The sequence below is a fragment of the Rummeliibacillus pycnus genome, assembly GCF_050459865.1.
Classification (GTDB): domain Bacteria; phylum Bacillota; class Bacilli; order Bacillales_A; family Planococcaceae; genus Rummeliibacillus; species Rummeliibacillus pycnus_B.
Genome location: NZ_JBCMNM010000017.1, coordinates 115,343 through 170,733, shown reverse-complemented (window position 1 = coordinate 170,733; position 55,391 = coordinate 115,343). Strand labels below are relative to the sequence as shown.

56 protein-coding genes, 2 riboswitches and 1 other annotated feature (1 of these 59 cut by a window edge) are annotated in these 55,391 nt (G+C 34.2%); of the genes, 10 read left to right on the top strand and 46 right to left on the bottom strand.

The annotated features are described in order from the left end of the window. Window positions 1–228 precede the first annotated feature (228 nt). Window positions 229–1,266: a PTS transporter subunit IIC gene (locus ABE048_RS04945; RefSeq protein WP_430309568.1), complete on the top strand. Its 1,038-nt coding sequence runs from the start codon at window positions 229–231 to the stop codon at window positions 1,264–1,266. A 37-nt stretch (window positions 1,267–1,303) separates the two neighbouring features. Here ABE048_RS04945 and ABE048_RS04940 read toward each other — a convergent pair whose 3' ends face one another. Then, window positions 1,304–1,699 (bottom strand): hypothetical protein, encoded by a 396-nt coding sequence (locus tag ABE048_RS04940; protein ID WP_430309566.1) that lies wholly within the window; start codon window positions 1,697–1,699, stop codon window positions 1,304–1,306. Window positions 1,700–1,771: 72 nt separating this feature from the next. Next, window positions 1,772–2,722: a tyrosine recombinase XerC gene (locus tag ABE048_RS04935; RefSeq protein WP_430309564.1), complete on the bottom strand. Its 951-nt coding sequence runs from the start codon at window positions 2,720–2,722 to the stop codon at window positions 1,772–1,774. A 268-nt stretch (window positions 2,723–2,990) separates the two neighbouring features. On the opposite strand from ABE048_RS04935, the gene ABE048_RS04930 reads away from it, so the two are divergent. After that, window positions 2,991–3,431, top strand: coding sequence for a hypothetical protein (locus ABE048_RS04930; protein WP_430309562.1), 441 nt, complete (start codon window positions 2,991–2,993; stop codon window positions 3,429–3,431). A gap of 276 nt (window positions 3,432–3,707) precedes the next feature. On the opposite strand, the gene ABE048_RS04925 is transcribed toward ABE048_RS04930, so the two are convergent. Further along, a complete protein-coding gene (locus ABE048_RS04925) occupies window positions 3,708–4,535 on the bottom strand; it encodes a MerR family transcriptional regulator (RefSeq protein ID WP_430309560.1) in 828 nt (275 codons plus the stop codon). Window positions 4,536–4,668: 133 nt separating this feature from the next. Here ABE048_RS04925 and ABE048_RS04920 point away from each other — a divergent pair, with 133 nt between their 5' ends. The 3 genes from ABE048_RS04920 (at window position 4,669) to ABE048_RS04910 (ending at window position 8,253) form a co-directional block, all read left to right on the top strand. Then, complete coding sequence (locus ABE048_RS04920; RefSeq protein ID WP_430309558.1) at window positions 4,669–6,033, top strand: MATE family efflux transporter; 1,365 nt, start codon at window positions 4,669–4,671, stop codon at window positions 6,031–6,033. A gap of 286 nt (window positions 6,034–6,319) precedes the next feature. Further along, window positions 6,320–6,721 carry a DUF485 domain-containing protein gene (locus tag ABE048_RS04915; protein ID WP_430309556.1) on the top strand — a complete coding sequence of 134 codons (402 nt, stop codon included), beginning with the start codon at window positions 6,320–6,322 and terminating at the stop codon, window positions 6,719–6,721. Continuing rightward, on the top strand, window positions 6,721–8,253 hold the full coding sequence (locus ABE048_RS04910; RefSeq protein ID WP_430309554.1) for a solute symporter family protein: 1,533 nt from the start codon (window positions 6,721–6,723) through the stop codon (window positions 8,251–8,253). Before ABE048_RS04915 ends, ABE048_RS04910 begins: the two co-directional genes overlap by 1 nt. 484 nt (window positions 8,254–8,737) lie before the next feature. On the opposite strand, the gene ABE048_RS04905 is transcribed toward ABE048_RS04910, so the two are convergent. The 30 genes from ABE048_RS04905 to ABE048_RS04760 form a co-directional block, all read right to left on the bottom strand. Beyond that, entirely contained in the window at window positions 8,738–10,093 is a 1,356-nt protein-coding gene (locus tag ABE048_RS04905; RefSeq protein WP_430309552.1) for a D-serine ammonia-lyase, read from the bottom strand. Window positions 10,094–10,137: 44 nt separating this feature from the next. After that, the gene (locus ABE048_RS04900; protein ID WP_430309550.1) at window positions 10,138–10,458 is read right to left on the bottom strand and encodes a DMT family transporter; all 321 of its coding nucleotides are present in this window, start codon (window positions 10,456–10,458) and stop codon (window positions 10,138–10,140) included. A 4-nt stretch (window positions 10,459–10,462) separates the two neighbouring features. Beyond that, window positions 10,463–10,819 carry a DMT family transporter gene (locus ABE048_RS04895; RefSeq protein ID WP_430309548.1) on the bottom strand — a complete coding sequence of 119 codons (357 nt, stop codon included), beginning with the start codon at window positions 10,817–10,819 and terminating at the stop codon, window positions 10,463–10,465. 199 nt (window positions 10,820–11,018) lie between these two features. Then, window positions 11,019–11,891: a Cof-type HAD-IIB family hydrolase gene (locus ABE048_RS04890; protein WP_430309547.1), complete on the bottom strand. Its 873-nt coding sequence runs from the start codon at window positions 11,889–11,891 to the stop codon at window positions 11,019–11,021. A 15-nt stretch (window positions 11,892–11,906) separates the two neighbouring features. After that, window positions 11,907–12,689: a DeoR/GlpR family DNA-binding transcription regulator gene (locus ABE048_RS04885; RefSeq protein WP_430309546.1), complete on the bottom strand. Its 783-nt coding sequence runs from the start codon at window positions 12,687–12,689 to the stop codon at window positions 11,907–11,909. 30 nt (window positions 12,690–12,719) lie between these two features. After that, on the bottom strand, window positions 12,720–13,733 hold the full coding sequence (locus tag ABE048_RS04880) for an ABC transporter ATP-binding protein (RefSeq protein ID WP_430309545.1): 1,014 nt from the start codon (window positions 13,731–13,733) through the stop codon (window positions 12,720–12,722). Between the two features lie 59 nt (window positions 13,734–13,792). Then, on the bottom strand, window positions 13,793–14,596 hold the full coding sequence (locus tag ABE048_RS04875; RefSeq protein ID WP_430309544.1) for an ABC transporter permease: 804 nt from the start codon (window positions 14,594–14,596) through the stop codon (window positions 13,793–13,795). Beyond that, window positions 14,593–15,447: an ABC transporter permease gene (locus ABE048_RS04870; protein WP_430309543.1), complete on the bottom strand. Its 855-nt coding sequence runs from the start codon at window positions 15,445–15,447 to the stop codon at window positions 14,593–14,595. The genes ABE048_RS04875 and ABE048_RS04870 overlap by 4 nt, the downstream gene beginning before the upstream one ends. Window positions 15,448–15,605: 158 nt before the next feature. Then, complete coding sequence (locus ABE048_RS04865) at window positions 15,606–16,439, bottom strand: alkaline phosphatase family protein (protein WP_430309541.1); 834 nt, start codon at window positions 16,437–16,439, stop codon at window positions 15,606–15,608. Then, window positions 16,429–17,544, bottom strand: coding sequence for an ABC transporter substrate-binding protein (locus tag ABE048_RS04860; RefSeq protein WP_430309539.1), 1,116 nt, complete (start codon window positions 17,542–17,544; stop codon window positions 16,429–16,431). Before ABE048_RS04860 ends, ABE048_RS04865 begins: the two co-directional genes overlap by 11 nt. 477 nt (window positions 17,545–18,021) lie before the next feature. After that, window positions 18,022–18,459 carry a cell wall hydrolase gene (locus tag ABE048_RS04855; protein WP_430309538.1) on the bottom strand — a complete coding sequence of 146 codons (438 nt, stop codon included), beginning with the start codon at window positions 18,457–18,459 and terminating at the stop codon, window positions 18,022–18,024. A 672-nt stretch (window positions 18,460–19,131) separates the two neighbouring features. Beyond that, window positions 19,132–19,509, bottom strand: coding sequence for a transposase (locus tag ABE048_RS04850; protein ID WP_430309537.1), 378 nt, complete (start codon window positions 19,507–19,509; stop codon window positions 19,132–19,134). Between the two features lie 1,107 nt (window positions 19,510–20,616). Then, complete coding sequence (locus ABE048_RS04845) at window positions 20,617–22,035, bottom strand: DUF4179 domain-containing protein (RefSeq protein WP_430309536.1); 1,419 nt, start codon at window positions 22,033–22,035, stop codon at window positions 20,617–20,619. Further along, window positions 22,028–22,573, bottom strand: a complete 546-nt coding sequence (locus ABE048_RS04840; protein WP_430309534.1) for a sigma-70 family RNA polymerase sigma factor — start codon at window positions 22,571–22,573, stop codon at window positions 22,028–22,030. The genes ABE048_RS04845 and ABE048_RS04840 overlap by 8 nt, the downstream gene beginning before the upstream one ends. Window positions 22,574–23,183: 610 nt before the next feature. Further along, entirely contained in the window at window positions 23,184–24,704 is a 1,521-nt protein-coding gene (locus ABE048_RS04835) for a cobyric acid synthase (protein ID WP_430309533.1), read from the bottom strand. A 22-nt stretch (window positions 24,705–24,726) separates the two neighbouring features. Further along, window positions 24,727–25,263 (bottom strand): cob(I)yrinic acid a,c-diamide adenosyltransferase, encoded by a 537-nt coding sequence (locus ABE048_RS04830; protein ID WP_430309531.1) that lies wholly within the window; start codon window positions 25,261–25,263, stop codon window positions 24,727–24,729. 17 nt (window positions 25,264–25,280) lie between these two features. Continuing rightward, complete coding sequence (locus ABE048_RS04825) at window positions 25,281–25,844, bottom strand: nitroreductase family protein (protein WP_430309530.1); 564 nt, start codon at window positions 25,842–25,844, stop codon at window positions 25,281–25,283. A 12-nt stretch (window positions 25,845–25,856) separates the two neighbouring features. Continuing rightward, window positions 25,857–26,621, bottom strand: coding sequence for a uroporphyrinogen-III C-methyltransferase (gene cobA, locus ABE048_RS04820; RefSeq protein WP_430309529.1), 765 nt, complete (start codon window positions 26,619–26,621; stop codon window positions 25,857–25,859). Further along, complete coding sequence (locus tag ABE048_RS04815; protein WP_430309528.1) at window positions 26,618–27,259, bottom strand: NAD(P)-binding protein; 642 nt, start codon at window positions 27,257–27,259, stop codon at window positions 26,618–26,620. The genes cobA and ABE048_RS04815 overlap by 4 nt, the downstream gene beginning before the upstream one ends. After that, on the bottom strand, window positions 27,252–28,640 hold the full coding sequence (locus tag ABE048_RS04810; RefSeq protein WP_430309526.1) for a cobyrinate a,c-diamide synthase: 1,389 nt from the start codon (window positions 28,638–28,640) through the stop codon (window positions 27,252–27,254). The genes ABE048_RS04815 and ABE048_RS04810 overlap by 8 nt, the downstream gene beginning before the upstream one ends. A gap of 21 nt (window positions 28,641–28,661) precedes the next feature. Beyond that, complete coding sequence (locus ABE048_RS04805; protein ID WP_430309524.1) at window positions 28,662–29,777, bottom strand: cobalt-precorrin 5A hydrolase; 1,116 nt, start codon at window positions 29,775–29,777, stop codon at window positions 28,662–28,664. Then, complete coding sequence (gene cobM, locus ABE048_RS04800) at window positions 29,774–30,556, bottom strand: precorrin-4 C(11)-methyltransferase (protein ID WP_430309522.1); 783 nt, start codon at window positions 30,554–30,556, stop codon at window positions 29,774–29,776. The genes ABE048_RS04805 and cobM overlap by 4 nt, the downstream gene beginning before the upstream one ends. Continuing rightward, the gene (cobI, locus tag ABE048_RS04795) at window positions 30,557–31,264 is read right to left on the bottom strand and encodes a precorrin-2 C(20)-methyltransferase (protein WP_430309521.1); all 708 of its coding nucleotides are present in this window, start codon (window positions 31,262–31,264) and stop codon (window positions 30,557–30,559) included. Next, window positions 31,257–32,477 carry a precorrin-6y C5,15-methyltransferase (decarboxylating) subunit CbiE gene (gene cbiE, locus ABE048_RS04790; protein WP_430309519.1) on the bottom strand — a complete coding sequence of 407 codons (1,221 nt, stop codon included), beginning with the start codon at window positions 32,475–32,477 and terminating at the stop codon, window positions 31,257–31,259. The genes cobI and cbiE overlap by 8 nt, the downstream gene beginning before the upstream one ends. Continuing rightward, window positions 32,455–33,567, bottom strand: a complete 1,113-nt coding sequence (locus ABE048_RS04785) for a cobalt-precorrin-5B (C(1))-methyltransferase (RefSeq protein WP_430309518.1) — start codon at window positions 33,565–33,567, stop codon at window positions 32,455–32,457. The genes cbiE and ABE048_RS04785 overlap by 23 nt, the downstream gene beginning before the upstream one ends. Then, window positions 33,567–34,217 (bottom strand): precorrin-8X methylmutase, encoded by a 651-nt coding sequence (locus ABE048_RS04780; protein ID WP_397538575.1) that lies wholly within the window; start codon window positions 34,215–34,217, stop codon window positions 33,567–33,569. The genes ABE048_RS04785 and ABE048_RS04780 overlap by 1 nt, the downstream gene beginning before the upstream one ends. An 11-nt stretch (window positions 34,218–34,228) precedes the next feature. Beyond that, window positions 34,229–34,996, bottom strand: a complete 768-nt coding sequence (gene cobK / locus ABE048_RS04775; protein ID WP_430309516.1) for a precorrin-6A reductase — start codon at window positions 34,994–34,996, stop codon at window positions 34,229–34,231. Continuing rightward, the gene (locus ABE048_RS04770) at window positions 34,993–35,907 is read right to left on the bottom strand and encodes a sirohydrochlorin chelatase (RefSeq protein WP_430309515.1); all 915 of its coding nucleotides are present in this window, start codon (window positions 35,905–35,907) and stop codon (window positions 34,993–34,995) included. Before ABE048_RS04770 ends, cobK begins: the two co-directional genes overlap by 4 nt. 16 nt (window positions 35,908–35,923) lie before the next feature. Then, a complete protein-coding gene (gene cobJ / locus ABE048_RS04765) occupies window positions 35,924–37,594 on the bottom strand; it encodes a precorrin-3B C(17)-methyltransferase (protein WP_430309514.1) in 1,671 nt (556 codons plus the stop codon). A gap of 13 nt (window positions 37,595–37,607) precedes the next feature. Further along, a complete protein-coding gene (locus ABE048_RS04760) occupies window positions 37,608–37,973 on the bottom strand; it encodes a (2Fe-2S) ferredoxin domain-containing protein (RefSeq protein ID WP_430309513.1) in 366 nt (121 codons plus the stop codon). Between the two features lie 163 nt (window positions 37,974–38,136). Continuing rightward, window positions 38,137–38,326: riboswitch (cobalamin riboswitch) on the bottom strand. 238 nt (window positions 38,327–38,564) lie between these two features. After that, window positions 38,565–38,749: riboswitch (cobalamin riboswitch) on the top strand. Between the two features lie 231 nt (window positions 38,750–38,980). On the opposite strand from ABE048_RS04760, the gene ABE048_RS04755 reads away from it, so the two are divergent. The 4 genes from ABE048_RS04755 to ABE048_RS04740 are packed head-to-tail and all read left to right on the top strand — an operon-like array spanning window position 38,981 to window position 41,595. Then, window positions 38,981–39,685, top strand: coding sequence for an energy-coupling factor ABC transporter permease (locus tag ABE048_RS04755; protein WP_430309580.1), 705 nt, complete (start codon window positions 38,981–38,983; stop codon window positions 39,683–39,685). Beyond that, entirely contained in the window at window positions 39,682–39,990 is a 309-nt protein-coding gene (locus tag ABE048_RS04750; protein WP_430309512.1) for an energy-coupling factor ABC transporter substrate-binding protein, read from the top strand. The genes ABE048_RS04755 and ABE048_RS04750 overlap by 4 nt, the downstream gene beginning before the upstream one ends. Next, window positions 39,977–40,768 carry a cobalt ECF transporter T component CbiQ gene (gene cbiQ, locus ABE048_RS04745; RefSeq protein WP_430309510.1) on the top strand — a complete coding sequence of 264 codons (792 nt, stop codon included), beginning with the start codon at window positions 39,977–39,979 and terminating at the stop codon, window positions 40,766–40,768. Before ABE048_RS04750 ends, cbiQ begins: the two co-directional genes overlap by 14 nt. After that, window positions 40,765–41,595: an energy-coupling factor ABC transporter ATP-binding protein gene (locus ABE048_RS04740; protein ID WP_430309508.1), complete on the top strand. Its 831-nt coding sequence runs from the start codon at window positions 40,765–40,767 to the stop codon at window positions 41,593–41,595. The genes cbiQ and ABE048_RS04740 overlap by 4 nt, the downstream gene beginning before the upstream one ends. Window positions 41,596–42,095: 500 nt before the next feature. Here the strand turns inward: ABE048_RS04740 and trpA are convergent, their stop codons facing one another. The 7 genes from trpA to ABE048_RS04705 all read right to left on the bottom strand — a co-directional run bounded on the left by trpA (window position 42,096) and on the right by ABE048_RS04705 (window position 49,187). Continuing rightward, window positions 42,096–42,878 carry a tryptophan synthase subunit alpha gene (gene trpA, locus ABE048_RS04735; protein WP_430309506.1) on the bottom strand — a complete coding sequence of 261 codons (783 nt, stop codon included), beginning with the start codon at window positions 42,876–42,878 and terminating at the stop codon, window positions 42,096–42,098. After that, on the bottom strand, window positions 42,878–44,077 hold the full coding sequence (trpB, locus tag ABE048_RS04730) for a tryptophan synthase subunit beta (RefSeq protein WP_430309505.1): 1,200 nt from the start codon (window positions 44,075–44,077) through the stop codon (window positions 42,878–42,880). The genes trpA and trpB overlap by 1 nt, the downstream gene beginning before the upstream one ends. Further along, window positions 44,058–44,693 (bottom strand): phosphoribosylanthranilate isomerase, encoded by a 636-nt coding sequence (locus ABE048_RS04725; protein ID WP_430309504.1) that lies wholly within the window; start codon window positions 44,691–44,693, stop codon window positions 44,058–44,060. The genes trpB and ABE048_RS04725 overlap by 20 nt, the downstream gene beginning before the upstream one ends. Beyond that, window positions 44,690–45,481 carry an indole-3-glycerol phosphate synthase TrpC gene (trpC, locus tag ABE048_RS04720; RefSeq protein ID WP_430309502.1) on the bottom strand — a complete coding sequence of 264 codons (792 nt, stop codon included), beginning with the start codon at window positions 45,479–45,481 and terminating at the stop codon, window positions 44,690–44,692. The genes ABE048_RS04725 and trpC overlap by 4 nt, the downstream gene beginning before the upstream one ends. Next, entirely contained in the window at window positions 45,478–46,506 is a 1,029-nt protein-coding gene (gene trpD / locus ABE048_RS04715) for an anthranilate phosphoribosyltransferase (protein WP_430309500.1), read from the bottom strand. The genes trpC and trpD overlap by 4 nt, the downstream gene beginning before the upstream one ends. A gap of 22 nt (window positions 46,507–46,528) precedes the next feature. Further along, window positions 46,529–47,902 (bottom strand): chorismate-binding protein, encoded by a 1,374-nt coding sequence (locus ABE048_RS04710; RefSeq protein WP_430309578.1) that lies wholly within the window; start codon window positions 47,900–47,902, stop codon window positions 46,529–46,531. Between the two features lie 69 nt (window positions 47,903–47,971). After that, window positions 47,972–48,187 (bottom strand) — a binding site (T-box leader). Between the two features lie 358 nt (window positions 48,188–48,545). Continuing rightward, complete coding sequence (locus tag ABE048_RS04705) at window positions 48,546–49,187, bottom strand: alpha/beta hydrolase (RefSeq protein ID WP_430309499.1); 642 nt, start codon at window positions 49,185–49,187, stop codon at window positions 48,546–48,548. Between the two features lie 155 nt (window positions 49,188–49,342). Between ABE048_RS04705 and ABE048_RS04700 the strand changes: the two genes are divergently transcribed. Next, window positions 49,343–50,494, top strand: a complete 1,152-nt coding sequence (locus ABE048_RS04700; RefSeq protein ID WP_430309497.1) for an acyl-CoA dehydrogenase family protein — start codon at window positions 49,343–49,345, stop codon at window positions 50,492–50,494. A gap of 88 nt (window positions 50,495–50,582) precedes the next feature. On the opposite strand, the gene ABE048_RS04695 is transcribed toward ABE048_RS04700, so the two are convergent. The 6 genes from ABE048_RS04695 to helD form a co-directional block, all read right to left on the bottom strand. Further along, window positions 50,583–51,104 (bottom strand): cell division site-positioning protein MapZ family protein, encoded by a 522-nt coding sequence (locus ABE048_RS04695; protein ID WP_430309495.1) that lies wholly within the window; start codon window positions 51,102–51,104, stop codon window positions 50,583–50,585. A 190-nt stretch (window positions 51,105–51,294) separates the two neighbouring features. Then, window positions 51,295–51,717 (bottom strand): FosM family fosfomycin resistance protein, encoded by a 423-nt coding sequence (gene fosM / locus ABE048_RS04690; RefSeq protein ID WP_430309494.1) that lies wholly within the window; start codon window positions 51,715–51,717, stop codon window positions 51,295–51,297. Between the two features lie 54 nt (window positions 51,718–51,771). After that, a complete protein-coding gene (locus tag ABE048_RS04685; protein WP_430309492.1) occupies window positions 51,772–51,954 on the bottom strand; it encodes a hypothetical protein in 183 nt (60 codons plus the stop codon). Window positions 51,955–52,026: 72 nt separating this feature from the next. Next, the gene (locus ABE048_RS04680) at window positions 52,027–52,995 is read right to left on the bottom strand and encodes a quinone oxidoreductase family protein (protein ID WP_430309490.1); all 969 of its coding nucleotides are present in this window, start codon (window positions 52,993–52,995) and stop codon (window positions 52,027–52,029) included. Window positions 52,996–53,102: 107 nt separating this feature from the next. Further along, window positions 53,103–53,549 carry a GNAT family N-acetyltransferase gene (locus ABE048_RS04675; protein ID WP_430309488.1) on the bottom strand — a complete coding sequence of 149 codons (447 nt, stop codon included), beginning with the start codon at window positions 53,547–53,549 and terminating at the stop codon, window positions 53,103–53,105. Window positions 53,550–53,938: 389 nt separating this feature from the next. After that, window positions 53,939–55,391, bottom strand: partial view of an RNA polymerase recycling motor HelD gene (gene helD / locus ABE048_RS04670; RefSeq protein WP_430309487.1) — the 3' portion only. 887 nt of this gene lie beyond the right edge of the window; 1,453 of the gene's 2,340 nt are visible here — the last part of the coding sequence; its start codon lies beyond the right edge, outside the window — the gene reads right to left on this strand; its stop codon occupies window positions 53,939–53,941.

Genomic DNA, 55,391 nt, shown 5'->3' with positions numbered 1-55,391 from the left:
AGTTTACATAATAAAATTATTTTTAATCATTAATATTTTATATAGCATTGAAAATGTTTGAATTATCAGAAATAAATAAACTTAAATAGTTTAATATTTTCTTAGAAAACGTAAATTATTTCTAAAATACGTTATATGTTTATAATTTTTAGAATTTTCATTATTGACTGATACTTAAATTGCTATATAATTTAGAACAATTACTCACTTGATTGGAGATTGATAGATATGAAGGACTTTTTCAACAAGCTACTTACCGGTATGAGCTTGGGAATTATCGTAGCACTTATTCCAAACGCATTGGTAGGAGAAATATTAAAATTAATTATCCCTTATGTTCCGTTCTTACAACATATTTTAGATATTTCAGTATTAGCAATGAGTCTTCTCCCTATTGTCACAGGTGTTATGATAGGTCTTACTTTTAAATTAACACCGATTCAAACAGCCAGTGTTGGTTTAGCTGCATTCGTTGGTAGTGGTGTCTGGGTAATGGGAGAAGGCGGCGCAATAACAATGCAAGGAATTGGTGTCGTGATTAACACAGGACTTACCGCAGGTTTAGCTGTTTTATTTGTACGATTTATCGGAGATCGTTTTAAGGATTACACTATTCTATTAATGCCAGCATTATCATTGTTTATTCCTGGTGGTATCGGTGTATTCACTCTTCCATATGTGAGAAATGGTGCAGGTTATGTCGGTGTTGTGATTGACAACGTAACGAATTTACAACCAGTATTGATGGGTGCAATTATCGCAGTTATCTTTAGTATTTTAATTTTATCACCATTATCAACGATTGGTGTTGCATCAGTTATCATGCTTTCAGGTGTCGGTGCTGGAGCAGCAAATCTTGGTGTAGTGGCATCAGGTGTAGGAATGTGTATCGCAAGTTATAAAGCAAACAATCTAGGAACTGCATTAGCCCATGTCATGGGTTCACCGAAAATTCAAATGCGTAACTTCTTTATGAAGCCTAGAATCGCTTTTCCTATGATTATTACTGCTGCAATCTTAGGAGCATTAGCAGGAATATTAAATATTACCGGAACACCCTACAGCGCAGGATTTGGACTTGCAGGACTAATTGGACCTTTAAATTACGTTAACCTAGCTGCAGGTGGTTGGAATTTACACAATGTTATTATCATGATGATTATGTTCATTGCTTTACCAATAATTATTAATACTTTATTACTTCGATTATTTGAACGTAAATTAAAAATGATTAAACCTGAAGATTATTCAGTAAACTATCAATAATTATTTAAATTAAAAAGTAAAAGCCTAACCCAAATAATTAATTTGAGTTAGCTTTTACTTTTTCTACTTTAATCAATTGATAACCTGAGAATAATGAAATGCCATATCCTATAAATGCGATTATTACCATAAAATTAAATGGGTTAAAGCTAAACTTAATAGTTAACATTAATAAAAATATTATACCTATTAGTAGACCAAACAGCTTATTTGCTTTGCTAATTTTAACTTTAAGATTTGATTCATGAACCTTTTTAAATAGTTTTAATAAAGAGAAATAGAAGCCAATAAGAAATAGTCCACAAAATGGAAAAAGCACTGAGTAATAGGTATTATTCAAAGTTGTATTTTGAAAATCAAATAGAATATTTACTAATAATAGTAAGCCAATAAGGTAAGAAATCATACAAATACCATAAATTACACTTTTCATATATCCTCTCCTCAACTAATATTTCTTTATATAAATTCCTACAATTAGTTTACATAATAAAATTATTTTGTTTTAAATATTAAATGGATTATTCTCAATTACTTTTTGAATTTCTTTATTTTCCACATGCGTATAAATTTGCGTTGTTGAGACATTCGAATGTCCTAGTATTTGTTGAAGGCTACGTATATCTGCACCACTTTTATACATCATAGTTGCTGATGTGTGTCTAAGTTTATGTGGAGATAGTTTCTTCTTTTCCAAACCAGATGAATAATTAATTTCCTTAACGATTTTAGCCACTCGTTGTCTTGTTAATCGAGTTCCTTTCTGAGAAAGGAATAACGCTTGATTGTTTGTTGGATTCTTAATAAGTGGTCTTTCATTATCTAAATATACATTTAATGTAGAAATACATGCATCATTCAGATAAACAGTTCTCTCTTTATCCCCTTTTCCTCTTACAGTCATAAATCGTTCTTGAATTGAATCTAAATTCAAATTACATAGTTCACTAACTCGAATACCTAAATTTAAGAAAAAGGTCATCATGCAATAGTCACGATCATAATGTGTCTTCGATTGAATCCCTGTCATAAAAGTTTTTGCTTCATCAAAACTTAAATAGATAGGTTGTCTTTTACTTACTTTTGGCGTTTCAAGATCTTCTGCAGGATTTTCTTCTATTATATGTCGTTTTGATTTTAAGTATTTAAAAAAAGATTTCAATGTAGCGACTTTTCGAGCTCTAGTAAAAGCAGAGTTATTCCGACGTTCTTCACAATACTCCAAAAACAAATACATATCTTCTAAAGAGATTTCCTTAAAAAAATCAGAAGTTATATTTTGTATATCAACTTCTTCAAGATGATTAATATCTAAGTCATGTTGTACAACTGTTATAAATTTTATAAATAACGATAAATCATAATCGTACTCATCTCTTGTTCGTTTTGACTTCCCTTTAATGGCTGTCAAATAAATAAGAAAATCACGTAAAATCTTTGGTTTTTGTTGATTCATATGTAATTCACCTCAATTACAATTATTTTATCATAAAAAAGGTTCCCAAATATACATTTGGGAACCTTTTTTTAATGAATTCTAGCCTCTTTGTTTTACTCACCAGAAATGAAATCGATAAAACCTTCTTTTACAAACGTGTGATTTATTCGTACCAAAAGAGTTATATATATCTTAAATGGAATGATATGAATGAAATACTTTGCATATAGTTCAACTAATGAGTAAGGCTGAAAAGATCTGAATGAAAATGGAGAGTGAATATCTTATGTTTAAAAACAAAATTATAGTCATCCTCTTTTTGTTTCTATTAAGTGCAGTATTATTGGGGTGTTCTCAAGAGGATCAATCAAATTACACTGAATCGTCAACTTTTAAACATGGTAATTTAACTTTAAATGGAGTACCAGGGAAAATTGGATTTTTAAGGGAAAATGGAGAACCAATTGAACCGGACTTCCCTGCTAATCAAGGCAGACTTTACACTATATATATATTAGATGATTCTAAAGATTTACTAGATAAAAATCTTAAAATGACAGCTACTAAGAAGGATACTGGGGAAACAATTGAAATTGGAGAATTCACGAATTGGGGTATAAACCCTGTAAAACTAGGGTTCGGTCAAGAAGGTCTATGGAAAATTAATGTTACGATTGATCAAAAGCCTTATGTAAGTTTTGAAATAAAGGTTGAAAAAGTTAAATAATTCAAGTTGATAGTGCATCAAAAAAGACTCGTTAATGTTGAAAAACGAGTCTTTTTTGATTGCTTTAAATTCGGTTAATTTTCTAACAAGTAGAGAGCAAATTTTAAACTGTAGAGTATATATTTCATAATGTCTAAATTTGAACTTCCAAGGACAACTATACGAAATCCGCTTTAAAATGTCGTTATTTCTCGAATTCTAAAAATAACAGAAAATATACGATTTAATTAGAATTAACGCTAACTAAAGCAGAGTTCTATACATTGAAGACTAATTTTAATCACTTTCGACTTGAATCATGATTTTGGTAGCATAATTCTCTTCCCCATTAACTGAAATTTCATCTAAAATATATTCCTCATATGAATAGTCTTTCATTTTTAAATGATGTAGTTCGATAAATTCAAAAATTTTAATATAAGATGATTCAATATTTTCATCATCCCCTTTATGATACCCAATCACATAGGTTCCGGCAGGTTTCACAATTTTTGAAGAACTAAAAAAATCTTGGGGCATCATTGTATAGAGATAACTATAATTACCAAATTGTTTTTTGGTCATTTGATCTTTCGAAAGAATGGCTCCAATTGGGTGACCTGTATATAATTCATTGTTGTTGCAAAGATCTATAAAATCGGTAACTGCATTTAAGTATTCCTTATCTGATGCATTTAATATGTTGGTGCTTATAAGTAGAATTGATGCATCAATTTCTTCTATTGAAATGCTTTCAAGATTCACTTTCATAGCTTCTTTAATATTTTGCATTTTTGTTTTGACAATTGTTTTAGTATGATTTAATTTTTGTATTTTATTGTCAATCTGTATCAATTGATTTTGTAATAAATGAACTGCTTCATCAGGGGTTTTATTTCTTAAAAAATTTCGTATCTCTTTTAAAGGCATGTTCAAATCTTTTAGTAATTCAATGACGATGAAAATTTCGTATTGTTGATAAGAATAGTATCGATAGCCATTTTCAAGTTTAATCTCTGGTTGAAGTAAACCAATTTCATCATAGTGAAATAATGTTTGTTTTTTTACATGGCAAATTTTCGCGAATTCTCCAGTTGTAAAGTACTTATGTAAAAATTCTGTCATTGTTTTCACCTCAATTATTTTTTTATTTAGACGTTTATATATTGACTGTATGGTTACCGTATACTTTAGAATTTAATTAGAACATAAATTGTATAAAAAAGAAAGGAAGTGTTGCTCCGAGAAGGAGAACATGATGAGTGAAACAACATTAAAATTACAAGAAACACCTATTAACAAATTGTTTAAATCATATTTATTTCCATCATTATTAGGTATGGTCTTAATGGCTGTCAATGTATTGGTTGATGGAATTTTCGTTAGTAATGGAGTAGGATCTTTAGCTCTTGCTGGTGTGAATATTGCGGTTCCTATTTTCTCCATTTTACTTTCTGTATCCTTATGGATAGGAATGGGGGGCGCGACTCTATACTCAATTGAAATGGGAAAAGGCAATTTTGACAAAGCGAGATCAATTTTTACCCAGAGTGTGATGATGACAATTATAATTGTTGGTGTTTTGATCGTGCTTTCTTTATGGAAGCAGGAACAAATTGCTTATTTGTTTGGTGCAAGTACAAAAGTTCTTCCGTATGTTGAAGATTATTTACATGTAATTTTATTATTCGGGATTTTTTATGTATTAGAAAATATCTTAAGTATTTTTGTCCGTAATGATGGTAATCCAAAATTAGCGATGATCGGATTAATCACAACATCCATATTGAATATTATCCTGAATTATATTTTTGTTTTTCGAATGGGTTTGGGTGTGAAAGGTGCAGCTTATGCAACTGCTCTATCGACGGTTGTAGGTTTACTCGTATTAATTATCCATTTCTTCAATAAGAAGAGCAATTTAAAGTTTACCAAGTTACATTTTGAAATGAAAACTTGTTCAGAAATACTTAAGATAGGTTCTCCAAGCTTTATAACAGAAGGATCAGCTGCGATTGTAGTTGTTGGGTATAATATTACTTTTAGTCATTTTGTAGGTGAAATCGGTGTTACTTCTTATGCTATTGTAAACTATTTACACGCTGTTTTTATTATGATTTTCATTGGAATAGGTGCAGCAATTCAACCAATCGTAAGCTTTAATTATGGCGCGAAATTAAAAGAACGATTGCAACAAGTTTTAAAATTAGGGATAAAAACAGGAATGATATTTGGCGGGAGTATTTTACTAATAGGTTGGTTCCTATCAAAACCGCTAATAGCTTTATTTGGTGTTACTGATCCCGAAGTAATTGAATTTACCAAAAATGGTATTGACTTATTTTTCATTGGTTATTTGTTTTTAAGCTTTAATTTAATACACGCAGAATATTATCAAGCGATCAAACAGATAAGATTATCCATGCTGATTATCGTGATGAGAAGTTTAGTACTTTTCTTACCATTGCTTTATATTCTACCTTCAATGTTAAATAGTAATTACATTTGGTTAGCGTTTCCTATAGCTGAAGGAATTACGACAATAGGTATTATTATTTATAAATGGTCATCTAATACGTTGGAATCTATTGTCGTCGATGAAAATCATTCTACAGTAAATTAACTATTTTCTCGATAAAACAATATATTGCTTTTTAAGCTAAAATATTATACAATTTTTTTAACTTATACAGATTGTTTAGAAAAACAAGACTTTTTGCATCAAATCCATCATCCCCAGCTTTCTCGGATGATGGATTTTTTACTTTAAGAAGAAAAAAATATACATAAAATAGAAAAATAATTATTTTTTCTAAAAAAACGTTGCTATTTTCGTCAAATTTGAATATTATTATTTTAAGGATTTGGAAGCACTTCCAAAGTCACGAATAAACAAAGGGGGATTTGATATGAGTCAAGATCTATCAAATACGTTACAAAAAGATCATGCTTTGGGACAAGAGAAAGCTACAAGGCAATCGGGTAAAGGGCCGAAAAAAGATTATACTCCAGAAGAGTATGTATCAATTTCTGAAAGTTCTGAATTTAAAGCGCTTGTAAAAAAGAAAAGCGGATTTATTTTACCTATTTCCATTTTATTTTTAGGACTTTATATTTTACTTCCTATTTTAACTTCATTTACTTCAGTTTTAGATGGAAAAGCAATTGGAGATATCACATGGGTATGGCTTTATTCACTTGGCCTATTCATCATGACATGGGTATTATGTATGACTTATGTTAAAAAAGCAAATTCATTTGATGAAGATGCAAATAAAATCGTTGAAAAGGCTAAGGATGGTGGATATTAATGAGCACAATGGGGATTATATTCTTCGTATCAATCGTAGGTTTAACATTAGTTGTAACTTACATTGCATCAAAACGAACTAATTCTGCAAGTGAATTCTATACTGCAGGTGGTGGACTTACTGGTTGGCAAAATGGTATTGCTATTGCTGGTGACTACCTATCAGCAGCCTCATTCTTAGGTATCGCTGGTGCAATTGCTCTATTTGGATTTGATGGTTTCTTCTATAGTATTGGTTATTTAGTTGCTTACTTAGTAGTTTTATATATTGTTGCTGAACCATTACGAAATCTTGGTCGTTATACTTTAGCAGATATGATTACTGCTCGTTTTGATCAGAAAAAAGTTCGTGGAACAGCAGCTGTTAGTACAATTGTAATTGTATTGTTCTACATGATTGCACAGTTAGTTGGTGCAGGCGCACTTATTCAATTATTATTAGGTATTGATTATTGGGTAGCAGTTTTACTTGTTGGTATCATGATGACTATCTATGTTCTTTGGGGTGGTATGGCTGCAACAAGTTGGGTACAAATTATTAAAGCTGTGTTATTAATGATTGGTACTGTCATTATCTCATTCCTTGTATTAATGAAATTCAATTTCAATATTTTAGAAATGTTCTCATCAGTTAAAACAGCAACTCCTCATGGAGAAGCATACTTAAATGCTGGCGTAAAATATTCTAATGGTGTTGATACTTTATCAATGATGATCGCATTGGTATTAGGTACTGCAGGTCTTCCTCATATCTTAATGCGTTTCTTCACAGTAAAAGATGCAAAAACAGCTCGTAGTTCAGTAGTTACTGCAACTTGGATTGTAGGTATCTTCTACATCTTAACTATTTTCTTAGGATTCGGTGCTGCAAAATTTGTTGGAGCTGAGAAAATTGTTGCTGCAAACCCTGCTGGTAACATGGCTGCTCCCCTACTTGCTGAAGCTTTAGGCGGCGACTTACTAATGTCATTTGTGTGTGCTGTTGCATTCGCAACAATTCTTGCAGTAGTTGCTGGTTTAGTACTATCAGGTGCATCTGCATTCGCTCACGATATTTATGGACAAATTATCAAAAAAGGTAATGTTACTGAAAAGCAACAAATGAAAGCTGCTCGCTTTGCATCAATTGGTGTATCAGTATTCTCAATCTTACTTGCTCTAGGTGCTCAAACTTTAAACGTAGCATTCTTAGTATCACTTGCATTCTGTATCGCAGCAAGTGCAAACTTACCAGTAATCATCTATACAATCTATTACAAAAAATTCAATACAACTGGTGCAGTATCTGCAATGGTAACAGGTTTAGTTTCAGCTTTAGTACTTGTATCATTAAGCCCTAACATTTGGAATCCAGATGGTGCCGCAATTCTAACAGGTACACCATTATTCCCTCTTACAAATCCTGCGATTGTATCTGTACCACTTGGTTTCTTAGCAGGCTTTATTGGTTCACTTGTTGGTCAAAAATCTGATGCTAAAAAATATGCTGAAGTTGAAGTTAAAGCAAATACAGGTTTAAAACCTAACTTATAAAATTTGCTTTTCAATAACAATAAAGAAGTAGTTGGATGAGAGAATATCTTTTCTTCCAACTGCTTTTTTAATTGTAAAGATATATAGAATCAATTTCATAAAGCAAAATACAAATATGAATAATATTAATCTGTTTGCTGCATGATGTGGAATTAGCTTCGCTTTCCGCGGGCGAGCGTTGAGCCTCCTCGCTCACTTCGTTCACTGTGGGTCTCACCTTTCTCGCTTTCCCGCAGGAGTCTACGCTAATTCCTCATCAACCTAGATAGCTATACAAGTTTTTTTAAATAAAGGCCCTAACATATTATGGTGATATGTTAGGGCCTTTTATGTTTTTCGTATTGGATTTAAGCATTGATTGCGGATATTATTCACGTTAGTTAAAGTATGCACTATGATTTTGTCATAGTTGAAAATGTATACGGGTAATGTCTAATTATAAAGGATGTGACTTATTTCTGTATAGAAAAAATAAATTTGTTTCTCAACATTCCAATCCCTTTTTATAATACTCTTCCATCACTTCTATAGGCACCATACTACCTCCTGTAGCCCACATAATGTGTGTAGCATTTTTCATTTTGTCATCTAAATTTTGTTGCTTTATATATTCTTGTCCTGATTTTTCTTTAAGTAATTGGATTGGGCCAAACACACTCGTAAGTGCTGATGGCTCAAGGCGAATATTTTCTGAATCGATCATCGCACTAAGCAGTTTATACATATCATCATCACTCACCGTATAACAACCGCTTAAAAATGGTTCGATTGTTTGACCGACAAATCCGGATGGTCTTCCCACAGCAAGTCCGTCTGCTGCTGTTAGGTTGTCTATGCCAATATCCTGAACAGAAACTTTATCGTGTAATCCTGTTACTAATCCAAGTAACATACATGGCGAATGGGTCGGTTCCGCAAAGAAACAGTGGACATTATCTTTATAAGCTAATTTTAAGCCGAACGCTACTCCGCCTGGCCCTCCACCAACTCCACATGGAAGGTAAACAAATAATGGATGGTCCTCATCAACTGTAATGTTCATTTCCATTAGCTGGTTTTGTAAACGTGAAGCAGCCACAGCATAGCCTAAAAATAAGTCGCTAGAATTTTCATCATCAATGAAGTAGCAGTTTGGCTGACTATTTGCGTGCTTTCGGCCTTCTTCTACTGCCTGACTATAATCTTCCTTATATTCAATCACGGTTACTCCTTTGCTTCTAAGGAGATCCTTTTTCCATTTCTTTGCATCTGCTGACATATGAACTGTTACGCTAAAGCCCATTTTTGCACTCATTATTCCAATGCTCAGTCCTAAATTACCTGTTGATCCCACTGCAATGGAGTATTGCGATAAGAAGTTTCTGTATTTCTCATTATCAATTATAGAATAATCATCTTTCATCGTAAGCATTTCTTTTTCTAGAAGTAATTTTTCTGCATGTTTTAGAACTTCATAAATACCACCTCTTGCTTTAATAGAGCCAGAAATAGGAAGATGGCTATCGCATTTTAGTAAAAATTCCCCTGGTATTTGAAGATTATGAACTTGTTCTAAATGTTGTTTCATCGATGGAATTTTAACGATTGGAGATTCAATAATTCCATTAGACTTATTTGTTTCTGGAAAGACTTTAGCAATGTAAGGAGCGAATCGTACTAATCTCTCCTCCGCCTCTTTTACATCTATTTCATTCAGCTTTGTTTTCCTCATTCCATTTTGAAACAATTCATATTTAGGATTTGTCCAAAATATTTCCTTTGTTGCTATTAACTCTTTCAGTAAAGGATACTCTTTTTTCAAATCTTCTACTGTTTTTCCATCTATCTGAAATGCACTCATCACTTTTCTCCTTTTATATTGGAATTCGACGGGTCCTAATGGTTTTAATGTCCTGAGGTTATTTTAACACCAATTGCTCCAATTAGAATGCAAATGATTAAAGCAATTCTTTTTCTATCTCTAGATTCTTGGAAAAAAATCATTCCAAATAGTACACTTCCTACAGAGCCAATGGCTGTCCAAATTGCGTATGCTGGCCCTATGGGAAGTGTTTTTAATGAAAGTGAAAGAAAATAAAAGCTTAAGCTTCCAAAAAAAAGACAGGATATTGAAGGGAGCCATTTTGTAAATCCATTAGCTTTCTTAAGGCTTACGACACTACCAATTTCAGCTAAACCGGCGATAAGAAGAAGAATCCAAGACATCCTCCTATTCACCTACCTTTGTATATTTCTTTTGTGTCCCGACACCTTCTGGAATCAATTTCAATCCAATGATTCCAATAACCATTAACATAATAAAAAGCACTTTTAACACATTGATGGGCTCTCCCCAAAAAATAACGCCAATTGCAGTGGTTCCGATCGTACCTAAACCCGTAAAAATAGCATATCCTGTTCCGATTGGAATGGAACGTAATGCTTTTGATAATAAGAAAAAACTAAAAATAATGATTCCCACCGTTAATACACTGGGGATGAGTATTGTAAATCCGTCTGAATATTTTAGACCTACAACCCATACTATTTCTAAAAATCCTGCAATGATCAAATATATCCATGCCATTTTGATGGCTCTCCTTTTGTTGCTACATTATAAATTGATTACGATTCAATATTAAGGGAAATTCCCTAGGTTATTTGCCCAATATCTAAAAAAACAAAATCTGATCAAATTAACTTTTTTAACTAGTTTATTACTAGAGTATCTTAATCGAATCACAAAACTAATGCATATAAAGATAATAACCTGCCATACTAGCAGGTTATTTTTGTATTACAATATTCTCAAGGTATAGGTAAATTGCGTGAGCTACACCATTTTTATCATTTGTTAGTGTGGTAGCGGTGCAAATTTCTTTAATCTCATCCTTTGCATTCCCCATTGCAATACTATAGCCAACTTTCTTCATCATGGATATATCATTTTCGCTATCACCAATAGCCATTGAACGATTAAGGGAACAGTTCAATAAAACAGCCAATTTTTCAAGCGCAATTCCTTTTGAAGTGTTACTATTTGTTATTTCAATATTATGTTCAGCTGATGAGACGGCCATTACACTATCAAGACTTTGGATGTGTTCTTTTGCTTTAATCAGTTTCTCTTGATCAAAGGAACATGCCAAAATATTATAAAAGTTTTCCTCTTTATTTAAGATATCATGATAGTTTTCAACTAAAACATAACCAAATTGATCAAATTGCCTTTCGGCTTCATGGACAATTTCTTTCATTTCTTCGTCTAAATTACTGTTTTTAAGGCTTTGAATTTCATTGTGAAAATGGTCTCTGCGTTTTTTTAGAGCATATATAGCTTTATCTGTAAAAACTTCATAGTAGTATTCACGTTCATCTAGCCACTGGAGTATAGAAAGGACACTGCTTTTATCTATCATTGTGCTATCAATTTGTTTGTCATCTTTTGAATGAATCGTTGCACCATTTGTTCCAATTACAAAGGTTGATAGTTCGGCCTTTTTGCAAATGTTTTTCACATCAAAATAGGCTCGACCTGTTGATATGACCACTTCTATTCCATTATCTTGCGCATGCTTGATAGCGCTTATATTTTCTTTGCTAATTTCATTTTGATGGTTTAATAGTGTTCCATCTAAATCGATTGCAATTAAACTCATGTTGTTTGACTCCTCCTATGCTTTAATCCATTCGGTTTCGTAAACCTTTAAGTCATCCTTCCAAGTATCTGGATATGTCTGATCGCAAACAATCATGTCCACTTTTTCTAATGGGCAAATTTTACTGAAGGTATCCACACCTAATTTAGAATTATCAGCTAATAAAATGATTTGTTTCGATACTTCGACCATGATACGTGAAACGAACGATTCGTTTAAATGATAATTGCTTACTCCATTCAGGATTGATACACCGCCGGCTGAAATGAACGCCTTATCAATATTGAATTGGTTCAACATTTGCTCGGCTAAATGTCCACTTACAGACTGCTGTTTCGGGTCAATATTCCCCCCCAGCATTAATATCTCTCCTGTAAATTGGTTTTGATTGAGAGACTCCGTTAATACAGTAGCGACAGGTATTGAGTTTGTTAGAATGGTCAAGTTCTTTCGGTTTTGAATAAAATGGGCAAATTCAAGCATGGTGGTACCGACATCGATCGCAATAACATCACCATCGGAAATAAGTTCCGCTGCCTTTTTTCCTATTTTAATCTTTTCTGCTTGATTTACTGTAGTTCGCTGTTCAAACGGAGGCTCTCCGGATTGAAAGATGGTTGCTATCGCCCCACCATAAACCTTTTTTAGGGACCCCTTCTCTTCAAGCATCGTCAAATCGCGACGAATGGATTCCTCAGAAATTCTAAAATGTTTAGCTAAGTCAGCGACTTTTACTTTCCCATCTCTTTTAAGTAAATTTAAAATTACATTCTTTCTTTCCTCGGGTAAAATGGTCATAGGTCCTAATATCTCCTAAATACTTATAAGTTATAAAGCGATACAATCTTTTTTTGGTATAAGAATTTGAACAGATGTGCCTTTATCAAGAATTCCACCTTGATGGTGAAGTGAATCCACGTGGAAAATAGAACCATCCACTTCTACTTCATATCTTAGCACATTCCCTGTCATGGAAATATCCTTAATAGATCCCTTTGCCTTCCAGTTATCTGATTGTGCAGGGAGATCGCGATCACCAGGAATCAATTGTAAAACTTCCGGACGAATTGCTACATCCTGTCCCTTCAATTCGGTACCACAAACAAGCTGATTAAAAGCATTCAAGTTCATAACATTATAGTTTCCGATAAATCTTGCAACAAATGTATTGACCGGAGAAACATAAATATCTGAAGGTGAACCAGATTGTACAATGTTTCCTTGATTCATAATAAAAATTTTATCAGACATTGTCATCGCTTCTTCTTGATCATGGGTAACAAAGATTGTTGTAATATTCAATTCTTTTTGTATTCGTCTTAATTCTTTTTGTAAGTTTTTTCTAATTTTTGCATCCAACGCGCTTAATGGTTCGTCCAAAAGTAACACTTTCGGTTCCATTACAAGTGCACGTGCAAGTGCAACCCTCTGCTGTTGTCCGCCAGATAATTGATGAGGATAGGAACCTTCCTTACCCGTTAAATCAACCATTTCAATCATGTTTTGCACTTTTGCTTTTATATTTTTCTCTTTTTTCATTTTAAGACCAAATGCGATGTTATCAAAAACAGTCATATTTGGGAAAAGAGCATAAGACTGAAACACCATACCAACCTCACGCTGGCGAGATGATAAGTTCGTAATGTTCTTTTGATCGACAAAGATATTTCCTATATCCACTTCTTCAAGTCCTGCAATCGCACGTAATAATGTACTTTTCCCACATCCACTTTGCCCGAGAAGGGTAGCAAATTCGCCTTTTTGTAATGTTAAGGAAATATTATTTAAAACCACCTGATTATCATATTTTTTGGTCACTTGATCAATAGTTACATATGTCATAAGTAATCTCCTTCTAAAGAAGTTATTTTTCTAGAATATTGCTGCTAAAGCTTTATTTCTTATTTAGTAGAAATAGTCTTTTTAGGATTTTTAAGCGTAATTTTTAAAATTATCCACGTTAATATCATAATAACTAAATAATACGTTATGACAATTGCACTTGAAATATGGCCACTGCTAATCATTTGGTTAGAAAGATAAATTTGCAGAGTTTCAAACTGCCCTCCAACAAGTAGCTTAGCAAAAGAAAACTCACCAAATAAAAGAGCAACGGATAAAAGAGTAGATACTAAAATACCAGATAAAATATTGGGTAACACTACTGATCGAAAGGCTTGAATTTTTGTTGCCCCCAGTAATTCAGCTGCGTCAACAAGTTCTACTGCATTTATGGTCCGAAGACTATTGCTAATCCCCTGATACATGAATGGTAAAATCGTTACAAAATAAGCACCAATCAAAATCCACGGTGTACCTGAAATTTGAATCGGTCCATTGGAATATAACTTAATTAACCCAACAGCCCCTACGATTGATGGAATTCCATAAGGAAGCATGGCTAGGGTTTGAAGCAATCCTTGCAATTTAGGTAAATAGACATTTATTATAAAAATGGTCGGTATCATGATTAACATACTGAGTCCCACTGTCATAACAATCAGAAACAGTGTTCGTTGAAAGGCAGCAAAATATCGAGGATCTTGAAATAATTCAATATACCATTTCATTGTCCAAGACTCAGGTAAAATGGTATGATCCCAAGTACCGGCTATGGAAAATAAAAATGTACCCAGAAGCGGAATTAACAAATAAATCATTAATAACCCTACTGCTGATTTATGAAATTTCATAGAAGACTTCATCGTAAATCTCTCCTAACTCGACGCATCATTCGCTGATTAAACCACATTGCTACAATCATAGTTGTCGCTAATAGAACTCCAAGGGCACTACCTAGATGTGGATTTAATGTAACTTCACTAGAAACAAGATTTGCTATTTGTAATGATAATAGATTATAGTTGCTTCCGACTAAGGCATAGGCTGTTGCATAAGCCCCCATTGCATTCGCAAACAAAATACTGAATATACCAACAATACTAGGTAATAAGACTGGTAGTCCGATATGAATCCAAAACTTCAGTTTAGATGCTCCTAATAGCGCAGCAGCTTCAGTCCATTGACGTTTAATCCCCTGAAAGGAAGGATAAAGAAGCATAATTGCCAATGGTATTTGAAAGTAAACGTAAACAAGAATTAATCCTGTCCAGGAATATAAATTAAAGTGGGCAAACACATCCATTCCAAGCTTGGCAAAGAGTAAAGTAAATAGCCCATTGTTTCCGAGTAAAATAATGTATGAAAATGAAAGAGGAAGTCCTTCAAAATTAGAAGTCATATTGGCAATCATTAGTAACCGGTTTTGTGCTTTTTGTGAGAATTTTGTAAAGGAATAAGCCAAAACAATTGCCACAATGATAGAGGTTATTGCAGAAATTAGTGAAATAAGAACACTATTTTGAATTCCTTGCAAGTAAAATTTACTTTTAAAGATTGTTATATATTGATCCAATGAAATTTTGATTCCATCGTCTGCATAGAAACTATCTTTCACCATGGAAATTAACGGTCCAATTTCAAAGCCAATTACCAGAATGAAAAATGGCAGTAAAAGAGCTAATAAAAACAGCTTTTGTTTTTTTATTTTGAGCAAGATTTTTCTCTCCTCTATTGAGCTAGCAATTTATTTGAATCGATTTAGCTTAATACGCTAAATCGATTCAAACAATATATGGGGAAATTCACTTCAGAAAGTACAGAAGACAAACATAGTTTAGCTCTTTAGTCGTCGAATCTGATAATCTGTAATTTTTAATGGACGACTTCTTTTTTCAAACCAGGGAATTGATAAGAAATCATTTTTTCGGATTTTTCAATTCCTAATAGTTCACAAACGAGTGGTGCAAAAGCCAATTGTGGTACGACTTCCTCGTGCATACCAGTTTCAATTCTTGGACTGATGATGAAAAGTGGTACGTCACGCTCACCATCAGTGATGCCTCCATGGTTGCCTGTTTCACTCATACCATGGTCAGATGTAATTAAAATATGGTAACCTTCTGAGATCCAAGTAGGTAAAAGTTGTGCTAACAAGCTTGCCACTTTTAATATTTGTTCACGGTATTCTTTAGATTCTGATCCGAAATTTTCACCAATTTCATCAACTCCCATTGGATGAATGTATAAAAAGTGTGGATCATGCTTTCTACGTAATGCTTCTGCATCCATTATGCAATGACTATCTGGATAATAATCATCCCAATAAAATGCTCCATGTTGAATTGGTTTAGACTCATCATCTTGATGACGGTCTTCAATATAATTGAATGGCGCACGATTATAAAGCTCGCTTACCCAGTAATAAGATGCCGTTGCATTTCTTAGGCCATTTTCTTTCGTAAGATGGAAAATACTTTTCTGTGAAGATAGTTGAACTGCTAGATTTGATGTAATTCCATTCATTGATGCAGGTGTACCTGTCAGTAATACTTCATATAATGGGCGAGAAAGACTAGGAAGCTCTGATTTTACTTTATAAAGTGCCGCTTGATTCGTTTCAACCAGGTGTTGAACAAACCCCATTGCTTCACTCCCCTTATCGTATCGCATACCATCAACAACAATTACTATAACTTTATTTGACATTTACTACTACCTCCTCTTGCCATAATTGTGGCAACGTTTTGGCTGTTTTTTCCCAAGCTTTAGGGTCTTTAATAGGTCTTGCATTTTTGTATTCCTCTTTTGGAATTAATTGTTTTTCAACATCTTTTGGAAGTTTTACATCATCACGAATTGGACGAGCATAACCTTTCGCCAAGTTAATTTGTCCTTGGTCACTTAGGATATATTCTCTTGTCGCCATCGCAGCATATGGATGTTTTGCATATTTATTAATAACAGTCGTGTAGCCACTTACTACGGAACCTTCTTTTGGAATGCATACATCAAATTGATCACGTTTGATTTGGTTAGCATAACCTAGTGCATTGAAATCCCATACAATTGCAACTGGTACCTCGCCTTTTTCAATAGTTGCCGGTTTTGCATCTGTCAGACTTAGACGTCCTTGCTTGGCAAGCTTCGCAAAAAAATCGATCCCAGGTTGAATATTTGATTCACTACCACCGTAGGCCATTGCTGCAGCAAGTACCCCCATTTGATTCTGTGCTCCGTTCAGAACATCTCCAATCGTTACTTTATAATCTCCCTTTAAGATGTCATCCCAGGTTTTTGGAGGGTTTTTAACCAAGTTTTTATTTGTTAAAAAGGCAATCGTTCCTTGGTATCCAACGACCCAATTCCCTTTATCATCTTTCGCCCATGAAGGAACATCATTCCAATGTGAAGTTTTATATGGGAGAGCCAATCCTTTTTCTACAGCAAGTGGAGCAAAAGATATCCCCATGTCACCGATATCAGCTGTTGCATTCTCTTTTTCAGCTTCAAATTTAGCAATCTCTTCAGCACTGGACAAATCAGTATCAGCATGTTTTAAATTGTATTTTTTTGTGACATCATTCCAAGTATCTCCCCAGTTTGCCCATGAATCAGGCATACCAGCACTATTGATTTCACCTTCTTTTTTTGCTTTTGCTTCAATTTCTCCAACCGTTAACTTATTTGGATCACTAATAGCCGGTGCAGCAGATTCATCTTTGGCTCCACAACCAGCTAAACCTAGTAAACTGATCCCTAACACCGCTGCTTGAATAGTTCGAATAGATTTGTTGCTCCATTTTTGATTCATTAACATTTTCCTCCAATTGGTGTTGTTTTGTGTTGATTGTTTACTGTTTCAGTATAAAACCACAATGTAAAACCCACATTAATGCAATGTAAAAGGATTGTATATTAAAAAAAGAGGATGGTTTACAATTAGATGATTGTACCGTTTCGAATCTGATAAAGGAAATAACAAAGCGGAAGCGGTTCGATATTGACTTAACGTAGAGATAAGTGCTGAGTACACTAGGCGCTGATCGTAAGAGCGGAAATCAACAGGCAATTGCTAAATAGCAAAAAAAGAAGCAAGAGAATAATTCTCTTGCTTCTTCTTTCCATTGTGTTGTCCTATTTCTTCTTATTCAATTGAGAGTTAGGATAAATATTGGACTTCTCTTGCATTTAGTGTCATTGCTTGAAAAAAGAAATAATTTGTATTTACCTTATTAATTAGTATGGTATAAATCTTATTTTCTATTACAATTTGGATAAATAATAGCTTCTAAGCATAAACACCGTCACAAGTATCAGGTGCCGGTTCATAAAAACAATGATTTTTAAATTGACCAGTAAATGGTTGACCGTACCAAGTAGGAGGGCATGGAGCATATGGATTGAAATACCAAAGTGCATATTTTGCTGGGTGTTGTCTCCAATACTCCAAGTTTTGTTTTGCTAATTTTCTTTCATTTTCTCTCGCTCTTTGATAAAAAGTATTCCCTTTTTGAACAGCTTCAAAAGAATAATTTCCTCCTTGTACCTGAAAAATGACGTCTTCAATTGTTCTTAAATCTTTAAAGTCTAAACAATTTGCTACAAGACGATTAACAATTACATTCCCAACAAATAACATTCCCATGTTGCCTTCGCCTTCTGCTTCGGCCCTCATCATCCTTGCCATTAAGTCAACGTCTGCACTTCGGTAATTTGCTCTTGCCATTTTTTCACCTCAAATATATAGTATGAAAAAAACATACATTGATGTCATTGTTTATTAAATTAGAATGCTAAAATTTTTAATACTTACAGTTTTTATATAAGAATAAAATATGGCATTCTTTTTTATTCCTATATTTAACTTATATGCATCTTAAATAAAATATGTTCAATAATAAAAGCACTAAATCCTTTTTGGACCAACGTTCCCGTTAGTTGAACAAGCAATTGTTGTTTTACAAACTATATTCTTTTTTATAACTAAGCTTTTAGAATTCAAATACTAGCCTTTTTGCTTACCTATCAAAGATGGATGAAGTAGCAGATCAACAACTAATCCCTTTCACTCCAATTTTGCTAGTCATAGAAAATGTAACAAAACTATTCATCCAAATAATTGAATGAATAGATCTTTTGCAAAAACGATATGGTATAATTTACTAAAAAGGTAACTTTTTTGTCGTACATATCTAGAAACTTTGTAATGAGAGGTTATTTTTCTAAGGGAATACCGGACTTCAAGCAAATCAACAAAGTCTTACTTATGCTTTAATTCAAATATTACTTGCGCTTTGATTTTATTTGTATTTTTTAAATAGACGTTTTCCATTTCTAAACGCTTAATTTTTTCTTGTAAATCTTCAAGTGAGCCTTCAACTGAAACTACATCATTTGATTACTTCTCAATAGTTTCTTTTTTTAATGGAGGACGACCCTTTTTCTTTGGTTCTAGCGCTTCTATCCCCTGTGTTTTTAATAACATTTCCCATTGATAAACTGTACTCGGTGAAGAAATATTAAAATTACTCGCTGTTTCGCGAAGAGAAGCGCCTGTTTTGTTCATAAAATTAAGTACGTCTAGTTTAAATTGTACAGAATATGATGAGTAGTTCTTTTCGAAACCTTTAATTCCTTGAGCTTCAAATAATTTTACCCAGTTCATAACTAGAGATTTGCTTGAACCAATACTTTCTGCAATCTCTTTATAACTTTCTGATCCACTTAAATAACGTCTCACTGCGTTTAATTTTATTTCCACTGTAAATTTAGACATAAAATCACTCCATTAATGGCTCAGATTAAAATAGGCAAGTTTTTTTAAAACTAAACCCTAATTTAATAACCATTCTATAAATAAATTAAGAAGTAAGCGTATACGCTCATATCCTATTTGTTTAATCCGCTAATTTATTTCTCTTCATTTCTCTTTTTATATATCAACACCAAAACAAAGGGAACTGCTGATACAATCAATGTTTCTATCGGAAGCTTTGCTACAATCTCAGCCGGCTGTAATTAATTATGAATCAGTCAACTCAATAATCTATTAAATATTTTAATCACCTAAATACTTAATAGTATTCACCTCTAAATAATATGTTATTTTGAATTAAATTGACCCTCCAATTAAATAGTTTTTTACCCCTCCATTTGATAAATCATCTAAAAAAAGAACCATGATTTATATCATGATTCTAACAAGATTACTTATCGAAAATGAGAAAAATATAAAGAAATAGTCAACCTATAAATCAGTTAAAACCGTTCCTTTTTTGCTAAGAACTAAAACATGTAACCTTGCATATTATAGATATTGATATGAAATATTTATAAAAAAGGATGATATATAAAATGTCATTGATGAAATTGTGAGTATTTCAATAGCAAGAACTGTTCCCCTACCTAGTGGCGGAGAAATACCAGACGTCTGGGACGATTATGGATGGGACATTGATCGTTGGGAGAATGACGGCGGGAGAAGTCTATATAAAAAACATGGCTGCTGACGTGACTTGAAAAGTAAGTGCGGCATGGGATATTACTATACGTGATACCGTAATGAAAATACGGATTTACAACGTTTAGGAAAATCCAAAATAAAAAGCCTATGTTCTCTGCAAATTAAAAATAGAGAACATGGGCTTTTCCACTTGTTTCCTTCAAATCACAATCGTTATCAAAAACTAAACTGCCTTAGTCCTGTGGAATATTTAGCTAAAGCCGTTTAAATCACCTGTCTACTTTACAGGGGGCATTCACATTTTGAGATGCTTTTTGTATATTATTTTGTAATTTACTATTCAATAAGATTCTCGATACTGCAATAATCCCTATTTTAACACTATTTTATTGCATTAACTGTTGGGATTGTCACACTACGTTATTTTGGTAAATCAACAGTAAATGGTGTTAATTTACTTGTACCAATAAAATTAGAAAAATCAAATTGTAAGACGGTATCTTTTAATGAAAAGTTTTCAATTTTATTTACTCCATCCAATTTAAAAACAGATTGAAAATGATAGGTCTTTTTATCAAGTAATTTTACTTTGTTTGTTGATATACTATGATTTTTCGGTGGAACTGGATTATCTGGGTCAATTTTATCAACATAATCTTTATCGATTAACTTGAATGCATAAGATAAATTATTAAGCAGTAAATCTTGACGATGGTTACTCATTTCTCCAGCAAGCCCTTGAAATTGATAATCGAGTATTAATTTATTTCCTTCTATCGTAATATTATTCACTCTAATCCCCAAATCTGTACGTTCACTTTCTAATAAAAATGATGGAGTATTGAGCAAATGTTGAACAGGTGGGTCAGAGATAGACATAAACGGATAGAACGTAATAGATTGTAGATCACTATCTATCTTTTTTATCGTTTTACGTAGAGTAAGATGGTAGCCATCCTCTTCTTTTGATTGAGAAAGCCTTGTATTATTTGAGTAATAAAATATTACATTCCCTTTTTCGTCGGTTGCTTTTTCAATGTCTATTTGATCGTTTTTATAATTTGAAATAGTTTCAAATTCCAAAGTAGACGATGCTTTTGCCATCTTTATTTCATTTATATTTATCTGGATTCTCTCTTTTTGATATGATTCCGAATGATTAATTGTTAATGTTTTATTTTTGTGTTGTGTAATTGGGATATTAAAATTCCAGTCTCCTTTAATCCCGTTAATATAATGAATAGATATAGGTAATGTGAAGTACTCTTTAATCGTTTTATAAGGATAAGCTAACTTCCATTGAAAATCATATCCATTTACTGTTTTTTTTATTTCGGTTGACTTATTATTTAACCATGGATCATTATCTCCTTTATTGTTTTCAAAATTCACATCGAAACTAACTTCACCTTTTTCATTTTTTCCATCATCTAAGTTACCATTTACATGTCCAGTTATTGAAACAACGTCACCATCAAAATATGCATCATTAAGTTTAACAGTTACACCATTCTTGGTTATTGATTGATCCAATTCAGTAATAAGGTTCTGTTTAGCTAAATTTAAACCCATTTTATCTCCAAATTCTTCGTAAATGCCTCCGATAAAAGGCGCTTCAGCTAATACTCGATTCATATTTGGATTTATAAAACCAGAGAAAAGAGTTATCCCGAAAATGGAAGCAGCAACTATGCTACTTATCATTATCTTCTTTTTATGAGAATAACGTTTTATATCCATCTGATTACTTTGGTTTATTCCCCTATCAATAGCATTTAGAACTTCTTCTTTTGGGACCTCGATCTGGTCAATAACAAATTTAATTTCCTTATTATCCATGGCGCCTCCCCATTTCAAACCCTTTTTTTAGTGCATCTTTACTTCTGCTTAAATAAGTTTTTACAGTCCCTTCAGGTATCTCCATCATTTCACTAATCGTTTTAATGGAATAATCATAGTAATAAAAAAGTATTAGCGTTGTTCGATAGTTCTCTTTCAGTTTTCCTATTGCATCCATAAGTAACAGTGAATCCTCATTTATATAATCATTATTGAATTTATAACTAGATAAAATGTCTTCTAAAATGTCTTCTGTTAAGGGGACAACGCTTTTCCTTTTTGTAAGCAATTGCCCAGAACATCGGATAACAATCTTAGTGAACCATGTCATGAAATACTCTGGATTCTTTAAGGTGTGAATAGATATTAAAGCCTGATAAGTTGATTCTTGAACAATATCTAATGCATCTTCCTGATTATGTACATATAGGAAAGCTGTACGATAGATTTGTTGGTAATGTTGTTTAATTAATTGTTCAAAAGCTTTTTTATTTCCTTTTATAGCTTTTTTAACTAACTTGAAATTTTGTTCCTCCATTTCACAACTCCTTTCTATTTATTAGTGGGCTAAATATTCGAAAAAAGTTTCAAATAAATAATTTACTTTCAAAATTTATATAAGGCATCAAAGAGGAATCAAAATCTTTGAAACCCTTTTTACACTTACTATGATGAATGTATCAATAAAAATCACTATGTAAATTAGTACAAGATGTAGATGAAACAGCAGTTTAAGTGATTTATATTCACTTTATCCAACAATTCTATAAGCTCTGTTTCAAAGTCCAAAGCAATAGTTACAATCAGCAATTAAGGCTTTATATAATATATTGTTTCATTTTTCATTGTTGTTCCTTGTTATAATTTTCTACTAATTTTTCAATATTCGATATATAAATTGGTAAAATTTATACTTTTTCCTAATAAAAATTATAGCCTACTATCCATTTAATGACAGTAGGCTACTGGGGTATCAACTTTTTTTGTTTTCGATTTACGAAAAGAAAATCTTCATCAATGATGAAGATTAAAACAATTCAAGGGAGATCTTTTGACCATATATAGACTTATCGTGTAATTATTATTAATTCTGGAATATTAGTATTGGATAAGACTAATGAATATAATTGGGTTCAGTTTCTGCTTTTTTAAATTGAAGGTATAGGAGTTTGAAGCATCTCATACACTTTTTCCAAATCTATATTTTGTCTCACATGATCAGCTAATAATTGATAGGCAGCTTCTCTTCTTTCAGAATCTGTCTTTACTGTCTGATTAATTGGGTCAAGTCCTTTTTCAATACGTAGTTCGTTCACTATTTTTCTTGTAAACTCTCGATTATTAAAGATACCATGAAAGTATGTCCCAATTATTTGTCCATTCCTTGTAACGGCTCCATCCTTCCGTCCATCTGATAACATTAAAAACGGTGAACACTTCTCATTTTCTATAACAGTTTTTCCAAGATGTATTTCATAACCTGTTAATTCCATATCTTTTTCAAAGACATCTACAGAAACTTTTCCCGTCATTTGTACGGTCTTTTTGCCTTTATTAAATATGGTTGTTACAGGTAATAATGAAAGGCCTACTGCACTACTTCCATCCCCTTCTACTCCATCAGGATCCTGAAGTGAGTGTCCTAGCATTTGAAAACCTCCACAAATCCCGAAAATACGTGTTCCTTTTTCGATGAGTTTATGGATAGCTGTTTCAAATCCTTCATCTTTTAACCACTGTAAATCTTCCATTGTATTTTTTGTACCTGGTATTATCAACAAATCTGGATCACCTAGCTCTTTTACATTACTAACTAAGCGTACTCCTACTTCTGGCTCATCAAAAAATGGATCAACATCAGTAAAATTTGAAATACGAGGTAAACGAATCATTGCAATATCAATTGCAAATTCATCTTGTTTTGGCTTTTTAAATCGTAAAGAGGATAATGCTAAGGAATCTTCTGCCTCAATATTAATATCAATGTAAGGAATGATACCAAGAACAGGAATTCCAGTTTCTTTTTCAAGCCATTCTACACCATCATCAAGTAACTCACGCATTCCTCTAAACTTATTAATAATGATTCCTTTTACTCGTGCTCTTTCTGAATCATCAAGAAGTGCTAATGTTCCAATGATTGAAGCGAACATTCCCCCTCGCTCTATATCTGCAATTAATATAACAGCTGCATCTGTAGCGTGAGCCATACGCATATTGGCTATATCTCGATCCTTTAAATTAATTTCAGCAGGACTTCCAGCACCTTCTAGTACAATAAGGTCATATTCATTTTGTAATTTATGTATTGATTGTTTTACAATCGGCATCGCTTGTTCAACAAAATTATTTCGATAACCTGTCGCACTCATATCCATAAAATGCTTACCATGTACGATGACTTCTGAGACCATATCTTGTTTTGGTTTCAGTAAAATGGGGTTCATATCCGTAGTCGCTATGACTCTAGCAGCTTCAGCCTGTACACCCTGCGCACGACCAATTTCGCCACCATCAATCGTAACAAATGAATTAAGTGCCATATTTTGAGACTTAAACGGAACAACTTTCAAGCCATCATCTGAAAAAATACGGCAAAATGCGGTACATATCATACTTTTACCAACATCTGAAGCAGTACCCTGAATCATTAATGCTTTTGCAGTCATACGCTACCCAAACCTTCTTCCTTTAAAATTCTAAACCTTTTACAGCTGGAATTCCTCTTTCATAATAATGCTTTGTCGCATCTATTGTTGAAACTAAATCAGCTAAGTCTATTAATTCTTTTTTTGCATTTCTTCCAGTGATGACAAGATGCATAGTTGAAGGGCGATTTTGAATTGCCTCGATTACTTCTTGTAAAGGAAGAACATCATCGATTGGAAATTTATCAATCGATAAAGCATTATTTAATTCATCAAGAACCAACAAGTCAATAGACGGATCTGCAAGTGCTGCTTTTGCTTTTTGCCAAGCTAATCGTAAAGCTTCACGATGTTCTTCTGGTGTTTTTGTCCAGGTAAAACCAATGCCCATTTGTTCCATTTCTACACCGAGTTTTCGAAGGGCTAATGCTTCTCCATATGTACGTTCAGGTGATTTGATAAACTGCATATATTTAACGTGTAATCCTCTTCCTATTGCTCGTAGTGTTACACCTAATGATGCAGTTGTTTTTCCTTTTCCATCACCTGTATAGATTAAAAATAATCCTTGGCGTGCCATTTTCCACTCCCCTTATTCTATAACCAAGTTGTTTTTTCTTCAAATGGTATTCTAGTTGTTGCAGGAACTTTTGTACCTTCTTCTGGATAACCAATGAATATAGTTCCAATTACTTTTTCATTTTCAGGTGAACCGATAAACTGATGCATACGTTCATCATGTACTAGCCCAACGCCTCTTGTTCTCCAGACGAAACCTAAATCTAATTCTTGTGCAGCTAACCACATCGAATGGATTGCACAGCAAGTTGCAAAAATATTATCTTCTGAATCATCTGGTTTATCTGGAATTAATGTTGAAGTAACAACAATTGCAACAGGTGTAGTGGTTACAACTTTTAAAGAACTTTCAACTAAATGTGGTTTTGTTGGAAAACGTTGTTGTAAGTATTCAGTTGCCATTTCTTCATAACGTTTCATTGCCTCGCCTTGTATCACATAGAAATGCCAAGGTTGACGTAATCGATCATTTGGTGCATATGTAGCTACTTCTAACAGTTTTTCAATTTTTTCTTTCTCAACAGGTCGATCTGCGTAATTTCGAATTGCTCTGCGCTCTTGAATAGCTTCAATTATCGTCATATTAGTCTCTCCTTAAATTAAAATAGTTTGCTTTTCAAACCATTGAATTTTATCTCGTAGTTGAACAACTTCACCTACTAATACCATCGATGGGTTATGAAATTCTTCTTGAACAACAAGATCGTGAATTGTTTCTAAAATACCTGTAATCGTACGTTGATTTTCAGTTGTTCCCCATTCGATTACTGCAACAGGCGTTGTTGCACGTTTACCATTTTCAATAAGTTTTTTACTAATATGCTCTAGATTTCCTACACTCATATAGAAGGCAATCGTATCAATCCCATTTGCTAATGCATGCCAGTTTAGATGATCTTGTCCTTTCTCTTCACGACCATGACCAGTTACAATTGCAAAACTGGATGCAAATTCTCTATGCGTAACCGGGATACCTGCATAAGCTGGTGCCGCAATACCTGCTGTAATACCTGGAACAATTTCATATTCAATACCATGTTCAACTAATACTTCTGCTTCTTCCGCACCGCGCCCAAAAACGCATGGATCTCCACCTTTTAAGCGTGTAACAATTTTACCTTCAAGTGCTTTTTCAATTAATAAATCATGAATTTGATCTTGAATGAGGTGATGCTTTCCTGGGGATTTACCACAAAAAATAAGTTCTGCGCCTTCTTTTGCATGTTCCAATAATGATGGATTCACTAGACGATCATATGCAATGACATCTGCTTTTTGAATGCACTCTAGGCCATAAACGGTTATTAGTTTAGGATCACCTGGGCCTGCACCTACTAAATAGACTTTTCCCGGAGTCATTGAATCGTCCCCTTTTTTAATAATTTCTCAAACAGTTGATTACGTTCTTCAATATGTTTTGTTTTCGTTAGTGTTAAAAATTGTGAGTCTAGCAGTTCCTCTAATAGAACACTTTTTTGCATTGGATCTGGTACTTCGTCAATAATTTGTCGTCTTGCTCTTTGTAAGAATAAAATATAATCTTCATAAGAATCATCATATTGCTCTTCCAATTCTTTTTTAATCTCTTTCGCAAGTTTTGGATTAGCACCTGATGTTGATACAGCAATTGTTAATGGACCACGTCGAACCACAGAAGGAACAATGAATTGACTGAGTTCTTCACGATCAACAATATTACAAATTTGATGTTTGCTAGCAGATTGAGCTACCAATTCATTTATTTTAGAAGAATTAGTAGCAGCAATAATCAAAAATGCATCGTTTAAATCATCTGGTGCAAAATCTTTTTTTCTCCATTGAATGGTGTTTTCTTCGAATAATCGTTTGAGTTTTGGTGAAATTTCTGGGCTAATAACAGTCACATGTGCTTGAGCTTTTAATAGGCTAGCAACTTTCCGTGTAGCAACTTTCCCTCCACCAACAACTACAACTAGTTGATTTTCTATATTCAACATCATAGGGTAATAGTTAGCCATTAGTTTCCACGGCTTTCTTCTGATATTCTTTACATTGCTCAATCCATTGCACAACTAGTTGTGGGTTAGATGCAAAGTGAAAATGTGTATAGCCAGCGATTAAATTATCATGCAAATAACCTTCTCCCTGCTTTTTAAAACGGCTTTTTGTTTCATAGGCATAACTGCTATTTTCTGGTTTTGAATAAGTTGAATAATGAAATTCATGCCCTTTTGCTTCTTGACCTTCACGGATTAAAAAATTCCCTTTTACACCAAAAATTTCGCGATATCCTAATGCAACTCTTTTGGTTTGCATCTGTACAGTACCTGGAATAGAACCAACCATTTCAAAGCGATTTCCTTCAGTAGTGAATATTGCCTCCGTAAGGAACATAAAACCTCCACATTCAGCTAAAGTAGGAATTCCTTTGGAAATTGCATTATGTATGGATTCTTTTACTGCAGTTTGATGTGAGAGCTCTTGTGCAAATTCTTCAGGAAACCCCCCGCCAATATATAGTCCGTCTGTATCAGAGGGAACTACTTCGCCTTTTAATGGAGCGAAATACTCGATCGATGCACCATTCGCTTGAAGCAATTCGATATTTTCCTCATAGTAAAAATTAAAAGCCGCATCTTTAGCCACTGCAATCTTCACTTGTTGATCCTTTTTTGGTTCGAACATACTTGGTTGAATAGCAGAAAGTTCACAAGTAGTTGATAGCTCATAAATTTTGTCTACGTCAACTGTTGCACTAATCAAATCACCTAATTGTTGAAAGAATGGTTGTAGTTCTCCACGTTCGATTGCAGGAATCAATCCTAAATGTCGACTAGGCATTTCAATATTTTGTTCTTTTTTCAAATAGCCTACTACTGGAAGGCCACATTCTTGTTCAACTGCAGCTTTTATTATTTGATAATGCCCTTCACTTCCCACATGATTGGCAATTACACCTACTATATTGACGTTCTCGTTTAATAGTTGGAAGCCTTTAACAATCGCAGCTGAACTACGAGCTATACTGCCACAATTGACAATAAGTAATACAGGGCTTTTCGTTAAGATGCTTATTTCAGCTGTAGAACCTTTATCTTCTAATGGCGATTTTCCGTCATAGAACCCCATTACGCCTTCAATAATTGAAATGTCTACATCTCTGCTGTTTCTTTCCAAAATGTCAATGACCGTTTTTTTATCAAACATCCAACTATCTAAATTACGAGATGGTCTACCTGTAACTGCAGTATGGAAAGTGGGATCAATATAATCTGGTCCACATTTGAATCCTTGTACTTGATAAGCTTTTTGTTGTAATGCCGCCATTAGTCCAATTGTAAAGGTTGTTTTACCGACACCACTACCAGTACCAGCAATTACTAATCTATGTGCTGACATCTTAATTTCCTCCTTTACTTGTTACATCAACGCAACGGATATCGTAGTATTGCCTGATTTTTTCTTTACCAGCTCTAACTGGTCTGCACCAGAATAAATTCTCACTGCAGGTTCACTAACACCATATACACCTGTATATTTAAATACTGTATCTGAAGGTGCTTCGATTGTCTGTGCATTCAATTCTTCTGGTTTATAATAGACAAACTCCCAACCATATTTTGTAACAACTTCTAATAAACCAACTTCATCTTTTTTCAATTCAATCGTGCAAAGAGCTTTTACACTTTTTATCGAAATTTGAAGTTCATTTAACGATTCTTGAATAACTTGTTCAATTTCTTCAGCAGAAGTTCCTCGATTACATCCCATACCGATAACAACATTTTTAGGTCGGTAAAGAACACCATTTTCTAGGATTTGTTCTTCTTCATGTGATAACATTCGATGAGTAATAACAAGGGCAGCATTTGGCTTTGCGTTTATTGCTTCCTGAATGGATGGATAAATCTTTAAATTTTCTGGTATTGGGCTATCCAAATGCCACCAATTTTTTTCACCAGATTCTTGAACAATTGCAACATGTTCTTCATTTACAACTGATGCACTAACGGGTGTCAATTTCTCAGAAGAATCCCATTCCCAACCAAAACGTGAACCAAATAAATCAACAGGGATAGTTTTTTGTACATCAGAAGCAGTGGTAATAATCGCACGAGCATCTAGGACATGAGCAACTTCATGTGTTAATTGGTTTGCTCCACCTAAATGACCCGAAAGTACACTAATGACATTTTCCCCACGATCATCAATAACAACAACAGCAGGATCTGTCTTTTTATCCTTTAAGATTGGTGCTATCATTCGAACTACTGCACCAAGAGAGATAATTAGAATGATCCCCTTATACTGATTGAAAAGAGAAGGTAGAAGCATACGCACACTACCAGTAAATAATTGAATGTGCTTCGCTTCTTCATCTCCTTGTTCAAATTTACTCATATAATATACATCTGAATGAATAAAGGAACTATTTAGTTTCCGTGCCAGCTGTACACCGTGTTTTGTAATGGCCACAATTGCATATGGATTTTGCTGGTCAATTTCCGGTAGTAATCCTTCTTGTAACTCGATCATTGTGGTTTCACGCCTTTTCTAAAACCATGTGTAAATGTAGCATCATATAATTTTGAACGATACTCATCCTTGTCATGGATAGATGGATCTAATGCCCAACCAGCTAAAATCATTGCATGTTTACGAATACCATTTTTACGCATATCTTCATCTAAATTTGCTAATGTTGTTCGAACGATTTTTTGATCCGGCCATGATGCTCTTTGTACAACAGCTACAGGAGTATCATCTGTCCAACCAGCATCCTGTAATTCTTTCACGATTTTCTTCGTTAAAGTAGCACTTAAAAATAGCGCAATTGTACAATGATGGCTTGCCAAGTCACGTAATTTTTCAAACTCTGGTACTGGAGTACGACCTTCTGCACGAGTTAAAATCAATGTTTGTGTTAAATCAGGAATGGTTAATTCAGCACCGACTGCTGCTGCAGATGCAAATACAGAGCTAACGCCAGGTATTATTTCTGCATGGATATCTTCTTTTTTTAGTAATGCCATTTGTTCCATGATTGCTCCATACATGGCTGGATCTCCAGTGTGAATCCGTGCAACTGTTTTCCCAGCATTTACACGGTTAACAATTGTTTCTACCATCTCTTCTAAATGCATACCTGCTGTTTTTATCACTTCAGCATCTGCCTTTGCTTTAGCAATCAACTCAGCATTTACTAGTGAATCAGTGTACATAACAACATCAGCTGTTTGTAAAATATGTAATCCTTTAACTGTGATTAAATCAGGATCCCCAGGTCCGGCACCAACGATATAGATTTTCTTCATTTATTTACGCACCACCATTAATGTTAAATATTCTAGTTCTACTCCATCTAATTCATCCATGGACCAAATCACTTCTTCCTCAGAAGTAACTTTCGTAACGACTGATGCTTTGTCTAGTAGATTTAAATCTCTTAATACTTCAATCATCAAATCTATGACTTTTGCAACTTTGATAAACACTACTGCATCATGATCTTCAATTGCTTTACGCATTTCATCATAATCATCACGTGCTGGAATGATTGCAACATGGTCATCACCATCTGCTAACGCAATACCTAATCTTGATGCAGATCCATTAAAACTTGAAATACCTGGTACAGTTTTTACTTCAACATGTGGATGAAGTTCTTGCATTAATTTCATCATATGAATGAATGTACTATATAAAAGTGGATCGCCTTCCGTAACAAATGCTACATCTTTGCCTTCTTCTAATTTGCTGTAAACTACATCTACAGTATTTCTCCACTCTGCATCTAAGATCGCTTGGTCTTTCGTCATTGGAAAAACTAAACCAAGCATTTCTTTTTCACCCGGCTGAATGTAAACATCAACAATCCGATGTGCGTAGCTCTTACTTCCTTTTCTTTTTCGAGGATAAGCAATTACTGGCGTTTCTTGAATTACTCGAAATGCCTTAACAGTAATAAGCTCTGGATCACCAGGACCCACCCCAAGACCATATAATGTGCCGATATTAGTCATCGTTTTCTTCCTTTCGCATTGCAGTAATAATGTAAATTGGGTTTAATGGTGAAAATCGGTTCATCCCTAAAATTGGTTTGTTATGAGCCAATTGTGCATGTAAAATATTCGTTTCAAAATTCAATTCTTTAAAACATTCAAGTGCTTTATATAAGTTTTCAATGGTTGCTGCATTTAAAACGATTCGTCCGCAGTCATTTAAACGATCACAACAAACTTTAAGTAAGTCTTTCATATTGCCGCCTGTTCCGCCGATGAAAATCGCATCTGGATTAGGGAAAGAGTCTAATCCTTCTGGTGCTTTGCCATGAATAGCGGTTAAATCTGTGCGGAATTTATGTTGATTTTCAAAACAGTTTGCAAGATCGCCTTCATTTTTTTCAATGGCAAATACTTGTCCATCACGCGCAATTTTTGCGGCTTCTATTGCCATCGAACCTGTGCACGTTCCGATATCCCATACAGTGCTGTCTTTTTGTAAATGCATTGCATGAAGACTTAGCACACGAATTTCCTTTTTGGTGATTAAGCCTTTATCAGGACGTCGTTGAGAAAATTCATCATCTGCAATTCCGAGAGCCCATTTAGGTGATGATGCAATTCGTTTTAAAATCACAACATTTAAAGGAGAGAAAGTACTTTCTTGCATATCTTCTAACGAATACCATCCTGTTTTTTCGTTCTCACCTTGTAAGTTTTCTGCTACAAATGCTTTATACTCAGTCATCCCAAATTGAAGTAAATACTCAGCAATTGCACTTGGATTATTTTCTGCATCCGTTAATAACGCAATTTTGTCGTAGCCATCAATCTTCTGAATTAATCCTTTCATTGATCGACCATGTACACTTGTAATATAGGCATCTTGCCAGCTTTCACCGATTTTAGAAAACGCTAATTGTATGGAACTTACGTGTGGATATACTTCTAAATTGATTTTTTTTGATAGATAGCTTCCAAGTCCATAGAACAGTGGATCTCCTGAAGCTAATATGACGATATTTCTTGTTTCATTTTGGATAATTTCGACAAGTTTCTTTAAGCCGCTTTTTACCGTAATTTTTTCACCAATATAATAAGGAAAGAACTCTAACAATCTTTCGCCACCAATGAGGACTTCACTTTCTTCTATCCACTTAGCATATTGGGGTAATAAACTTGCTAGGCCGTTGTCTCCTATGCCGATTAATTTAATCGATTGTGTCAATTCCATCAGCCCTTCCTAATAATTCACCCTTCATCGAGTAAATAGTGGTATCCATCACGAGGCCACCTTTTACATGATTTAATGAGGATATACAACACGCTTCACATAAATGATCGAAGAAACGCTTATTACCAGTCTCAAGCATAATCTCTCCGACTTGTGAAGCTGTGTTTGCAGCTGAAACCTGTTGAACGATTTCGCTAGTTGCTCCAACGTCTTCTGCTAATTGTGCTAAAAATTCAAAGTTAATGGGCGCACTTTTTGAATGGACCATCATCACGCCTTGTGCTACTTTTGAAAATTTCCCCATCATTCCTACAAGAGAAACTCTTTTTATGCCCAGTCTTTTACAATGTTTTACGGCGAAACCTACAAAGTCGCCCATTTCTATAAAGGCTTCCTCAGGTAATCCTTCATATTGTTTCATGGCATATTTTTCACTTCTACCACCTGTTGTCATGACTACATGATCATTGCCAGTTGCATGTGCTACGCTAATCGCTTCTACAATACTTGCCATGTAGGCTGAACTTGAAAATGGTACAACAGTGCCTCTTGTTCCTAATATAGAAATGCCACCGATAATTCCTAGTCTACCATTGAGTGTGTTCTTCGCGATTTCCTCTCCATCTGGAACTGAGATAATCACTTTAACACCTCGGGCTATTTTGAACTCAGCTAATGTTTCTTCTACTGTTGAATAGAGCATTTTGCGAGGCACAGGGTTAATCGCTGCTTCACTAACTGCTACTGGAAGACCGGGTTTTGTCACGCGACCAACACCAATTCCTCCGTCCAAACAAATACCAGGTTCATCTTGCCAACTAACAGTTGAAACAATCAAAGCACCATGCGTTGCATCTGGATCATCTCCACCATCTTTGATTGTTTCGCAACTTACTGTCTCGTCAGTAAATGAATTCTTTTCAATTGTAAATGTTACGTCTCGCCCAATTGGTAAATGTATCGTAGCTGTTTCTTGTGCTTCACCAGTAATTAGGGCCGTTAACGCTGCTTTTGTGCAGGCTGTCGCACAAGCGCCTGTTGTGTAGCCATGACGCATTTGCGATGGGTCTTTTTTATTTTTCTTTTGCATTAAGCTTGATCAGCTAAAATTGAAATGGCATTTAATGCTGCTACAGTTACCGTACTTCCACCTTTACGACCTAAATTAGTGATAAATGGTACCTCTGTAACCTTTGCCAATTCATCTTTAGATTCAGCAGCTGAAACGAAGCCTACAGGCATACCGATGATTAGATCTGGTTTTACTTCGCCTTCTTTAATTAATCGAATAAGTTCTAAAAGTGCAGTTGGTGCATTACCAATTGCATAAATCCCACCCTCATGTAAATGAGCTGCTTTTTGCATTGACATAATGGCACGAGTAGCACCTGCTTCTTTTGCAGCTTTAGATACATCTTCATCAGAAATATAGCAATAAACATCACCACCATATTTTTGGAAACGTTTGTGTCCGGTACCCACTTGAATCATTTGTACATCTGCAATAACTGGTTTTCCTGCACGTATGGCTTTAATCCCAGCAGCAATAGCATCTGGATGGATCATCACACTACGGCCTAAATCAAAATCTGCTGAAGCATGAATAATGCGACGAATGATCTTCCACTCATCTTCTGTAAAATCATGTGGGCCATATTCTTCTGCGATTGTTTCAAAGCTATGCTCATAAATTTTATCTGGGTCAACTGTAAGTGGTTTGAAGTCTGTTTTAAAATCCATATTATTTCCTCCTAGATAGTTAGTTTTGAAGTTAAATCTTCTATAACTCCCTCAAAACTTGAATGCATATTTTCATATTGTATTTTCGGTCTTGCAATCATTATCGTTTCAATGCCACACTCTAGTGCAGCCTCTAATTTTTCATCGACTGATCCTACTTTGCCACTTTCTTTTGTAATCATTAACGTGACTTTGTATTGATGAATAAGTGCGATATTTAACTCTTTCGAGAATGGTCCTTGCATTGCAATAATATCTTTTTGTTCTACACCTAATGATTGACATTTCTCCATGTTGTCAAGTCTTGGTAGCATTCGTGCAATCATTCTAGTATTCTCTAAACCTACTAGACGTTCCGTGAAAACCCCTAAAGTCTTACTACCTGTTGTTAGCATAATAACGCCACGTTTTTTAGCTGCTAATGTTGCTGCCTCCTCATAGTCTTGAACTAAAGTTACTAGAGGGTTACTAAATGCATGGCTTGCTCGCTCATAACGTATATAAGGAATGCCAGAAGCATCTGCTGCAGAAAGTGCATTTTTTGAAGCTTCTTCAGCGAATGGATGACTTGCATCGACAATTGCTTGAAAATAATTTTCTTTAATAAAATCTGTCATTTGTTCTGAAGTTAATCGACCAATTTTTGTTTGTATACCAGCTTCATTTAAGCTTTTGGCAGCCGATTCAGTTACCACAGTTGCTATAACATCCCAACCGCTTCTTTTCATTTGAATTGCTAATTCTCTCGCATCACTTGTTCCAGCTAACATAAAAATCATTTTTCAGTACCCACTAGATGGTCATCGTGGTGATGATGATGATCATGTCCGTGGTGGTGATCATGTTCGTGATCGTGGTCATGGTCATGATGATGGTGATGTTCTACAAATTCAGCAGCATTTATACGATATTGACAAGTATCGCAATTCATCTTTACATCACCTTGTAATGATTCAGCAACACGATCATTTAGTACGGTTTTAAGCGTAGGATGATAGCCAAAATAATTCGCTAATTTAACATCTATTTCTGGATGTATTGATGCAAAATCAGCACGCATTCCTTGCATTCTCTCCATTAAGATTCCCGTGAAAAGGAAGTATGGCAACATGATAATTTTCTTTGCCCCAAGTTTTACACATCTTTCAATTCCTTGCTCAACTGTTGGGAAAGTAACACCCATAAATGCACTTTCAACTGTTAGCACATCTAATTGTTCCCATAACATTCGAGAAATTTTATAGAAATCACTGTTTGCATCCACATCACTACCGCCCCGAGCAATTAATAAAATAGCTGTATCTTCATTCTTTTCTTCGATTGAAAATCCTACTTCAACAAGACGTTCTTTCAAAATATCAAAGATTCCTTCATGGACCCCCAGAGGTCTTGAATAGACAATCTTTACATTTGGATATTTTGTTTTTCCTTCATCAATTGCTGCAGGGATATGTATTTTTGAGTGACCTGCTTGTAATAAAATGATTGGAACTACATGAATTTCAGTTGCGCCTTTTGCAACGCAAGTATCAATCCCTTGAGAAATGTCTGGTGCAGCAAATTCTAGAAAACAGCTTTCAACTAGTAAATTTTGATCTAAAGTTGGTTTCAACTGTTCTACAAATTTTGTAACTTCCTCATTTCCTGCTGCTAATCTACTACCGTGTCCTACAAATAAAATGGCTTTCATATTTTTCCTCCTCAAATTAGTCCCCGCAAGGTGCTGGTTCTATATTAATTTTTGGTGCAATATCTTTGTAAACGAAACCTTGTATTTGTTTCACTCTTTTGAAATATTTAAATAGTCGCTCATTTGGATGTGCGTTTTCTTTATACTCTTTAATAATGTTTGTTATAACTTCTACGATATCGTCTGGTTCAATTCCTTCTGCTACAGCTTGTCCAGGGTGAGCAGTTCTTCCAACTGGTTTAGCTCCTAAAAACAAATCAAATTTCCCTTTTCGATGAATAATCCCAATATCTTCAGTTACCGCTTTATAACAAGCCATGCCGCAACCATTAAATCCAATTTGCAACTCTTTCGGTAAATCCATACCACCTAATTTTTCTTGAATTTCCTCAGCATATGGAATTCCTGCTGTTTTTTCACCATCACAGAAATCGCAAGCCTTTAATGTAAGAACATCTCCTACAGGTGAAAGAAGAAATCCAACTCCTTGTAACTTTTTCGTTATACTATTTGGATTTGAAGTGGGGATTTTTAATACAATTTGATGATTTGGTGTATATTCCATCGTACCTTTTTCACCCACAACCATTGCTAATGTCATCATTTGTTCAGGAGTAAACTTTTTATTAGCAACACCTGGACTTACAGCTAATTCGAAAATTTCTTCAAAATCCTGATGAACATATTGTGTTGTTTTTAGATCTTCACTTGAAACACGTTCTAACGCTTTCATTGCCATTTCATATGAGCTAACTTTGGGTGGTTCCTGCTTAATAGTTTCAACCTGTTGAACATTTTTGACTCTATCAGCAACTGCTACAGAAGATTCTAATCGTTGAACACCAGTGTTTTGATCCATTGCCCATGGTTCAGCTTCTTCTCTCAAACGCTGATGAGGTTTTAATGCTTGTTTATCTGTGTTCAGCGTGTATTTTCTTTGGTAACCGCGCGGTGTAATCATTTTATTATCATAAAGAAATGTTGAAGAATTCCCGATGATGACTGTTGTTAACATTCCGATATCGTGTTCTAACATTTCTTCAAGATTCGTGATGATAATATGTTGTCGTTCACGATATGCACTTTTTACCAGACCAACTGGTGTATCTGGAGATCTGTATTGAAGAAGAATGCGCTGTGCCTCTACTATTTGGCGAGTTCTACGTCCACTGCGAGGATTATAGAGTGCGATGACAAAATCAGCCATTGCTGCAGCTTCAACTCTTTTAGCAATTAAATTCCATGGTGTTAGATGATCACTCAAACTAATAGTGCATGAATCATGCATAATAGGAGCTCCAAGCAATGAACCACATGAATTTATGGCAGATATACCTGGTATAATTTCAACTGGTACTCCGTTTGCTTCAGTCCAACCTTTTTCAATTAAGACCTCATATACTAATCCAGCCATACCGTATACTCCAGCATCGCCACTCGAAATAACAGCAACCTTTTTACCAGCCTCTGCTTGGCGTACAGCTTCCTGAGCTCTTGATACTTCTTCTGTCATTCCTGTACTGATCACTGATGTTTCATTTGTTATTAAATCTTGAATCAGTTCTACATATGTCTTATAACCAATGATAAAGTCACTGTCTTGAAGCGCTTCCACGGCTCTTGTTGTAATATGTTTAAAATCCCCAGGACCAAAACCAACGACATATAGTTTTCCTTGTTGAGTCATGCATATCTCTCCTTTATTTATTTTTATCGATTCCGGTTATGGATGCGACTTCGGGATTTAATATCATTTTTCCATCTATTGTGCGATAGACTGTATGTTGGTTATTTTGTTGCGCTAAACAATCGCGTACAATTTCGCGACCAGTATCAGTTGAAGATGCTTTGTACCAACTTCCTTGAGGATATGCAATAACAATACATGCATCTTTACAACGTCCATTACAACGAGTCCTAGTTGTATGGATTTGTTCGTCCATTTCGAGTTCTGAAATTTCATCACGTATTGCTAGGGTTATTTCTTCAGCTCCTTTACGCATACATGAACTACCATTACAAATAAATAAATGACTTCTCATCCCAGATAAATTCCAAGTGGTCATATTTGGCCTCCGATTCAGTGAAATATGGAGGAGTTAAAAGGCAAATAAAAAAACCTTAATTCCAAGAATTAAGGTTTAAAAACTAGATAATTCAGAAAATAGCCGAATGTAAAACAAAGGCATTTCTCATTTATAGTCTTTACCTTTCCCTCCGAAAAGTATTGTACTTCCATTTTTAAAAGCAGGTTTCCTGGCTCACACTTCACTTTACTCTGATCCCTTCCCAGTCATTAATGACCAGTGAGTTTGTATCATTTCATCCATGTTACAGTAGCGGGGGCTGCATCGGATTCTAACCGATTTCCCTATTATCCCTTTGAATAAACAAGGGCACTTATAAAAAAATATGTAATTGTATAATTTAGTAAAATTAAAACTGTCATTATCATATACTATTTTTTCACAATTTGAAATAGATATTTTTTACTCATAGATAAATTCTCAAAGAAGAAATGAATGATCAAGTAAAATATTTCTTAATTTTATTTATAGTTCAACTCGGATAGAACAATCTTCTGTTTCCATACTTTCTATGTGAAAAATATAGTAGTATTGAAAATATAACCATGATACACTAGATTCGTAATCTAACAATTCAATAAACTTTATGGTGCTGAAGTATCACATTCAGCTGAAAAGGGAAGTTTGTGAAATCCAAACGCGGTCCCGCCACTGTAAAGACGAGTTATGTTTTTAAATACCACTGTCAATGATGGGAAGGTTAAAGCATAATGATGACTCTAAGCCAGGAGACCTGCCATAAAGTGTAGATTAATATCAGCCTACGAGGATAGGTGTGAGAATAGCTATGCTTTGTGATAAGCATTGTTTTACTATTCATCAACACTTCTTCTGCTCTGAAGAAGTGTTTTTTTATGTCCTGTTTGGTTAATAGGAGGTGCATTTGTTAAAAAACGAACGATTTAATACAAAAAAGGAGAATAGATACATTGATTTATTTTAAAAATCTAGTAAATTGGAAACTAATTTATTTCTTAGCAGCATTAATGATTGTGCCAAAGCCTGCCTTTGCCATGCACATTATGGAAGGATTTTTACCTGTTGAATGGGCTATTTTCTGGTGGGCTATTTCCATTCCGTTTTTAGTTATTGGATTCCGTTCAATACAAAAAACAATAATAGATAATCCAGAAACAAAAATGATGTTGGGTTTATCAGGTGCCTTTGCATTCGTTTTATCAGCACTGAAAATTCCTTCTGTTACAGGTAGTTGCTCACATCCAACAGGAGTTGGCCTCGGTACTGTTCTTTTTGGACCATTCGCGATGAGCATCGTTGGTTTTATTGTTCTTTTATTCCAAGCGTTGTTACTTGCTCATGGTGGATTAACGACTTTAGGTGCAAATACATTTTCTATGGCAATTGTAGGGCCACTTCTTACTTATGGAGTATATAAGGGTACAACAAAAATGGGATTATCCTTTTCATGGGCTGTTTTTCTAGCTGCTGCACTTGGCGATTTAGGAACATATTTAGTGACTTCGATTCAATTAGCACTTGCTTTCCCATCTGAAATTGGTGGTTTTTTAGCATCATTCACTAAATTTAGTAGTATTTTCGCACTTACTCAAATTCCTTTAGCAATAAGTGAAGGGATTCTTACAGTGGTAATCATGAACTTCTTACAAAAATACAATTTAGCAGAACTGAAAGCCCTGAAAGTATTTAAGAAAGGTGCTGAACAACAATGAAAAAAAATATATTTTTAATCGCAATAGTAGTTATTTTAGCTATTCTTCCACTTTTCTTTCAAAAAGGAGCAGAATTTGGCGGATCAGATGACAAGGCTGAAGCGGCCATTTCGACAATTGATTCTTCCTATAAGCCATGGTTTTCAAGTATATGGGAACCACCAAGTGGTGAAATCGAAAGTCTATTATTCTGTTTACAAGCTGCTATAGGTGCTGGTTTTATCGGTTATTTTATTGGTTACGCTAGAGGGAAACATAAAAAAGTAGAAAGTAAAGAAGAAAAAGGTAAGCATGTTACTCATTGATCAGTATGCTTATATCAATCGCCTAGCGAAAACACATCCAGTAGAAAAAATAGTGTTAGCATTATTCCTCTTATTATTCTCATTGACTGTAAAAGATGCGCTTATCTCACTCATTACGTTTTTCTTGATGAGTTCTCTTACAGTTTTGGTAGCTAAAATTCCATGGCAGTACTATTCGAAATTGTTATGTATCCCTGGTGTTTTCTTGCTTAGTAGTATGATTAGTATTTTACTCTCGTTCACTCAACACCCTGAACTAATTCATAGTTCTATTTGGCAATCTCACTTAATGAATTGGACTGTTTACATTTCAGCTCAAAGTGTCGAAATGAGTATTCAATTATTCTTTTCTGTATTAAGTAGCATAAGTTGTTTATATTTTTTAACATTAACTACACCAGTACATGAGCTCATGCATGTTTTAAAAAAATGCAAAGTACCTCAGTTATTAATTGAATTAATAGAGCTAACTTACCGTTTTATTTTCGTATTCTTAGAAAAATCAGTACAAATTTTCCAATCACAAAATTCAAGATTAGGATATCTTTCTGTAAAGCTAGGGATGCATTCTTTAGGATTGCTCATTTCTTCTTTATTTGTTCATGTGTTTAAGCGATCTAAGGAATTATCAATAGCAATGAATTCACGTGGTTATGATGAATCAATTATTTATCTTGAAGATTCTTACCAATATTCTGCTAGAAATTGGACGATTATTCTTATGATCTTTTTGGTAATCATTGTTGTTTTTATTCAGTTTGGAGGCATTCTAGTTTGAATGAATTATTCTTTGATATTCAGAATTTAACACACCGATATGCAGATGGAACTGTAGCATTAAATAATTTAAGTTTGAAGATTGCCAAAGGAAAAAAGATTGCCTTACTTGGCAATAATGGGGCTGGAAAATCTACATTCTTCCAACATTTAAATGGCATTCTTCAACCATCTTCAGGTCAGATTTTCTTTCAAAATCAACCAATGAAGTATAATCGAAAAGCATTACTAGCGTTACGCTCTCATGTAGGGATTGTATTCCAAGATCCAGATTCTCAGCTTTTTGCTGGTAATGTACGTCAAGATATATCCTTCGGTCCATTAAATCTCGGATGGCCTACTGATAAAGTAACTGAAATGGTAGAATGGGCAATGACTGAAACAGAAGTGACCCATTTACAAGATAAACCAATTCATTTCTTAAGTATTGGTCAAAAAAAGAGAGTTGCGATTGCAGGGGTGTTGGCCATGAATCCGGATGTGTTTATCTTAGATGAACCATCTGCTGGACTAGACCCTTACTATTCAAAGCAAATTTTACTATTACTAAATACAATTCATGCACTCGATAAGACCATTATTTTATCTACACATGATGTGAATTTTGCCTATGAATGGGCAGATGAAATTATTGTTATGAGTGATGGAGAAGTGATCTACCATAGTAATCCTTTTGATATATTCGAACAAGAGAATTTATTATTAAAATCTCATTTAGAAAAGCCATGGGTATTTGAAATGGCTAAGGTATTACAATCTAAAGATGTGTTGTCTAGTACCAATGAGTTTCCAAGAAACAAAGAACAATTAATACCATACTTGATTTAAAAATAAACATTACCTTATAGCTTCTATTTCAAATAAAAATGGCTATTCATAAAGTGAATGAAAAAACACTTTTGAATAGCCATTTTCTCTTTTTATTATAAGGATTGTTTAACAATCAATACTGCTAATATTAAATTAGTATCAACACAGGCGGACTCTTTTTGCGGGAAACCTGACAAACCTCCTCCTTTTGCTCAAATAAAAAATCAAAAATATCATCTAATGGTATCAATTTTATAAATCCATTTTTTAAATACGAACATTTTAACACATTAACTAATTCATATATGAGTGTTCCGCTACAGACGGCGCTTTCCACGGGCTTGGCTTCAATCTCCTCGTCACTACGTTCCTGCGGGGCTTTCAGCTCAAGCTTTTCCCGTAGGAGTCGCCGTCTTTCGCTCCACAATGAACAAAATTGAATATATTTAAATGTTCTATATTATATATAAATTTTGCATTATGAAATTGATTAAATATAGTTTTAATTTAAAAATCTACTATTCTCCAACTACTACTTTTGGCAATAACCCCTTAATAGATTCTTTATTACCTTCATGGAATGCTTTTACGATGGCACTTCCGACAATTACACCATCTGCCATTTCACCGATTTCTTCCACTTGTTCAGGTGTAGAAATACCAAAACCAGCTAAAACAGGAATATCACTGATTTCTTTTAGATTTTGTAAATGTTCCTCCAAAGATTGACCAAAATCATTGCGCACGCCTGTAATTCCATTCACAGTTACAGCGTATACAAATCCCTCTGCCGCTTTTGCAATTCGTTCAATTCTGTCTTTTGGGCTTGTTAAAGAAATTAGTTGAACTAGTGCAAGTGGTGAATTTATAAGCTTTGATTGGACAATATCCGACTCTTCAAGTGGTAAGTCTGGAATGATCAAACCACTAATTCCTACTTCTTCGCACTTAGTTATGAAATTCTCTATCCCGTATGCAAGAATTGGATTTAAGTATGACATTATAACTAAAGGAATTTGGACTTCCTCTTTAAACTGATCAATTTCTTCTAAAATTACCTTTAGATTAGCCCCTTCTTTTAGCGCTCTATTCCCTGCATCTTGAATAACTGGTCCATCTGCAACTGGATCGGTGAACGGAATTCCTAATTCGATCGCAGTAACACCAGCCTGTTGTAAAAATAGCACTTGTTTTCGAATAGCGTCTAATCCCCCATCTCCTGCCATTATGTAAGGGATGAATGCTTTTTGACCAACTTTCACTTTCTCTTCGATTGCAATTTGTAATGGTTTTGTTGTCATTATTCTTCACCTCCTAAAGCTGCTCGAACTGTCTCAACATCTTTATCACCACGACCTGATAAGCAAATGACTAGAATTTCATCAGGGTTCATATCTTTAGCAATTTCAGCAGCACGATAAATCGCATGTGCACTTTCTAAAGCTGGAATAATACCTTCTGCACGGGATAATAATTTTAATCCTTCTAGCGCCTCATCATCTGTCACAGAAGAATATTTAACGCGACCGATATCATGTAAATAACAATGTTCAGGACCAACTGCTGGATAATCTAATCCTGCAGAAATTGAGTGAGCCTCCTGGATAAAACCATTGTCATCTTGTAATAAGTACATATATGCACCATGTAAGACACCTACTTTTAGATCTGCAAAAGCTGATGCATGAAGTCCTGTCTGAATACCACTTCCTGCAGCTTCAACACCATATAATTTTACAGATTGATCTTCAACAAATGGGTGGAACATACCAATTGCATTACTTCCACCACCAAGACATGCTACGACAGCATCTGGTAGTCTTCCTTCTTTTTCAAGTATTTGTTTTCTAGTTTCAACACCAATGATTCGTTGAAAATCTCGTACAATCCTCGGGAAGGGGTGTGGTCCTAATGCAGAACCTAAAATATAGTGTGTATCTTCAACATTTGTTACCCAATAACGAAGCGCTTCATTAACCGCATCTTTAAGAGTACCCCCACCTTGATCTACAGAAACGACAGTTGCTCCTAATAATTCCATACGAAATACGTTTAAAGCTTGTCGTTTGACATCTTCCTTCCCCATAAATACAACACATTCTAAATCAAATAGTGCACAAACAGTCGCCGTTGCTACACCATGTTGTCCAGCTCCAGTTTCAGCGACAATTTTCTTTTTACCCATTCTCAATGCAAGTAATGCTTGCCCTAAAGCATTGTTAATTTTATGTGCACCTGTATGATTCAAGTCTTCACGTTTTAAGTATATTTTTGCACCACCTAATTGCTTCGATAATCGCTCTGCAAAATAGAGAGGGTTTTCGCGCCCTACATAATCCTTTAAATAATATTGTAGTTCTTTATGAAATGTAGGATCAGCAATTGCCTCATCGTAAGCTAGTTCTAACTCGTTTAATGCCGTCATTAAAGTTTCAGGCACAAACTGTCCACCAAATTTACCATAACGTCCCTTTTTTTGTTCATTGAGTTCTTTTACCATTTAGAATACACTCCTTTTTTACAGCATCTATAAAACTAGAAATAAGTTGGTTGTCTTTTTGCCCATTACTCTCTACACCACTTGAAACATCAACCATATACGGATGAGTAATCTCTATTGCATTTTCAACATTTGATGGATTTAAACCGCCTGCTAAAATGATTTTCCGCTCCTTTAATTTCGGATTATTCAGCAAATTCCAATCAAATGTCTGACCGCTCCCTCCTGCAAATTGTATCCCTGGTGCATCAAGCAATAAGTAATTCGTTTCATAATCTAAGGCTCTTTCTATATCCACTTGGCTTTTTACTGAACAAGCTTTAATCGAAGGTACTCCTATTTTCTTTATCTCTTCATTTGTTTCATTTCCATGAAATTGGACGATATCTAATGGAACTTCATTATATGCTTGCAAAATAAATTCAGCAGATGCATCCACAAATACACCAATTTTCAAAACATATTTTGGAATAGATTTTGCCAATTTCTTAGCTGTTTCAATTGAAATTTCTCTCTTACTTTTTGCAAAAACGAATCCTATCGCATCAGCTCCTGCCTGGACAGCAGCTATTACATTCTCTTCTTTCATCAATCCACATATTTTTATTTTGGTCATTTCACATCAACACCTTTTTGAACCTTGAGTGATTGTAAAGTTGTTTTAATATCACCACTACGCATTAACATTTCACCAACAAGAATTGCGCTTGCACCAAGATCAGAAACAAAATTTGCATCATCTAATGATTGAATACCACTTTCACTGATTAGCACACGATTTTCATGAAATGGGAAATGTTTTGCTATGGCTGCAGTATGTTGTAGATCTACTTCAAATGTTTTTAGATTTCGATTATTAATTCCAATAATTTTAGCATTCAATTCTAATGCTTTTTGAAGTTCTTGTTCATCATGTACTTCAACTAAAATTTCTAGATCTTGCTCGCTAGCATATTGATAAAGCGAACTTAGTCTTTCTTTTGATAGTGCAGCTACGATTAATAGGATGACAGATGCTCCATTTGCTTTTGCATAATCTATCTGTATTTCGTCTATGATAAAATCTTTGCAAAGTACAGGGATTTGAACAACTTGTGTAACTTCTTTTAAATCTTCAAACGAACCTTTAAAAAATGGAGTATCCGTTAATACAGAAATACATGCTGCACCCGCTTTTTCGTATTGTAATGCTTGTTCTACAGGGTTTACACCATTATTAATAATACCTTTTGAAGGAGAAGCTCTTTTAATCTCTGAAATAATTTGTAACTGATTCGCACCTTTTAGCAGTTCAAAAAGTGAAGGTTTCTTTTCCGGTTCAAAGCTTTGTTGAAAGGTTAATGCTTTTAATCTTTGAATCTCGTTTTCTTTTTCAGCTATGATTTTATCCAAAATTGTTGTCATGAGATTTTCTCCTTTCGATGTTCTTCACTGAATGCAATGACAGCTTCTAATTTATCAAGGGCTTTGCCAGATAAAATAGTTTCTTTTGCTAGTTCCACGCCATATTGAATTCTATCAACGAAGCCGTATGAAAATAACCCGATTCCTGTATTCAATGCAACTGCATCAAAATAGGCATCTCGTTTACCATTTAATAATTTTCTTAAAATAATCGCATTCTCATCAGGATTTCCTCCACGAATTGCTTCTAATGGTGCTTCTTTTAAACCAACATCTTCTGGTCGAAGTGAAAATGGAATTAAGTCCTCATGATCAACAAGTACAAATTGATTCTGTCCAGCTAAAGAAGCTTCATCCATTCCACCAGCACCTGTTACGACAATCCCCCTTTTTCGCCCTAGCATCTTCATCACATTTGCATATTCCATTAAAAAATCTTGTCGGTAAATACCTGTAAATTGTGATTCAAGATCAACTGGATTGGTAAGAGGGCCAACTAAGTTAAAAATAGTCGGTTTACCAATCTTTCTTCTTACTTGACCGATACGTTTTAATTTTGGGTGAACATTCGGTGCGTAAAGGAAAGTAACATTTTCTTTATCTAATAGTTCGAGTGTTTCTGATATCGTAAAATCTGTGTGAATTCCTAACGCTTCTAATACATCTGAACTACCTGCTGCACTTGAAATCTTACGGTTACCATGTTTAGTCACTTTTGCACCAGCTGCCGCTAATACAATTGCTGAAGTTGTACTAATGTTAAAGCTATTGCAACCATCTCCACCAGTACCACAATTATCCATATAGTTATTGATTGGTGCAGGAACCTCTAATGCAAATGATTTCATTACCGTTGCAAGAGCAGCTACTTCTTGTGAGGTCTCCCCTTTTTTTGATAAAGCAATCAAAAACTCTTCAATTTCTTCTAGGGGGGTATTATCCTGAAATATTCTATTTGAAGCATCTAGCATTTCTTCATAATACAGATGTTTATTATTCTTCACTTTTTCAATTACTTGTTGCATGCTCATCTCTCCTATCTCATCTCTACTCAACGTTTGATAATACAGTTAAGGATTTTGTTTTATCGATTGTCTCATTCAATTCTCTTTCGGGAATTGAATCCTTTACAATTCCAGCACCGGATTGAATGTGCGCGATACCATTTTTTATTAGCATAGAGCGAATTGTGATAGCGAAATCGATATTACCATTAAAACCTATATAGCCAATCGCTCCACCAAATATATTCCGATGTGATGTTTCTATTTGATCAATCAGCTCAATTGCTTTTTCTTTCGGGTATCCTGTAATGGCGCCTGCTGGGAATGTAGACATTAAAACATCTAATGAGTGATACAAAGGTGAAAGCTTACCCTGAAGAGAAGAGACTAAATGCATAACATGTTCAAATCGCTCAAGTTTCATATATTGTTTCACCTGTAATGTTCCAGGCATTGTTACTTCTAATAAATCATTTTTTGCAACTTCTACTAACATGGAATGTTCCTGTTGCTCTTTCTTGTTATTAAGAAGCTCTTTGGCAAGAAGTTGATCCTCTTCTTCTGTTTTTCCTCTTTTTCTTGTTCCGCCAACAGGGTTTGTTGAAATAACTTCATTTGTTACTTTAATAAGGCTTTCTGGAGAAGTTCCCAGAACGATATGATCGTCAAAATCCATATAATACATATATGGTGACGGATTTTGTTTTCTTAATTTTCTGTATATAGAAAATGGATTTCCTCTAAAATCGGCTAATTGAGATCTAGATAATACGATTTGATCGATTTCATCTTTTTGAATATATTCTTTTGCTTTTTCAATTTGTTCGATAAATCGCTCTTTTGACAGTTCACTTGAAAACGGTGAAAGTTGGTATTCTTCATCTTGTATAACAGTAGAAGGTGTTTGAATTTCAATAATGATACGTTCTAAATCTATTTTTTGTTGTTCAGGATTTACCTCAGTATGAATTATTGTCACTTCATCCTTCAAATGATCAAATACTAAAATCGTTTCATAAATATAGAAATGTACACTTGGGATTTGCATTGTATTTTGATGACGTGATTTGATTTTTGCATCATAAGAAATATATCCAACGGCACCACCTGTAAATGGAAATTCGGATGGTCCAATAATTCTAGGCATAACTCGTTTTAAAAGCGTAAGTAAATCTCCTTCGTAGCGATACTCTTTTCCAGAATGGAATTGTTTTTCGATTAAAGTATTACCACTTCCACTGTATGATTTAATAGGGTTTACTCCAATAATCGAGTATCTACCAGAATCCTTAAATTTTGAATCTGATTCGAGTAAAAATTTACGCTTACCTTTTAACCTTTGAAAAATTAAAATAGGTGTTAACAATTCACTATTAATCTTCTTCATTGTTGTACGGTAACTTGCTTGCTTTATCATCAAATAATCAACTCCTATTCATGGTCGATGGTTGAAAATAAAAAAAGTCCTCATGAAAGAAAAATCTTTCATGAGGACGATGTATACCGCGTTGCCACCTCAAGTTGAAGTATAAATACTTCCGCTTAACTATCCGTAACGAGGATTAGTCGTCATCTGCTACTAACAAAAGTGTTGACAGATGCTCTCATAAGTCCATTCACATACCACATTGATCAGCTTGCACCAACCGCTGACTCTCTAAACAATATAGAATATGCTACTACTCTTATTCTTCAATTTCTCGGCTATACTCAACTTTTCTAATCTCAACTCATAAGGCCAACCTCGCTACCGAAGTTGCTACCCCTTCGAACCAATTATTTATTGTAATCTTAAAGATAATCATTTCAATTGTCAACAATTATTTGCAATAAAATTGGCGAATATTTTCCAGTTAGTTAGTTCATGTGATGAAATATGAAGAATCTACTCTTAGACATACTCATATTTCCTTTGCCACAAATCAACAAAATGTAAAAAATATTAAAGTACAAAATTATGTAATTATATGTATGTCAAAATGAAACTTGTATGATAAAACATTCTATAAATAAAAAAACTATTTTCCCTTAAGAAAATAGTTTTTAAGAAGTATTGAATTTTACATCTGTTCTTTTAAAAATGTAATGAGTGCTTGCTGAACTTCAGGTGTTACACCGTGTCCGTCTTCAAATTGCTTAAACGTTACATTTGCACCTTGTTCTGTGAATAAATCACGACTAGCTTCACCCCATTGGAATGGAAGTACCATGTCCATTGTGCCATGTGAGATGAATATAGGCATATCCTTAACAGAGTGTTTACTATATTCGTTTTTAACAAAATCAGGAGTATATCCGCTTAAAGCAACAATTCCCGCTAATTTTTCTTTACCCATTGCTACAGCTAAAGATTTTGATAAGATCGCGCCTTGGCTGAAGCCCATCAAAAAGACTTTCTCTGCATCAATCGGGTATTCGGTAATGGCTTCTTCGATAAAATTCATAATATGAATAATGACTTGGTCAAATACAATTCGATGTGGTTTTCCAAATTCTTCGATAGTGAAAAAAGCATAACCTGGTGGTTGAAGAATCGGACCTTGCAGGCTAAAAATATGACATTGTTCTTTAATTTCATCAAGTAATCCAGGCAGATCTTGTTCATTACTTCCCATACCATGCATTAGGAAAACTGCTGGATATAATTTGCCATGCTCCATATCCCTAGGAGCTGAATGTATAAATGTAAATGGAGATTTCATAAATATCTTCCTTTCGAGACAATTTCAATTTATGATACCATACTATTTTCTAAAGTCCCAATAAGCTTTCTTGGTTTTCTACAAATTTCTGTCTTTTCATAGAAAAGAAATAGGAATAAGATGTATTATAAAGATAAAGAGATGGAGGCGTTAATATGGACAGTTTTATTCGAACAGAAAAACAACGAGATTTAATTGCTAAAATTGATCAACTCATTCCAATTTTTCAAAAACGAGAACCAGAATTAGATACACCTGGATCATTTCCATTTGAAAATATTAAAAATCTAATAAATATTAATTATTCTAAATTAACATTGCCAACAGAGTATGGGGGTCAAGGTCTAGGACTATATGAATATATTTTAGCGCAAGAAGCAATTGCTGAAGGATGCGGGTCTACAGCTTTGTCTATTGGATGGACGAACGGTACGATTTTAGAATATGTAGAAAGTCAGCACTGGAATTCTGATGCAGCAAACGTTTTATTGGGAGCAATTGAAAATGGAGGGCTAGTTAATACAGCTGCATCCGAAAACAATGCCGGCAGCCCTACACGTGGAGCACTTCCGAGAACAACTGTTGTACGTAATGGTGAAGAACTTGTTATTACGGGCGAGAAAATTTTTACAACTGCTGCTCCAGCATTAACTCATTTTATTATTACTGCGACAAATGAAAATAATGAAGTTGAAATGATATTAGTTCCAAGTAATTTAAAAGGCATTTCATTAAAAGATTCATGGGATTCTTTAGCAATGAGAGGTACAGCTAGTCAAACAGTGATTTTGGATCATGTTCGTGTACCAAATACATACGTCCTGCAGACAAAAACATCTCAACTTAAAGCAGCAAAAGGTTGGTTATTGCATATTCCCGCTTGTTACATCGGAATTGCGAAAGCAGCAAGAAATTACGCTTTAAAATTTGCGACTTCCTACATCCCTTCATCACTTGGAAATCCAATTGCAGAAGCTCCCAATATTAAACAATTGATTGGTGAAATGGAACTTACACTAACAACTGCAAGACACATGCTTTACGGAACTGTTGAACGCTATGAACAATGCAAGGATAAAACAGCATTTAAAGAACCACTTGATGTAACAAAAATAGAGGTTACAAATGCAGCCATGAAGGTAGTTGATCGTGCAATGCGAATTGTAGGTGCAAGAGCATTATCTGAGTCAAACCCAATGCATCGTTACTACCTAAATGTCCGGGCAGGTTTGTATAACCCACCAATGTCAGACGTTATCCAAACAAAATTGGCGAATGAAGTGATTGCAGAGTTTATGGAGAAATAGCTCGATTGATATGTGAAGATAGACGCAAAAGAAGAAAATAAATCCAAAGATTTATTTCCTTCTTTTGTTTTAACCTTAGTTAATTATATTAGCCATGATACCAACCTGTTTTACAGTTGATTACTTCAAGTTGTATCCAGCTTCCTTTTCCACCATATTTAATGTAATAAATATAGTATCCTTGTCCATCCGTAACATAAGCTTTTTCTAGTTTTGTTTTATCTCCTTTTGAGACATAATTTTTCTTTATTTCATTTAATGTTTTAGTTTTAATTCCAGGGGCCCATGCATATGGATTAGCAAAACTTAATTGACTTGTTTTAACATAAGCAGTTTTATTTTTATATTTAATTTTAGACCAACCATATTGTTTATAGCTTGGCCAGTCATATTGGTCTTTCCCAATTGCCACACCACCATAAACTTTAACAACACTACCTGCTTTTATTTTACCTATAGTTTTATAAGACGTCCCCGGAGAGGATTTTACAACAATTGTTTGATTAGCATAAGCTTTGTCATAACTTATTGCTTGAGAAGTTGTGGCATTTGTACTTATGAAAAACAATAATAAACAAACACCCGTGAATATAGATATAATTTTTTTCATAGTTAATCTCCCTACTTCAATATTGGTAATATTTTATCTTAAAAATAGATTATTTTAAATAGTTAATAATCTATTATTCCTGCTTTTTTACATTACGTTTTTATATCATTGTTAATTGATTAGTACTTGACATTCCTGTTAACCGTCTAACCGAATTAATTATGAAAAAGAATAATTTATAATAAAACCCTTATTCAAAAAATAGCATATGTTTCTTTTCTTCTTTGTAGTAGGACAATCTATCTTGTAATGTTCCTGTATGAAATTCAAATTTATGTCCGTCTGGGTCGGTAAAATAAATAGATTTCTTATCTTTTTCGTCTCTTATACGACAAGGTAATAAGTGAACTTTTAGTATTTTTAGTTTCTCTAAGGTTTTTTCGTAATCTTCTTCATCAATAGAGAAAGCAATATGTGTGTAGGATTGATGTATCTCATTACGTGGAATATCTTTTTCTACATTTAAAGCTAACCACATACCATTTAAATCAAAATAAGCTGTCGTTTTCCCTTTTACAAGTAATCGAGCTTCAAATACAGACTGGTAAAATTCAATAGATTTTTCTAAATCAGATACAGAAAATAAAAAATGATTTAAGCCCTTAATTTGCATAGGTTCTCCTTATAATAATCTTTTAAATGCCCCCGTTAATTGAAAAGGACTATCTCAATCTTCATCTAAATCACTATCAAAAAATGATTTTTTCTTTTCTTCTTTAATTTCTATCTTTTTCTCCAGTACCTTACCAATTATTGAGCTGTTAATACCTCTTCTAACAGCTGTTTCTATAACTATATAAAGTATAAATAAGCTAACTATGTAAATAACTATAGAGCTAAAAGTACTCATAATTCCCCCCAGTTACTTGATTAACAATTCTCTTTTAATTTCGGTTACTTACTTACTTACTTACTTACTTACTTACTCTACCTTCAACAAAATCTTCCCTTGATAATTTCTACTCTCCATTAAATCGTGTGCTTTAGCTGCATCACTTAACTTAAATACTTGTGCAATTGGAAGTTTCAATTGACCATCAGCAAATAATTTACATACTTTTTCGGCGATTGACGCTAAACGATTCGGATCATGTTTTCTTGTTGTACCTAAGCTGAAACCTTTTACATTTCGACAGCTTGAATGCACATCACTCGTTTTAAAATGACCTGCTTTCCCACTACTATTACCAAATTGAACTAGTGTCCCATAAAGAGCTAAACAATCTAAACTTTGACTCGTTACATCACCTGCAACTGAATCAAAAATAACATTTGCTCCTTTACCATTAGTCATTTTTAATACACTGTCTATAAAAATATCATATGTAAGAACTTCGTCAGCTCCAAGTTCCTTCACATAAACAGCTTTGGCCATATTCCCAACAACGCCTATTATTTGTTTTACTTTAGCCAATTTTGCTAGTTGTACAAGCATTGATCCAACGCCACCTGCAGCACTATGTATAACAATTGTATCTGATTCTTTCACTTGTCCAATTTCACGGATTAACATATATGATAAAATCGCAACAGTTGGAAATGAGGCAGCATCCTCAAATGATAAGGAATTCGGTATTTTATAAACAAGCGCTTCTTTTGCAACTGCATATTCTGAATAAGAACCATTCTTAGGAAAAGCAATAACGCGCTCCCCAACTGAAAAAGGACTATTTCCACTGACTCCTTCCACAGTACCGGCCATATCTAAACCTAGTATCATCGGAAAATCGCCTTTCGCTTTATTGCCTGAGCGATTTTTTATATCTGCATAATTTACGCTTGTATAAGCTGTACGAATGAGTACTTCATGATCTCCAATAATCGGTTTTTCGATATTTGTGTAATTTAATACACTAGAATCTCCAAATTCATTTTGAATAACTGCTTTCATAGATAGATCCTCCCTCATGAGTAATCAAGAACTAGGTTTTGAGATAGAAAAGAACTATGATTTTAGTCAGTTCTTTTCTATCAATTATTTAACTATTTAAGATTCTTCTATTTTAAATATTTAATAACCGCCATTTCTTTTCCGAAACGGTCACCATTATCTTCAAACCCTAAACTCTCATATAATTTATGCGCACCTAAATTATCTGGATGATAGCCTACTATGATTTTTTTAGCATTTGGTAAATTTGTTATCTCAGATATCATTAATTTTGTAGCGGCCTTTCCAATTCCTTTTCCCTGCCATTTTTTATCGATCATAATTCGATAAATCCAATAACCATCTAATTCCTCAAGAACAGAATTATACATTAAAAAGCCAACCATATTCGTTTCACTATAAATCGCATATGCTCTTAAAGTAGATTCAAATTTCGATTGGATTATTGAAATAGCATTAGGTTCGATAAAATTAGACTGATCTTCTGAAACTTCTAATTGACAACACTCATACCAATTTTCCGGATTTAACTTTACAAGTTTTACATTAGTCATTTAATATTCCCCTTCCAACGTTAGGGGGAAACGTATTTATTAAGAATAAATTAAACGATATCCCCTATTTCCTTATATTCAATAGCAATTAAAAACGTAATAAATTTCATAATGAACGCCCCCTTGAAAAATATTATCCTAAATATGAATCGGATAGTTTTATTATACTATATATCCAAAAAATCAGTAATTTTATAATAACCAACTTAAATGGATTAAAATAGAAAAATGAATAATGAAAATTAGATTGATTAGGAATTATATACAAAAAAGAAGCACATATCTTCAAGATATATGCCCCTGGAGGGTTAGCTCCTCTTTACTTGCTTTATTGAATATCTAACTGTACTTTTTTAAAGATCATAATTTAAACCAAGTAGATGGTACCTTTATTTTTGAATTACCACATTTTCCGGTGCAGCGTTTTGTAAAAAGGGGCTTGGTTCACCTATACTGTACAGCTGCAAATAATGCATAGCTCTCGTACAGGCAGTATAGAACAACCTACGAAGACTTTCATCTCCATAAACTTGAGCCGATGCATCATATATGATGACTGCGTCGAATTCGATACCTTTTGCCAAATACGCTGGCATGACAACAACACCTTGTTCATATTCAATTGAACCTGTCTTCACGAGTTTAATATTATCGATGTCACTGAGGGATCCATATGCAACAGTGCTTTCGGCAGCAGATTTACATATGATCGCGATCGTATTATAATCCTGCTTCCGTAACTCTTCGACTTTGGCAACTATGGAGTTGTGTAATTCAGTACGATTAGATATTTGTGTAAAGACTGGAATCTCACCATCTCTTTCAAAGGCCGAAATCCGCTCACCACCAGGTATGAGTCCACGTGTAAATTCAGTGATTGGTTTTGTGGATCTGTAGCTTACGCTCAAGTTAAACGTATCCGTTTCATCCTTTCCATACAAGCTAGAAAGTGTATGAAAATCAACCATTTCACTAGCATGGGCAAATATTGCCTGATTAAAATCTCCAAGTACAGTCATTTTTGCAGAAGGAAACAATTGCTTCAAAAACTCAAATTGAAACAATGAGTAATCTTGAGCTTCATCTACAAGTACATGCTTAATTGAGCGATTTGTTTCAAACCCTTGAATCAACTCTTTCAGAAGCAAAAATGGAGTAGCATCTTCGTAATACAGTTTCCCTTCATTAAGTGTCTTTATTGTCAAAGTGCAAATATCTTCCCACTCTTCAGGAATTTTCTCGGTATTCCACAATTCGATGCTTGCAGGATCAGTGAAAAGCTGTTTATATATTCCTATAAAATCGATAAAACGAAAAGTTTGTATCCATTTGCGGAGAGGCTTTAACTTCTTACGAACAATCATTTGTCTTAATAATTTGCTCTCGTTTTCATAATAATCTAACGAGTCCTCAGTAATACCCCTTTTTTTCTGTAAATAAGTAAATGCCTTTTGATACTCGTCTTTGCTAAGCAATTCCATCTCTTCTTGAACCCATGGCTTTATTAACTCGTGTTTTTCAATTTCATCTATTCGTATTTTTAACCATTCTTTCAATTTCTCAAGCCTGTTTTGAAATCGGAGCGAGGTGTTGCTGCTATAAAACGTATCCATGATTTGTTTGGCTGAAACAATTGTTTTACCTCTGAAATTTATTCCTTTAAATAACATGCCGGATATTTCAAGAGACTGTCTATATTTGTTAATTGTTTCAAAAAAACTGTTCGATGCCTTGAATTCAATACTTGAGATTCTTGTCTGGTAGAAGGGGTCATCCATTCCAGTTAACACATATTCCAATTGATTATAAGGATCTTCAACTTGGAATGAACTGCTCAACCGT

Bases quoted from the DNA above. Each gene is read 5' to 3' on its own strand.
- ABE048_RS04945 (WP_430309568.1), top strand. From the start codon at position 229: ATGAAGGACTTTTTCAACAAGCTACTTACCGGTATGAGCTTGGGAATT.
- ABE048_RS04940 (WP_430309566.1), bottom strand. From the start codon at position 1,699: ATGAAAAGTGTAATTTATGGTATTTGTATGATTTCTTACCTTATTGGC.
- ABE048_RS04935 (WP_430309564.1), bottom strand. From the start codon at position 2,722: ATGAATCAACAAAAACCAAAGATTTTACGTGATTTTCTTATTTATTTG.
- ABE048_RS04930 (WP_430309562.1), top strand. From the start codon at position 2,991: ATGTTTAAAAACAAAATTATAGTCATCCTCTTTTTGTTTCTATTAAGT.
- ABE048_RS04925 (WP_430309560.1), bottom strand. From the start codon at position 4,535: ATGACAGAATTTTTACATAAGTACTTTACAACTGGAGAATTCGCGAAA.
- ABE048_RS04920 (WP_430309558.1), top strand. From the start codon at position 4,669: ATGAGTGAAACAACATTAAAATTACAAGAAACACCTATTAACAAATTG.
- ABE048_RS04915 (WP_430309556.1), top strand. From the start codon at position 6,320: ATGAGTCAAGATCTATCAAATACGTTACAAAAAGATCATGCTTTGGGA.
- ABE048_RS04910 (WP_430309554.1), top strand. From the start codon at position 6,721: ATGAGCACAATGGGGATTATATTCTTCGTATCAATCGTAGGTTTAACA.
- ABE048_RS04905 (WP_430309552.1), bottom strand. From the start codon at position 10,093: ATGAGTGCATTTCAGATAGATGGAAAAACAGTAGAAGATTTGAAAAAA.
- ABE048_RS04900 (WP_430309550.1), bottom strand. From the start codon at position 10,458: ATGTCTTGGATTCTTCTTCTTATCGCCGGTTTAGCTGAAATTGGTAGT.
- ABE048_RS04895 (WP_430309548.1), bottom strand. From the start codon at position 10,819: ATGGCATGGATATATTTGATCATTGCAGGATTTTTAGAAATAGTATGG.
- ABE048_RS04890 (WP_430309547.1), bottom strand. From the start codon at position 11,891: ATGAGTTTAATTGCAATCGATTTAGATGGAACACTATTAAACCATCAA.
- ABE048_RS04885 (WP_430309546.1), bottom strand. From the start codon at position 12,689: ATGACCATTTTACCCGAGGAAAGAAAGAATGTAATTTTAAATTTACTT.
- ABE048_RS04880 (WP_430309545.1), bottom strand. From the start codon at position 13,733: ATGACATATGTAACTATTGATCAAGTGACCAAAAAATATGATAATCAG.
- ABE048_RS04875 (WP_430309544.1), bottom strand. From the start codon at position 14,596: ATGAAGTCTTCTATGAAATTTCATAAATCAGCAGTAGGGTTATTAATG.
- ABE048_RS04865 (WP_430309541.1), bottom strand. From the start codon at position 16,439: ATGTCAAATAAAGTTATAGTAATTGTTGTTGATGGTATGCGATACGAT.
- ABE048_RS04860 (WP_430309539.1), bottom strand. From the start codon at position 17,544: ATGAATCAAAAATGGAGCAACAAATCTATTCGAACTATTCAAGCAGCG.
- ABE048_RS04855 (WP_430309538.1), bottom strand. From the start codon at position 18,459: ATGGCAAGAGCAAATTACCGAAGTGCAGACGTTGACTTAATGGCAAGG.
- ABE048_RS04850 (WP_430309537.1), bottom strand. From the start codon at position 19,509: ATGTCTAAATTTACAGTGGAAATAAAATTAAACGCAGTGAGACGTTAT.
- ABE048_RS04845 (WP_430309536.1), bottom strand. From the start codon at position 22,035: ATGGATAATAAGGAAATTAAATTTGTTATTGACCAGATCGAGGTCCCA.
- ABE048_RS04840 (WP_430309534.1), bottom strand. From the start codon at position 22,573: ATGGAGGAACAAAATTTCAAGTTAGTTAAAAAAGCTATAAAAGGAAAT.
- ABE048_RS04835 (WP_430309533.1), bottom strand. From the start codon at position 24,704: ATGACTGCAAAAGCATTAATGATTCAGGGTACTGCTTCAGATGTTGGT.
- ABE048_RS04830 (WP_430309531.1), bottom strand. From the start codon at position 25,263: ATGGCACGCCAAGGATTATTTTTAATCTATACAGGTGATGGAAAAGGA.
- ABE048_RS04825 (WP_430309530.1), bottom strand. From the start codon at position 25,844: ATGACGATAATTGAAGCTATTCAAGAGCGCAGAGCAATTCGAAATTAC.
- cobA (WP_430309529.1), bottom strand. From the start codon at position 26,621: ATGACTCCGGGAAAAGTCTATTTAGTAGGTGCAGGCCCAGGTGATCCT.
- ABE048_RS04815 (WP_430309528.1), bottom strand. From the start codon at position 27,259: ATGGCTAACTATTACCCTATGATGTTGAATATAGAAAATCAACTAGTT.
- ABE048_RS04810 (WP_430309526.1), bottom strand. From the start codon at position 28,640: ATGTCAGCACATAGATTAGTAATTGCTGGTACTGGTAGTGGTGTCGGT.
- ABE048_RS04805 (WP_430309524.1), bottom strand. From the start codon at position 29,777: ATGATCGAGTTACAAGAAGGATTACTACCGGAAATTGACCAGCAAAAT.
- cobM (WP_430309522.1), bottom strand. From the start codon at position 30,556: ATGAAGAAAATCTATATCGTTGGTGCCGGACCTGGGGATCCTGATTTA.
- cobI (WP_430309521.1), bottom strand. From the start codon at position 31,264: ATGACTAATATCGGCACATTATATGGTCTTGGGGTGGGTCCTGGTGAT.
- cbiE (WP_430309519.1), bottom strand. From the start codon at position 32,477: ATGGAATTGACACAATCGATTAAATTAATCGGCATAGGAGACAACGGC.
- ABE048_RS04785 (WP_430309518.1), bottom strand. From the start codon at position 33,567: ATGCAAAAGAAAAATAAAAAAGACCCATCGCAAATGCGTCATGGCTAC.
- ABE048_RS04780 (WP_397538575.1), bottom strand. From the start codon at position 34,217: ATGGATTTTAAAACAGACTTCAAACCACTTACAGTTGACCCAGATAAA.
- cobK (WP_430309516.1), bottom strand. From the start codon at position 34,996: ATGATTTTTATGTTAGCTGGAACAAGTGATGCGAGAGAATTAGCAATT.
- ABE048_RS04770 (WP_430309515.1), bottom strand. From the start codon at position 35,907: ATGAAAGCCATTTTATTTGTAGGACACGGTAGTAGATTAGCAGCAGGA.
- cobJ (WP_430309514.1), bottom strand. From the start codon at position 37,594: ATGACTCAACAAGGAAAACTATATGTCGTTGGTTTTGGTCCTGGGGAT.
- ABE048_RS04760 (WP_430309513.1), bottom strand. From the start codon at position 37,973: ATGACCACTTGGAATTTATCTGGGATGAGAAGTCATTTATTTATTTGT.
- ABE048_RS04755 (WP_430309580.1), top strand. From the start codon at position 38,981: ATGATTGTGCCAAAGCCTGCCTTTGCCATGCACATTATGGAAGGATTT.
- ABE048_RS04750 (WP_430309512.1), top strand. From the start codon at position 39,682: ATGAAAAAAAATATATTTTTAATCGCAATAGTAGTTATTTTAGCTATT.
- cbiQ (WP_430309510.1), top strand. From the start codon at position 39,977: ATGTTACTCATTGATCAGTATGCTTATATCAATCGCCTAGCGAAAACA.
- trpA (WP_430309506.1), bottom strand. From the start codon at position 42,878: ATGACAACAAAACCATTACAAATTGCAATCGAAGAGAAAGTGAAAGTT.
- trpB (WP_430309505.1), bottom strand. From the start codon at position 44,077: ATGGTAAAAGAACTCAATGAACAAAAAAAGGGACGTTATGGTAAATTT.
- ABE048_RS04725 (WP_430309504.1), bottom strand. From the start codon at position 44,693: ATGACCAAAATAAAAATATGTGGATTGATGAAAGAAGAGAATGTAATA.
- trpC (WP_430309502.1), bottom strand. From the start codon at position 45,481: ATGACAACAATTTTGGATAAAATCATAGCTGAAAAAGAAAACGAGATT.
- trpD (WP_430309500.1), bottom strand. From the start codon at position 46,506: ATGCAACAAGTAATTGAAAAAGTGAAGAATAATAAACATCTGTATTAT.
- ABE048_RS04710 (WP_430309578.1), bottom strand. From the start codon at position 47,902: ATGATAAAGCAAGCAAGTTACCGTACAACAATGAAGAAGATTAATAGT.
- ABE048_RS04705 (WP_430309499.1), bottom strand. From the start codon at position 49,187: ATGAAATCTCCATTTACATTTATACATTCAGCTCCTAGGGATATGGAG.
- ABE048_RS04700 (WP_430309497.1), top strand. From the start codon at position 49,343: ATGGACAGTTTTATTCGAACAGAAAAACAACGAGATTTAATTGCTAAA.
- ABE048_RS04695 (WP_430309495.1), bottom strand. From the start codon at position 51,104: ATGAAAAAAATTATATCTATATTCACGGGTGTTTGTTTATTATTGTTT.
- fosM (WP_430309494.1), bottom strand. From the start codon at position 51,717: ATGCAAATTAAGGGCTTAAATCATTTTTTATTTTCTGTATCTGATTTA.
- ABE048_RS04685 (WP_430309492.1), bottom strand. From the start codon at position 51,954: ATGAGTACTTTTAGCTCTATAGTTATTTACATAGTTAGCTTATTTATA.
- ABE048_RS04680 (WP_430309490.1), bottom strand. From the start codon at position 52,995: ATGAAAGCAGTTATTCAAAATGAATTTGGAGATTCTAGTGTATTAAAT.
- ABE048_RS04675 (WP_430309488.1), bottom strand. From the start codon at position 53,549: ATGACTAATGTAAAACTTGTAAAGTTAAATCCGGAAAATTGGTATGAG.